Source organism: Chitinibacter sp. GC72, assembly GCF_009760905.1.
Classification (GTDB): Bacteria; Pseudomonadota; Gammaproteobacteria; order Burkholderiales; family Chitinibacteraceae; genus Chitinibacter.
Map to the genome: position 1 here is coordinate 286,824 of NZ_VIRW01000001.1, position 57,240 is coordinate 344,063.

At 51.5% G+C, this 57,240-nt stretch carries 61 protein-coding genes (2 of these 61 running past the window's edge); 15 read left to right on the forward strand and 46 right to left on the reverse strand.

The window, feature by feature from the left end; genetic code table 11:
- The 14 genes from nuoL to tpiA form a co-directional block, all read right to left on the reverse strand.
- Positions 1 to 1,908, reverse strand: partial view of an NADH-quinone oxidoreductase subunit L gene (nuoL, locus tag FLS37_RS01310; protein ID WP_157314105.1) — the 5' portion only. Its footprint begins 135 nt before the window's first position; the window shows 1,908 of its 2,043 coding nt (coding positions 1-1,908); its start codon is at positions 1,906 to 1,908; its stop codon lies off the left edge, out of view.
- Between the two features lie 32 nt (positions 1,909 to 1,940).
- Entirely contained in the window at positions 1,941 to 2,246 is a 306-nt protein-coding gene (gene nuoK / locus FLS37_RS01315) for an NADH-quinone oxidoreductase subunit NuoK (RefSeq protein ID WP_157314106.1), read from the reverse strand.
- 12 nt (positions 2,247 to 2,258) lie between these two features.
- The gene (locus FLS37_RS01320; protein WP_157314107.1) at positions 2,259 to 2,897 is read right to left on the reverse strand and encodes an NADH-quinone oxidoreductase subunit J; all 639 of its coding nucleotides are present in this window, start codon (positions 2,895 to 2,897) and stop codon (positions 2,259 to 2,261) included.
- A gap of 12 nt (positions 2,898 to 2,909) precedes the next feature.
- Complete coding sequence (gene nuoI / locus FLS37_RS01325) at positions 2,910 to 3,401, reverse strand: NADH-quinone oxidoreductase subunit NuoI (RefSeq protein ID WP_157314108.1); 492 nt, start codon at positions 3,399 to 3,401, stop codon at positions 2,910 to 2,912.
- 19 nt (positions 3,402 to 3,420) lie between these two features.
- Positions 3,421 to 4,491, reverse strand: coding sequence for an NADH-quinone oxidoreductase subunit NuoH (gene nuoH, locus FLS37_RS01330; RefSeq protein WP_374756821.1), 1,071 nt, complete (start codon positions 4,489 to 4,491; stop codon positions 3,421 to 3,423).
- Positions 4,492 to 4,499: 8 nt separating this feature from the next.
- Positions 4,500 to 6,809, reverse strand: coding sequence for an NADH-quinone oxidoreductase subunit NuoG (gene nuoG / locus FLS37_RS01335; protein WP_157314110.1), 2,310 nt, complete (start codon positions 6,807 to 6,809; stop codon positions 4,500 to 4,502).
- Between the two features lie 58 nt (positions 6,810 to 6,867).
- Positions 6,868 to 8,154 carry an NADH-quinone oxidoreductase subunit NuoF gene (gene nuoF / locus FLS37_RS01340; RefSeq protein WP_157314111.1) on the reverse strand — a complete coding sequence of 429 codons (1,287 nt, stop codon included), beginning with the start codon at positions 8,152 to 8,154 and terminating at the stop codon, positions 6,868 to 6,870.
- On the reverse strand, positions 8,154 to 8,657 hold the full coding sequence (nuoE, locus tag FLS37_RS01345) for an NADH-quinone oxidoreductase subunit NuoE (protein WP_157314112.1): 504 nt from the start codon (positions 8,655 to 8,657) through the stop codon (positions 8,154 to 8,156). Before nuoE ends, nuoF begins: the two co-directional genes overlap by 1 nt.
- Positions 8,657 to 9,913 (reverse strand): NADH-quinone oxidoreductase subunit D, encoded by a 1,257-nt coding sequence (locus tag FLS37_RS01350; RefSeq protein WP_157314113.1) that lies wholly within the window; start codon positions 9,911 to 9,913, stop codon positions 8,657 to 8,659. Before FLS37_RS01350 ends, nuoE begins: the two co-directional genes overlap by 1 nt.
- Positions 9,903 to 10,502 carry an NADH-quinone oxidoreductase subunit C gene (locus FLS37_RS01355; RefSeq protein ID WP_157314114.1) on the reverse strand — a complete coding sequence of 200 codons (600 nt, stop codon included), beginning with the start codon at positions 10,500 to 10,502 and terminating at the stop codon, positions 9,903 to 9,905. Before FLS37_RS01355 ends, FLS37_RS01350 begins: the two co-directional genes overlap by 11 nt.
- Positions 10,503 to 10,510: 8 nt before the next feature.
- Complete coding sequence (locus FLS37_RS01360) at positions 10,511 to 10,987, reverse strand: NADH-quinone oxidoreductase subunit B family protein (protein ID WP_157314115.1); 477 nt, start codon at positions 10,985 to 10,987, stop codon at positions 10,511 to 10,513.
- A gap of 5 nt (positions 10,988 to 10,992) precedes the next feature.
- Positions 10,993 to 11,361 carry an NADH-quinone oxidoreductase subunit A gene (locus FLS37_RS01365; protein ID WP_157314116.1) on the reverse strand — a complete coding sequence of 123 codons (369 nt, stop codon included), beginning with the start codon at positions 11,359 to 11,361 and terminating at the stop codon, positions 10,993 to 10,995.
- Positions 11,362 to 11,512: 151 nt separating this feature from the next.
- The gene (secG, locus tag FLS37_RS01370) at positions 11,513 to 11,842 is read right to left on the reverse strand and encodes a preprotein translocase subunit SecG (protein ID WP_157314117.1); all 330 of its coding nucleotides are present in this window, start codon (positions 11,840 to 11,842) and stop codon (positions 11,513 to 11,515) included.
- 36 nt (positions 11,843 to 11,878) lie between these two features.
- Entirely contained in the window at positions 11,879 to 12,589 is a 711-nt protein-coding gene (gene tpiA, locus FLS37_RS01375; RefSeq protein ID WP_157314118.1) for a triose-phosphate isomerase, read from the reverse strand.
- A gap of 177 nt (positions 12,590 to 12,766) precedes the next feature.
- Between tpiA and pstS the strand changes: the two genes are divergently transcribed.
- The 4 genes from pstS to pstB all read left to right on the forward strand — a co-directional run bounded on the left by pstS (position 12,767) and on the right by pstB (position 16,508).
- Positions 12,767 to 13,807, forward strand: coding sequence for a phosphate ABC transporter substrate-binding protein PstS (gene pstS / locus FLS37_RS01380; protein WP_157314119.1), 1,041 nt, complete (start codon positions 12,767 to 12,769; stop codon positions 13,805 to 13,807).
- 96 nt (positions 13,808 to 13,903) lie between these two features.
- Positions 13,904 to 14,860, forward strand: coding sequence for a phosphate ABC transporter permease subunit PstC (pstC, locus tag FLS37_RS01385; RefSeq protein WP_157314120.1), 957 nt, complete (start codon positions 13,904 to 13,906; stop codon positions 14,858 to 14,860).
- A 14-nt stretch (positions 14,861 to 14,874) separates the two neighbouring features.
- A complete protein-coding gene (gene pstA, locus FLS37_RS01390; RefSeq protein ID WP_157314121.1) occupies positions 14,875 to 15,714 on the forward strand; it encodes a phosphate ABC transporter permease PstA in 840 nt (279 codons plus the stop codon).
- 26 nt (positions 15,715 to 15,740) lie between these two features.
- The gene (gene pstB / locus FLS37_RS01395; protein ID WP_157314122.1) at positions 15,741 to 16,508 is read left to right on the forward strand and encodes a phosphate ABC transporter ATP-binding protein PstB; all 768 of its coding nucleotides are present in this window, start codon (positions 15,741 to 15,743) and stop codon (positions 16,506 to 16,508) included.
- Between the two features lie 111 nt (positions 16,509 to 16,619).
- Here pstB and fabG read toward each other — a convergent pair whose 3' ends face one another.
- Together fabG and FLS37_RS16815 are read right to left on the reverse strand one after the other, a co-directional pair.
- Entirely contained in the window at positions 16,620 to 17,360 is a 741-nt protein-coding gene (fabG, locus tag FLS37_RS01400; protein WP_157314123.1) for a 3-oxoacyl-ACP reductase FabG, read from the reverse strand.
- Between the two features lie 169 nt (positions 17,361 to 17,529).
- The gene (locus FLS37_RS16815; RefSeq protein ID WP_232522458.1) at positions 17,530 to 18,036 is read right to left on the reverse strand and encodes a DUF3579 domain-containing protein; all 507 of its coding nucleotides are present in this window, start codon (positions 18,034 to 18,036) and stop codon (positions 17,530 to 17,532) included.
- Between the two features lie 40 nt (positions 18,037 to 18,076).
- On the opposite strand from FLS37_RS16815, the gene argF reads away from it, so the two are divergent.
- The 8 genes from argF to FLS37_RS01445 all read left to right on the forward strand — a co-directional run bounded on the left by argF (position 18,077) and on the right by FLS37_RS01445 (position 24,308).
- Positions 18,077 to 18,991: an ornithine carbamoyltransferase gene (gene argF / locus FLS37_RS01410; RefSeq protein WP_157314124.1), complete on the forward strand. Its 915-nt coding sequence runs from the start codon at positions 18,077 to 18,079 to the stop codon at positions 18,989 to 18,991.
- 15 nt (positions 18,992 to 19,006) lie between these two features.
- Positions 19,007 to 19,639 carry a leucine efflux protein LeuE gene (gene leuE / locus FLS37_RS01415; RefSeq protein ID WP_157314125.1) on the forward strand — a complete coding sequence of 211 codons (633 nt, stop codon included), beginning with the start codon at positions 19,007 to 19,009 and terminating at the stop codon, positions 19,637 to 19,639.
- A gap of 51 nt (positions 19,640 to 19,690) precedes the next feature.
- On the forward strand, positions 19,691 to 20,911 hold the full coding sequence (locus FLS37_RS01420; RefSeq protein WP_157314126.1) for an argininosuccinate synthase: 1,221 nt from the start codon (positions 19,691 to 19,693) through the stop codon (positions 20,909 to 20,911).
- Positions 20,912 to 20,994: 83 nt separating this feature from the next.
- Positions 20,995 to 21,195: a DUF2788 domain-containing protein gene (locus tag FLS37_RS01425; protein WP_157314197.1), complete on the forward strand. Its 201-nt coding sequence runs from the start codon at positions 20,995 to 20,997 to the stop codon at positions 21,193 to 21,195.
- 112 nt (positions 21,196 to 21,307) lie between these two features.
- The gene (locus FLS37_RS01430; RefSeq protein WP_157314127.1) at positions 21,308 to 21,619 is read left to right on the forward strand and encodes a pyrimidine/purine nucleoside phosphorylase; all 312 of its coding nucleotides are present in this window, start codon (positions 21,308 to 21,310) and stop codon (positions 21,617 to 21,619) included.
- Positions 21,620 to 21,702: 83 nt separating this feature from the next.
- Positions 21,703 to 22,194 carry a YajQ family cyclic di-GMP-binding protein gene (locus FLS37_RS01435; protein ID WP_157314128.1) on the forward strand — a complete coding sequence of 164 codons (492 nt, stop codon included), beginning with the start codon at positions 21,703 to 21,705 and terminating at the stop codon, positions 22,192 to 22,194.
- A gap of 61 nt (positions 22,195 to 22,255) precedes the next feature.
- Positions 22,256 to 24,079 carry a diguanylate cyclase gene (locus FLS37_RS01440; protein WP_157314129.1) on the forward strand — a complete coding sequence of 608 codons (1,824 nt, stop codon included), beginning with the start codon at positions 22,256 to 22,258 and terminating at the stop codon, positions 24,077 to 24,079.
- A gap of 73 nt (positions 24,080 to 24,152) precedes the next feature.
- On the forward strand, positions 24,153 to 24,308 hold the full coding sequence (locus FLS37_RS01445) for a DUF3149 domain-containing protein (RefSeq protein WP_157314130.1): 156 nt from the start codon (positions 24,153 to 24,155) through the stop codon (positions 24,306 to 24,308).
- Between the two features lie 30 nt (positions 24,309 to 24,338).
- On the opposite strand, the gene FLS37_RS01450 is transcribed toward FLS37_RS01445, so the two are convergent.
- The 23 genes from FLS37_RS01450 to FLS37_RS01560 form a co-directional block, all read right to left on the reverse strand.
- Positions 24,339 to 25,805, reverse strand: a complete 1,467-nt coding sequence (locus FLS37_RS01450; RefSeq protein WP_198314440.1) for a glycosyltransferase family 39 protein — start codon at positions 25,803 to 25,805, stop codon at positions 24,339 to 24,341.
- A 250-nt stretch (positions 25,806 to 26,055) separates the two neighbouring features.
- Positions 26,056 to 26,265 carry a 50S ribosomal protein L31 gene (gene rpmE / locus FLS37_RS01455; RefSeq protein WP_157314132.1) on the reverse strand — a complete coding sequence of 70 codons (210 nt, stop codon included), beginning with the start codon at positions 26,263 to 26,265 and terminating at the stop codon, positions 26,056 to 26,058.
- Between the two features lie 83 nt (positions 26,266 to 26,348).
- The gene (gene rho / locus FLS37_RS01460; RefSeq protein WP_157314133.1) at positions 26,349 to 27,605 is read right to left on the reverse strand and encodes a transcription termination factor Rho; all 1,257 of its coding nucleotides are present in this window, start codon (positions 27,603 to 27,605) and stop codon (positions 26,349 to 26,351) included.
- Positions 27,606 to 27,733: 128 nt separating this feature from the next.
- Positions 27,734 to 28,060 carry a thioredoxin TrxA gene (gene trxA, locus FLS37_RS01465; RefSeq protein WP_157314134.1) on the reverse strand — a complete coding sequence of 109 codons (327 nt, stop codon included), beginning with the start codon at positions 28,058 to 28,060 and terminating at the stop codon, positions 27,734 to 27,736.
- A 148-nt stretch (positions 28,061 to 28,208) separates the two neighbouring features.
- On the reverse strand, positions 28,209 to 29,567 hold the full coding sequence (gene radA / locus FLS37_RS01470) for a DNA repair protein RadA (protein ID WP_157314135.1): 1,359 nt from the start codon (positions 29,565 to 29,567) through the stop codon (positions 28,209 to 28,211).
- Positions 29,568 to 29,627: 60 nt separating this feature from the next.
- A complete protein-coding gene (gene flgL / locus FLS37_RS01475) occupies positions 29,628 to 30,986 on the reverse strand; it encodes a flagellar hook-associated protein FlgL (protein ID WP_157314136.1) in 1,359 nt (452 codons plus the stop codon).
- A gap of 26 nt (positions 30,987 to 31,012) precedes the next feature.
- Entirely contained in the window at positions 31,013 to 33,196 is a 2,184-nt protein-coding gene (flgK, locus tag FLS37_RS01480) for a flagellar hook-associated protein FlgK (protein ID WP_157314137.1), read from the reverse strand.
- Between the two features lie 29 nt (positions 33,197 to 33,225).
- A complete protein-coding gene (flgJ, locus tag FLS37_RS01485) occupies positions 33,226 to 34,158 on the reverse strand; it encodes a flagellar assembly peptidoglycan hydrolase FlgJ (RefSeq protein WP_157314138.1) in 933 nt (310 codons plus the stop codon).
- A gap of 163 nt (positions 34,159 to 34,321) precedes the next feature.
- The gene (locus tag FLS37_RS01490) at positions 34,322 to 35,413 is read right to left on the reverse strand and encodes a flagellar basal body P-ring protein FlgI (RefSeq protein WP_157314139.1); all 1,092 of its coding nucleotides are present in this window, start codon (positions 35,411 to 35,413) and stop codon (positions 34,322 to 34,324) included.
- 10 nt (positions 35,414 to 35,423) lie between these two features.
- Positions 35,424 to 36,092, reverse strand: a complete 669-nt coding sequence (locus tag FLS37_RS01495; RefSeq protein WP_157314140.1) for a flagellar basal body L-ring protein FlgH — start codon at positions 36,090 to 36,092, stop codon at positions 35,424 to 35,426.
- Between the two features lie 42 nt (positions 36,093 to 36,134).
- Complete coding sequence (gene flgG / locus FLS37_RS01500) at positions 36,135 to 36,920, reverse strand: flagellar basal-body rod protein FlgG (protein ID WP_157314141.1); 786 nt, start codon at positions 36,918 to 36,920, stop codon at positions 36,135 to 36,137.
- Between the two features lie 29 nt (positions 36,921 to 36,949).
- A complete protein-coding gene (flgF, locus tag FLS37_RS01505; protein ID WP_157314142.1) occupies positions 36,950 to 37,690 on the reverse strand; it encodes a flagellar basal-body rod protein FlgF in 741 nt (246 codons plus the stop codon).
- 32 nt (positions 37,691 to 37,722) lie between these two features.
- A complete protein-coding gene (flgE, locus tag FLS37_RS01510; RefSeq protein ID WP_157314143.1) occupies positions 37,723 to 39,084 on the reverse strand; it encodes a flagellar hook protein FlgE in 1,362 nt (453 codons plus the stop codon).
- A gap of 15 nt (positions 39,085 to 39,099) precedes the next feature.
- A complete protein-coding gene (locus FLS37_RS01515) occupies positions 39,100 to 39,780 on the reverse strand; it encodes a flagellar hook assembly protein FlgD (protein WP_157314144.1) in 681 nt (226 codons plus the stop codon).
- A 16-nt stretch (positions 39,781 to 39,796) separates the two neighbouring features.
- Complete coding sequence (gene flgC, locus FLS37_RS01520; RefSeq protein WP_157314145.1) at positions 39,797 to 40,210, reverse strand: flagellar basal body rod protein FlgC; 414 nt, start codon at positions 40,208 to 40,210, stop codon at positions 39,797 to 39,799.
- A 32-nt stretch (positions 40,211 to 40,242) separates the two neighbouring features.
- A complete protein-coding gene (flgB, locus tag FLS37_RS01525; RefSeq protein WP_157314146.1) occupies positions 40,243 to 40,647 on the reverse strand; it encodes a flagellar basal body rod protein FlgB in 405 nt (134 codons plus the stop codon).
- 249 nt (positions 40,648 to 40,896) lie between these two features.
- Entirely contained in the window at positions 40,897 to 41,325 is a 429-nt protein-coding gene (speD, locus tag FLS37_RS01530; RefSeq protein ID WP_157314147.1) for an adenosylmethionine decarboxylase, read from the reverse strand.
- A gap of 160 nt (positions 41,326 to 41,485) precedes the next feature.
- Complete coding sequence (locus FLS37_RS01535; protein ID WP_157314148.1) at positions 41,486 to 42,961, reverse strand: DUF4178 domain-containing protein; 1,476 nt, start codon at positions 42,959 to 42,961, stop codon at positions 41,486 to 41,488.
- A 31-nt stretch (positions 42,962 to 42,992) separates the two neighbouring features.
- Positions 42,993 to 43,355: a hypothetical protein gene (locus tag FLS37_RS01540; protein WP_157314149.1), complete on the reverse strand. Its 363-nt coding sequence runs from the start codon at positions 43,353 to 43,355 to the stop codon at positions 42,993 to 42,995.
- Between the two features lie 89 nt (positions 43,356 to 43,444).
- Positions 43,445 to 43,846, reverse strand: coding sequence for a GFA family protein (locus tag FLS37_RS01545; protein ID WP_157314150.1), 402 nt, complete (start codon positions 43,844 to 43,846; stop codon positions 43,445 to 43,447).
- Between the two features lie 75 nt (positions 43,847 to 43,921).
- A complete protein-coding gene (locus tag FLS37_RS01550; RefSeq protein ID WP_157314151.1) occupies positions 43,922 to 45,034 on the reverse strand; it encodes an SPFH domain-containing protein in 1,113 nt (370 codons plus the stop codon).
- A gap of 15 nt (positions 45,035 to 45,049) precedes the next feature.
- Positions 45,050 to 45,358, reverse strand: coding sequence for a hypothetical protein (locus tag FLS37_RS01555; RefSeq protein WP_157314152.1), 309 nt, complete (start codon positions 45,356 to 45,358; stop codon positions 45,050 to 45,052).
- Positions 45,358 to 45,759, reverse strand: coding sequence for a DUF350 domain-containing protein (locus tag FLS37_RS01560; protein ID WP_157314153.1), 402 nt, complete (start codon positions 45,757 to 45,759; stop codon positions 45,358 to 45,360). The genes FLS37_RS01555 and FLS37_RS01560 overlap by 1 nt, the downstream gene beginning before the upstream one ends.
- Positions 45,760 to 45,822: 63 nt before the next feature.
- On the opposite strand from FLS37_RS01560, the gene FLS37_RS01565 reads away from it, so the two are divergent.
- The 3 genes from FLS37_RS01565 (at position 45,823) to FLS37_RS01575 (ending at position 49,942) form a co-directional block, all read left to right on the forward strand.
- Positions 45,823 to 47,334, forward strand: a complete 1,512-nt coding sequence (locus FLS37_RS01565) for a polyamine aminopropyltransferase (RefSeq protein WP_157314154.1) — start codon at positions 45,823 to 45,825, stop codon at positions 47,332 to 47,334.
- Positions 47,334 to 49,001 carry an FAD/NAD(P)-binding protein gene (locus FLS37_RS01570; protein ID WP_198314441.1) on the forward strand — a complete coding sequence of 556 codons (1,668 nt, stop codon included), beginning with the start codon at positions 47,334 to 47,336 and terminating at the stop codon, positions 48,999 to 49,001. Before FLS37_RS01565 ends, FLS37_RS01570 begins: the two co-directional genes overlap by 1 nt.
- 101 nt (positions 49,002 to 49,102) lie before the next feature.
- Entirely contained in the window at positions 49,103 to 49,942 is an 840-nt protein-coding gene (locus FLS37_RS01575; protein WP_157314155.1) for a PhzF family phenazine biosynthesis protein, read from the forward strand.
- Positions 49,943 to 50,027: 85 nt separating this feature from the next.
- Here FLS37_RS01575 and FLS37_RS01580 read toward each other — a convergent pair whose 3' ends face one another.
- The 7 genes from FLS37_RS01580 to FLS37_RS01610 form a co-directional block, all read right to left on the reverse strand.
- On the reverse strand, positions 50,028 to 50,945 hold the full coding sequence (locus FLS37_RS01580) for a DMT family transporter (protein ID WP_198314442.1): 918 nt from the start codon (positions 50,943 to 50,945) through the stop codon (positions 50,028 to 50,030).
- A gap of 117 nt (positions 50,946 to 51,062) precedes the next feature.
- Positions 51,063 to 51,779 carry an ABC transporter ATP-binding protein gene (locus FLS37_RS01585; protein ID WP_157314157.1) on the reverse strand — a complete coding sequence of 239 codons (717 nt, stop codon included), beginning with the start codon at positions 51,777 to 51,779 and terminating at the stop codon, positions 51,063 to 51,065.
- Positions 51,779 to 52,615, reverse strand: coding sequence for an ABC transporter ATP-binding protein (locus FLS37_RS01590; RefSeq protein WP_157314158.1), 837 nt, complete (start codon positions 52,613 to 52,615; stop codon positions 51,779 to 51,781). Before FLS37_RS01590 ends, FLS37_RS01585 begins: the two co-directional genes overlap by 1 nt.
- Positions 52,612 to 53,901, reverse strand: coding sequence for a high-affinity branched-chain amino acid ABC transporter permease LivM (gene livM / locus FLS37_RS01595; protein ID WP_157314159.1), 1,290 nt, complete (start codon positions 53,899 to 53,901; stop codon positions 52,612 to 52,614). The genes FLS37_RS01590 and livM overlap by 4 nt, the downstream gene beginning before the upstream one ends.
- The gene (locus FLS37_RS01600) at positions 53,901 to 54,815 is read right to left on the reverse strand and encodes a branched-chain amino acid ABC transporter permease LivH (RefSeq protein ID WP_157314160.1); all 915 of its coding nucleotides are present in this window, start codon (positions 54,813 to 54,815) and stop codon (positions 53,901 to 53,903) included. Before FLS37_RS01600 ends, livM begins: the two co-directional genes overlap by 1 nt.
- A 196-nt stretch (positions 54,816 to 55,011) precedes the next feature.
- Complete coding sequence (locus tag FLS37_RS01605) at positions 55,012 to 56,115, reverse strand: branched-chain amino acid ABC transporter substrate-binding protein (protein ID WP_198314443.1); 1,104 nt, start codon at positions 56,113 to 56,115, stop codon at positions 55,012 to 55,014.
- 271 nt (positions 56,116 to 56,386) lie between these two features.
- Positions 56,387 to 57,240, reverse strand: partial view of a DMT family transporter gene (locus tag FLS37_RS01610; protein ID WP_157314161.1) — the 3' portion only. Its footprint extends 91 nt past the window's final position; the window shows 854 of its 945 coding nt (coding positions 92-945); its start codon lies off the right edge, out of view — the gene reads right to left on this strand; the stop codon is at positions 56,387 to 56,389.

The window sequence follows — 57,240 nt, forward strand, 5'->3', positions numbered from 1 at the left end:
AGCCGTACCGTTCACAACTAAACCATCAATCAGCAAGGTATCACCCACTTTCCACAACACAGTACCCAATGCACGGCCGCCAGCGGCAAATCCATTGATGTACAAGTGATCCATATAGTATTTCTCTTCCAGCAGTTTCTTCACGCCAATTGAAGTGAAGAAGCGATCAAGTGCGGCAGGAATTTCTGGCTTAACCATGTAGAAGAAGTAAGCACTCGCCACACCTGCAACAGCCAACCAGAATGGCAGCGTTACAAAGGCATGCATGCCCATGTGGTACCAGTCTTCTGCGTGCTCACCCACAGCAGCCATTGCACCGTGCAAGTCATGATTAACAAAAATCACGTCTTTGAAGAAATCACCGACCAGCATTGGCGTCATTGCCCAAGCACCGATCAAGACTGAAGGGATTGCCAACAATACCAGCGGCAGCGTAACAACCCATGGAGACTCGTGCGGCTTGTCGTTCGGGCCCAAGCCATGGTGATGTTCATCTTCATCGTGCGCATCAGCATCATGAGCGTGGTGATGATCTTTCTGCATCCATTGCTCTTTGCCGTGAAATACCAAGAAGTACATCCGGAATGAGTAGAACGCAGTGACAAAGACACCGGCCACCACCGCGAAGTAGGCAAAACCAGCGCCTGGCAGCGTTGAAGCTTGAACCGCCAAGATGATCGAATCTTTCGAGTAGAAGCCTGACAGGAACGGCGTACCAATCAATGCCAATGAGCCCAGCAATGAAGTGATCCAAGTGATCTTCATGTATTTGCGCAAGCCACCCATATTACGGATGTCTTGATCGTGATGCATCCCCATAATCACCGAGCCAGCGGCAAGGAACAGCAAGGCTTTAAAGAACGCGTGCGTCATCAGGTGGAACACTGCAACAGAGTACGCTGAGGCGCCCAAAGCGACGGTCATATAACCAAGCTGAGACAGCGTTGAGTAGGCAACCACGCGCTTGATGTCGTTCTGAATAATGCCCAAGAAACCCATGAATAGCGCGGTAATTGCGCCAATCACCAATACAAAGTTCAGTGCAGTTTCCGACATCTCGAACAATGGCGACATGCGTGAAACCATGAAGATACCCGCTGTCACCATCGTTGCCGCGTGAATCAGCGCAGAGATTGGTGTTGGGCCTTCCATTGAATCCGGCAGCCACACATGCAGCGGAAATTGTGCTGACTTACCCATCGCACCAATAAACAGCAAGATGCACGTCACTGTCATCAACGACCAGGTCGTACCAGGCAAAATGCTGATTGTGGCATTTTGCAGCTCAGGTGCTTTGGCAAATACTTCGGCATAATCGAGTGAGCCAAAGTGCGCCAAAACCAGACCGATACCCAGCAGGAAACCAAAGTCACCGACACGGTTAACCAGGAATGCTTTCAGGTTGGCAAACGTCGCGGTTGGGCGTTTGAACCAGAAGCCGATCAGCAGGTAAGACACTAAACCTACTGCTTCCCAGCCGAAGAACAGCTGTACAAAATTGTTACTCATGACGAGCATCAACATTGAGAAGGTAAACAGTGAGATATAGCTAAAGAAACGCTGGTAACCCGGGTCTTCGTGCATATAGCCGATGGTGTAGAGGTGAACCATCAATGAAACGAAGGTCACGACACACATCATCATCGCGGTCAGATTATCGACCAGAAAGCCGACGTTCAGATCAACGCCATTGACGGTGAGCCAGGTATATACCGTACCGTTAAATGATTCGCCACCTGCAAGCAAATACTGCAGCACGTATGCTGATAAGCCGAACGAAACGGCAACGCCCGCGATGGTCACGCAGTGTGCTGCACGGCGGCCGATTAACCAGCCAAACAGGCCAGCGATCAGCGCACCAAACAGCGGCGCAAGCGGGATCAGCAGATAAATCGATTTCATGTCCATTGGTATTCTTGTCCGATTTAATGTTGTCCGGTTTAACCCTTCAGACTATCCAGATCTTCGACGTTGATCGACCGCAGATTACGGAAGAGCACCACCAAGATCGCCAAGCCGATGGCAGATTCTGCAGCGGCTACGGTTAGGATAAAGAAGACGAAAATCTGACCCGCGGTGTCGCCCAAAAACTGCGAAAACGCGATGAAGTTCATGTTAACCGACAAAAGCATCAGCTCGATTGCCATCAGCAATACGATCAGGTTTTTACGGTTCATGAAAATGCCAAATACACTGACAGCAAACATGATTGCGCCAAGTACGAGGTAATGTGTAAGCGTTAGCACTGTCGTCCCCTATTATGCAGCAGGCTTGTCTTCGCCAGCTGATGCATCATCAGCGACGAATTTAGGCTCAGACTTCATTTTCACCATGCGTACACGATCTTCACGCTTAATACGGATCTGATCACCCGGATTAATATATTTCGTGTTTTTACGTTTACGCAGCGTCAGGGCAATCGCAGCCACCATACCTACCAGCAGCAATACAGCTGAGAGCTGGAATGGCAGGAAGTACTCGGTGTAGATCAATTTGCCCAGAACTTCGGCTGAAGCAGTATCAAACGAAGGCTCAACTACATTGTCGATTTTGGCGTAACGATGCGTCAGAATCAGCACCATCTCAGCCAGCATAATCGCAGCCACCGTACCGGCTACCGGCAAGAACTTCCAAAAGCTCTGGCGCAGTTTCTCAAAGTTGATATCGAGCATCATGACTACGAACAGGAACAGCACCATCACTGCCCCGACGTAAATCACAATCAACGATACCGCCAAGAATTCGGCCTTCATCAGCATCCACAGTACGGCGCTATTAAAGAACGAAAGTACCAAGTACAGCACGGCGTGAACTGGGTTTTTTGCTGTGATCACGCGAAAAGCAGCAAACACCAGTACGACAGCAAATACATAAAAAATCGCTAAACTCATATCCATAGCTCGGAACCCTTAGCGGTATTTAGCATCAGCGGCTTTGCGCTCAGCGATTTCTTTTTCGTATTTATCACCAACGGCCAATAGCATCGGCTTGGTGTAATACAAATCGCCACGTTTTTCACCGTGATATTCATAAATATGTGTTTCAACAATGGCATCGACTGGACAGGCTTCTTCGCAGAAACCACAGAAAATGCACTTTGTCAGGTCGATATCATAACGGCTAGTACGACGGGTTTTGTCATCCTCGCGCGCTTCTGATTCGATCGTAATCGCCATTGCTGGGCAAACTGCTTCACACAATTTACAAGCAATACAACGCTCTTCACCGTTGGCATAACGACGTTGCGCGTGCAGACCACGGAAACGTGGACTGTACGGCGTTTTTTCGTCCGGAAACTGCACGGTGATCTTGCGTTGGAAGAAGTGGCGGCCGGTCAACTTCAGGCCCAACACCAACTCCCACAGCAAGAAGGTTTTAAAGAAATACGAAATTTTTTCCACGGTCTCTGTCCTTTTCTTCTTACCAGATCGACCAAGGGGTCTGCATCCAAGCACCGACCACGATAATCCACACCAAGGTCACAGGGATGAAAATTTTCCAGCCCAGACGCATCAGTTGGTCGTAGCGATAACGTGGGAAAGTAGCGCGGAACCACAAGAAGCAGAACAGCAAGAATGCTACTTTCAATACCCACCACAGTGGGCTTGCAGCGCCGAGTACCGGGATTGACGCAGGGAACGGAGACAACCAGCCGCCCAAGAACATCACCGATGCCATTGCCGAAATCAAGATCATATTGGCGTATTCAGCCAAGAAGAACAGCGCGAAACTCATACCTGAGTATTCAACCATGTGACCGGCAACGATCTCAGACTCACCTTCGGTTACGTCAAATGGTGCGCGGTTGGTTTCAGCCACGCCGGCGATGAAGTAAACAACGAACAGTGGCAACAGAGGAATCAAGTTCCATGACAAGATCGAGCCGCCCATCATGCCAGCACCTTGCTGCTCAACGATTTTCGTCAAATTCAAGCTGCCCGACACCATGATGACGCCAACGAGCGCAAAGCCCATCGCCAACTCGTACGAAATCACCTGAGCGGCTGCACGCATACCGCCCAAGAAAGCGTACTTCGAGTTAGACGCCCAACCAGCCAAGATCACACCGTAAACGCCCATTGATGTAATGGCCATCACGTAGAGCAAACCTACGTTAACATCAGCCAATACATACCCAGGGTAAAACGGTACAACCGCCCACGCAGCTAGCGCAGGGACCAATACCATCACTGGAGCCAAGAAGAACAGCTTCTTATCCGCAGCGCTAGGTGCAATGATCTCTTTAAGCAGCAGTTTTACGCCGTCAGCAACTGGTTGCAGCAAACCAAACGGACCGACCCGATTTGGGCCGATACGAATCTGCATATAACCAATTACTTTACGCTCAGCCAAAGTCAGGTAAGCGACTGCACCCATAATCGGCGCAACGATCAGAACGATCTTCAGCAAAGTCCAAACCAGGAATGCCACTTGATATGCAGTTTCTGCGCTCAAGTACCCAGCGAGGATGTTTTGTAGAAATTCCATTATCTACCCCCTTATCCTTTGAGTACTTCAACAGCACCCACCATCTCGCCCAAATCACGAGTTAGCGGATGAGAAGTTGCAACACGCACCACGTCGTCAAGCAAGCCAGCATCAAGCTTCACAGTCAACTCAGCACTACCCTGCCCTTGTTTAACGATGGCTTTACCACCATCAACAAGACCAAGCTTAGCGATGGTTGCTGCATTGAGACGGACTGTAGTTGCCAAAGCCGCATCAGCAGTTGCTTGTAAGCTTGGAGCACGACGAACAATTGCATCGCCTTGGTAAACAGGCACTTCACCCAAACGAACCAGACCTTGCGCTGATTTAGCAGAAACTGCGACAGCTGAAGTCAAAGTATTGTTCAAGCGAGCTGCGGTATCACCAGCCAGCGCTTCATCACGGATTTCTTCTGATGAGTTGTAGTCAAAGCCGTTAAAGCCCAAGACATTGCCCAAGACACGGAATACCTTCCAAGCTGGACGCGTTTCACCCAATGGACGAACTACGCCGTTAAAGCTTTGTGCTTTACCTTCCATATTCACAAACGTACCTGACGTTTCGGTGAATGGAGAGATTGGCAGCAAGACATCTGCGTAATCCATTGCACAGCTTTGGAACGCAGACATCACCACAACCATTTCAGCTTGTTTTGCCGCAGCTAGCGCTTGCGAGCCGTTATGCGCATCGAACTCAGGCTCAACACCGACAAATACATAAGCTTTCTTAGCAGCAGCAAATACATTACCACCAAGGTCTGCACCGATCAGCTCAGCACCCACGCTGTTGGCAGCAACAGCAGGAACGCCCAACTTAGCGCCAGTCAAGGCAGCCAATGCAGCAGCAGCGGCGTAGATTTCAGCGTAGCGTGCTGAAGTTTGAGCAATATTGCCCAACAATACAGCAGCTTTTGCTTTTCCTTCGAAGCTATTTGCAATTGCGCGAGCTGCGTCGCTAACCACTACGTTAGCCAAATCGATGCCCGCAGGAGCGGCAACTGATTTGAGTTCAACCACTGCTTTAACTACTTGCAGCAAACCTTCAAGCAATTGGTCAGGACGAACAATGACTTCGCCTGCCAATTTAGTCAGCAAGTCATCGCCATGCACATTCACCAGTGACAAGGCCATGCCTTTCTTAACCGCTTGGCGCAGGCGTTGAGCCAGCAGTGGCTGCTCTTTACGAACCGTTGAGCCTACGATCAGAACGGCTTCGTTTTGCGACAATTCTTCCAGCGATTGGCCTAGCCATTTAGCGCCTTGGGTTTTCACCGAGAAGTCAGCATTGCGCGCAAAGGCTTGAACGGCTTCAACACCTAAACCGGCCATCAATTTGCGCAGCGTGAACAACTCTTCAACCGTGCTGTTAGCAGAAGCAACCGCAGCAACGCTGTCTTTACCGTGCTCTGCAACAACCTGTTTCAGGCCATTCGCAACGTATTCCAGCGCAGTTTGCCAATCAGCCTCTTGCCAAACACCGCCTTGCTTGATCATTGGCTTGGTCAGACGTTCTTGGCTGTTCAGAGCTTCGTACGAGTAACGATCGCGGTCAGACAACCAGCATTCGTTAATCGCTTCGTTTTCCAGCGGCAACACGCGCATTACTTTGTTGTTCTTCACTTGAACGATCAAGTTAGAACCCAAGCCATCGTGCGCACCGACTGATTTACGACGAGATAATTCCCAAGTACGTGCGGTGTAGCGGAATGGTTTGCTGGTTAAAGCGCCAACCGGACACAGATCAATCACGTTCCCTGAGATTTCTGAATTAACCGTTTTGCCAATGAATGGCATTACTTCGGTAAATTCACCGCGGTTAGCCATACCCAACTCTTGGAAACCAGCGATTTCTTCAGTAAAGCGAACACAACGGCTGCAATGGATGCAACGCGTCATATCAGTCGAAATCAGGGGGCCCAGGTCTTTGTTGGCAACAACGCGTTTTTCTTCAGCGTAATCAGAACCGGACTGACCATAGCCTACGGCCAAATCCTGCAACTGACACTCACCGCCTTGGTCACAAATTGGACAGTCAAGAGGGTGATTGATCAGCAGAAATTCCATTACACCCTTCTGAGCGGTAACCGCTTGATCAGAATGGGTAAATACTTTCATACCATCAGTAACAGGCGTGGCACAGGCCGGTAAAGGCTTAGGTGCTTTTTCGACCTGAACTAGGCACATACGGCAGTTTGCGGCAATTGAGAGTTTTTTGTGATAGCAAAAATGAGGGATATGCACACCAATTGAATTGGCTGCGTCCATCACAGTGCTACCACCAGGGACTGTCAATTTTTTACCGTCGATTTCGATTTCCAGCATGCTCGACTCGATTCAAAGGCAATAATTCAAAAGAAAACTCGACTAATACAGCGCGAAATTACAGACCTTTCGCTTTTTGTGCTTTATTGATCAAATCTTCGAATTCATGGCGGAAGTGTTTCAACATTCCACGCACAGGGAATACAGCAGCATCACCCAGCGCACAAATTGTGCGACCAGCGATATTGTCACCAACGCGTGACAGCAAATCGAGGTCTTCCGGGCGGCCTTCGCCGTTGGCGATGCGATGCACTACACGATACAACCAGCCTGTTCCTTCACGGCACGGGGTACACTGACCGCATGATTCTTCGTGATAGAAGTAGGACAAACGCTCAAGCGCGCTGACCATACAAACTGTCTCATCCATCACAATTACCGCACCAGAACCCAACATTGAGCCTGCTTTAGCAATTGAGTCGTAATCCATCGTGCACTGCATCATCACATCAGCAGGCAATACTGGTGCAGACGAACCACCAGGAATCACTGCTTTGAGCTTTTTGCCGTCGCGCATACCGCCACACATCTCGAGCAATTCAGAGAATGGTGTACCCAATGGAATTTCGTAGTTGCCCGGACGATTTACGTGACCAGAAACCGAGAACAATTTGGTACCGCCATTATTTGGCTTACCGAGCTCAAGGAATTTCTGACCGCCTTCACGAATAATGTATGGTACTGAAGCAAAGGTCTCAGTGTTATTAATCGTGGTTGGCTTGCCGTACAGGCCGTAAGACGCAGGGAATGGAGGCTTAAAGCGCGGCTGGCCTTTTTTGCCCTCCAAAGATTCGAGCAGAGCCGTTTCCTCACCGCAAATATACGCACCATAACCATGGTGGCCATGCAGTTGGAAACAGAAATCCGAACCTAAAATATTGTCGCCTAGGAAGCCAGCGGCGCGAGCTTCTTCGAGGGCCTCTTCAAAGCGTTGATATGCCTCAAAGACTTCACCGTGGATATAGTTGTAACCTACAGTAATCCCCATGGCGTAACCGCCAATAATCATGCCCTCAATCAGGGCATGCGGGTTGTAGACCATAATATCCAGGTCTTTAAATGTCCCAGGCTCGCCTTCGTCGGTATTACACACCAGATATTTCTGGCCTGGAAAACTGCGTGGCATGAAAGACCATTTCAAACCGGTAGGAAAGCCTGCACCACCGCGCCCACGCAAGCCTGAAGTTTTCATATCAGCAATAATGTCATCTTGGGTGATTTTATCATTGATGATTTTTTTCAGTGCGGCATAACCGCCGCGCTTGACATACTCTTCCAGACGCCAGCAGTTTGGATCTTCAAAATTGACGTTCTCAAATACAACGCCTTTTACATAGACGGTCATTATTCAAGCTCCGCCAGTTTTTTGTCGATAGCTTCAGGTGTCATGTGATTGCACATGCTGTGATTGTTCACCAGCATGACTGGTGCATAGCCACAGGCGCCCATGCACTCACCTTCTTTTAGCGTGAATTTGCCGTCAGCCGTCGTTTCGTTGAAATCAATACCCAGCTTTTGCTTGAGGTAATTGGCTGTGGTATAGCCACCCGACAAAGCACAGGGTAAATTGGTGCACACAGTCAGCTTGTGTTTGCCGACCGGCTTCATGTCGTACATGTTGTAGAACGTTGCCACTTCGTACGCCATCATTGGGGCAATACCAAGATAGTTGGCAATAAACTCAATCATGTCATTGGTCAGGTAACGCTTCTCAACCTGAGCAATGCGCAAAGCACCCATGACAGCAGAACGAGCCTGATCAGCAGGATATTTGGCTACTTCGCGATCGATCTGCGCCAAAGACTCGGCAGATAGAAGATTGTGGGTAGTCAGATTGTTGGTAGACATCAGCGGTCAATCTCCCCGAATACAATATCTTGCGTACCGATGATCGCTACAACGTCAGAAATCATGTGGCCGCGCGCCATTTCATCAAGCGCCGACAAATGCACATAACCTGGCGCACGAATCTTCAGACGGTAAGGCTTGTTAGCGCCATCAGAAATCAGGTAGATACCGAATTCACCTTTTGGATGTTCAACGGCAGCATATGCCTCACCCTCGGGCACGTGCATGCCTTCAGTGAACAATTTGAAGTGGTGAATCAGCTCTTCCATATTTTCTTTCATCGCTTCGCGCGATGGAGGAGCAACTTTATGGTTATCGGTAATCACCGGGCCTGAATTTGCTTTGAGCCAAGCAACACATTGCTTGATGATGCGATTTGATTGGCGCATTTCTTCAACGCGAACCAGATAACGATCGTAGCAATCGCCAGTTTTACCAACTGGAATATCAAAATCCAATTGATCATAAACTTCATAAGGCTGAGTTTTACGCAAATCCCACTCAACGCCAGATCCGCGCAGCATCGCCCCCGTAAAGCCGATGGCTTTTGCACGATCCGCATCAACCACACCAATACCCACAGTACGCTGCTTCCAGATACGATTATCTGTCAGCAGAGTTTCGTACTCATCAACGTACGTTGGGAAACGATTGGTAAAGTCTTCGATAAAATCGAGCAAGCTACCTTGACGGTTCTTATTCAGATCCTTGATCGCGGCAGCATTACGCACTTTTGACGCTTGATACTGAGGCATTTCATCCGGCAGGTCACGATACACACCACCCGGACGATAGTAAGCAGCGTGCATACGCGCGCCCGATACTGCCTCATAGCAATCCATTAAATCTTCACGCTCGCGGAAGGCGTACAAGAAGATCGTCATTGCTCCACAATCCAAGCCGTGCGCGCCAATCCACATCAGGTGATTCAACACACGGGTGATTTCATCAAACATCACACGAATGTACTGAGCACGAATTGGCACTTCCAAGCCCAACAATTTCTCAATTGCCATGCAATAAGCATGTTCATTGGACATCATTGACACATAGTCAAGACGATCCATGTATGGCAATGACTGAATGTACGTTTTGTGTTCAGCTAATTTTTCAGTCGCACGGTGCAACAGCCCAATATGCGGGTCGGCACGCTCAACAACTTCACCATCCAACTCCAGCACCAATCGCAATACACCGTGCGCAGCAGGGTGTTGTGGACCGAAGTTCAAGGTGTAATTACGGATTTCAGCAGCCACCGTAGTTCTCCTCGCGGATAATGCGCGGTGTAATTTCACGCGGATCGATGGTCACAGGCTGATAAACGACACGCGCTTGCTCAGCGTCGTAACGCATTTCAACGTAACCAGACAATGGGAAATCTTTGCGGAATGGATGACCAACAAAACCATAGTCAGTCAAAATGCGACGCAGGTCAGGATGACCCTGGAACACAATACCAAACAGGTCAAACGCTTCACGCTCGAACCAGTTGATTGCAGGCCAAACATCGACCATCGAATGAATAACAGGGAACGAATCATCCGCACAGAACACACGCACACGCAGACGAACATTGTGCTTATATGACAGCAGATGATAGACCACCGCAAAGCGCTGACCTTCCCAGATGCCGTCTTTGTATTCGCTGTAGTCAACGCCACAGGCGTCAACCAATTGTTCAAAATGCAAACTGACGTCATCGCGCAATTGCAAAGCCACTTCAGGCCAATGCGCAGCAGGCACTTCAATCGTTACTTCGCCCAGCGCATTTTTCAGCGAAGCAATCTTGGCTTCACCCAAAACAGTGCGCAAGCTTTCAATCAGTGTTTCTAGCTTATTTGCCATGGCTCACCTCAAGAACGCGCGATAGAGTTGGTACGTTTGATTTTGTTTTGCAACTGTATCAAACCATACAACAGCGCTTCAGCTGTCGGTGGACAGCCCGGCACGTAGATATCAATCGGCACAATACGATCACAGCCACGAACCACTGAGTACGAATAGTGGTAGTAACCACCACCGTTCGCACAGGAGCCCATAGAAATTGCCCAACGAGGCTCTGGCATTTGATCGTAAACCTTGCGCAAGGCAGGGGCCATTTTGTTACAGAGCGTCCCCGCAACAATCATCAAGTCAGATTGACGTGGAGATGGACGAAATACGATACCGAAACGATCCAAGTCGTAACGCGCCGCACCCGCATGCATCATCTCCACGGCACAACAGGCCAAGCCGAACGTCATTGGCCACAATGAGCCAGTACGCGTCCAGTTAACAACTGCATCAACCGTTGTGGTAACAAACCCTTTTTCGAGACTTTGTGCTTCCATTTATCTCACTCCCACTCCAGTGCACCCTTCATCCATTCGTAGACGAAGCCGACCACCAGAATGGCCAGGAATATCATCATCGATACAAAGCCGAACATACCCAATTCTTTGAGCACGACAGCCCAAGGAACCAAAAACGCGACTTCCAAATCGAACAGAATAAACAGAATCGCCACCAAGTAGTAACGCACATCAAACTGCATGCGCGCATCCTCGAATGCTTCAAAGCCGCATTCATAAGGTGATAATTTTGCCGAATCTGGCCGAACCGTTCCCAAGACCTTACCAATCCCAGCACCGAGCAATAGCGGCAAAACACCCACCACCAAACCGACAATAAGGAAAAGCAGGATGGGGAAATAGTCTTGCAGCATGAAAATCCCCAGTTCAGAAGTAATACATAAAGACAGAAATGCAGCTATTTTTGCTGCTTTTTATATAAATAGCCGAGCCATTTTCACAGCTCAGCTAAATATTGATTTTGATAGCGGCTTGCACTATCAGACCAGCAATCCATGCGACTGCTTAGTCGGGAATCTTTTGACCGGCAACAGGAGAAGCAACTTCGGCAGCAGGCTTGGCACCAGACATCACACCCAGATCGTTTTTGCTCGTTTTCGGCGCAGTCAACAACACCAGCGCCATGCACGTCACAAAGAACACCGCCGCAGCCGCTGCAGTAGAACGACTAAGGAAATTGGCCGAACCCGAGGCACCAAATACGCTGCCAGCAGAACCGCTACCAAACGCAGCGCCCATATCGGCGCCCTTACCATGCTGCATCAAGACCAGCACAATCACCGCCAAAGCAGAGATGACGTTCAAGATCAGCACCAAACTAGTAATAAAGTCCATTTTTATCCATTCCTGTGGCGGCGTGAATTGTACCAATCAGCGGGCTGCTTGGCAAATTCCCACAAATTCAAAAGCCGAGAGCGCAGCACCGCCAACCAACACGCCATCAACATGATCTACTGCTAATATTTCTGCGGCATTACCCGACTTGACACTGCCGCCATACAAGACTTTGACACGAGCATCGAGCTGCTCTTTAATCAGGGCGTGCATCGGGGAAATCTGCTCACCGGAGGCCACCACACCACTACCCACAGCCCAGGAAGGCTCGTATGCCACGGCAAACAAGCCCATCGGCAAACCACGCAAAACTTCCAGCTGCCCAGCAACCACCTTCTCGGCATTACCCTGGCGACGCTCCTCAGCCGATTCACCGACGCAGTAGACACCAAACAGACCTGCGTCGAGTGCCGAACGTAGCTTAATACCCGCCTGCTCGGTCGTTTCCCCAAAAAGACGACGACGTTCGGAATGACCGATAATCACCATCTCGCAACCGACATCCGCCAACATACCCGATGAAACCTCGCCGGTATATGGCCCTATGTGATACTGGCTAACGTCTTGAGCGCCACACTGTATATGGGTATGTTGCAATATCTGCTTGGCAAGCATGATATACGGCGCAGGCACACAGACACCGACATTGGCATCGAGTCCAGCTTGCGCCACTTCTGCCAACACCGATTTAATTTGCCCGATACTGCCGTGCAACTTCCAATTACCAATCACCATCTGCTTGGCCATGCAGCAACCCCTTTGGCAAACTAGGGCGAGATGGTAACAACCCCGCTCCCACACCGTCAAACCTTGTTTTTCACACTCTCCCTTCAGTCACAAAGCATTTGTAATATTTCGGAAACATTCCTCTATTAAGATGCCTGCATCGAATTCACACCCATTTCGCTCTGGAGATTTAAAAAAATGACTTTTGCTCGTAATCTGATCGTTAGCGCCGGCTTGCTGGCAGGCCTTTTTACTTCTGCCCAGGCAGCTGACATCACTGGCGCTGGCGCAACATTCCCGTACCCGCTGTATGCCAAATGGGCTGAAATGTATAAAGCCAAAACGGGCACCGGCATGAATTACCAATCCATCGGTTCAGGCGGCGGCATCAAGCAGATCGAAGCCAAAACAGTCGATTTTGGTGCATCAGACATGCCATTGAAAGTGGACCAACTCGATAAAAGCGGCCTGATGCAATTCCCTACCGTAGTGGGCGGCGTTGTTCCGGTCATCAATATTCCGGGCATCAAACCGGGCGATTTCAAACTCACGCCTGCAGCACTGGTTGATATTTATCTAGGCAAAATCAAAAAATGGAACGACCCTCGCCTGGTTGAAATCAATAAAGGCTTGAGCCTGCCAGACCAGAACATCACCGTGGTACGTCGCTCTGACGGCTCGGGCACCACCTTCCTGTTCGTGAACTACCTGTCACAAGTATCACCTGAATGGAAAGAGAAAGTGGGTGCGAACACTTCGGTACAGTGGCCAACAGGCGTGGGCGGCAAAGGCAACGAAGGCGTAGCCAACTACGTACAACGTATCAAAGGCTCAATCGGCTACGTTGAATTTGCTTACGCAAAACAAAACAAATTGTCATACACCCAGCTAGCAAATAGCACTGGCAATTTTGTGCGCCCAACCGAAGAAGCCTTTATCGCCGCATCGGCCAATGCCGACTGGAAATCAGCGCCAGGCATGTACCTGGTAAGCACCAACGCACCTGGTAAAGACTCTTGGCCTATTGCTAGCCCTACTTTTATCCTGATGCATAAAAAACAGGACAAACCGGCGCAAGCGCTGGAAGTGTTGAAGTTCTTTGACTGGGCTTACGGCGCAGATGCTGACAAAGCCGCACTGGCACTGGATTACATTCCAATGCCGGACAATGTAGTCAATATGATCAAAGCCAACTGGAAAGCGCAAATCACCGATGGCAAAGCGGCTATCTGGAAATAAGCAGATTCAAATATAATTGGCACTTTATGTCAGGCACACAGTTTATTCGGGCTGTGTGCCTGTTAGTTTGTAGATTATGGTAGTCCGGAGACGGTAATGTCTGATTTAAATCAACGGATGAAAACACAGCGTTTGCAGGACGCGATTTTCGTCAACAGCACGCGCTTTTTTGCCTTTTTTGTGCTTGCACTCCTTGCTGCAATTATTGCATCACTGATTTATGGTGCCTGGCCCGCAATTGAAAAATTCGGCTTTGGCTTTTTAGGCAATTCAAGCTGGAATCCGGTCACCGACGAATTTGGCGCCTGGTCATCCATTCGCGGCACTTTGATTTCTTCGGGTATTGCCTTGCTAATCGCCGTTCCTGTGAGCTTTGGCATTGCGATTTTCCTAACTGAACTCTCACCCGTGTGGCTGCGTCGCCCATTGGGAATTATGATCGAGTTGCTGGCAGGTGTACCGTCCATTATTTACGGCATGTGGGGTCTGTTTGTTTTTGCGCCCTACTTTGCTGACAATATCCAACCCAAAATGACCGAATGGACTGCGGGTATTCCGGTGATTGGCGATTGGTTTGCCGGCCCTCCCATGGGGATCGGCATGTTTCTGGCCAGCCTGATTTTGGCGATCATGATTATTCCTTACATCACTTCGGTAATGCGTGACGTTTTCGAGATTGTTCCCGCCCTCCTGAAAGAGTCTGCCTATGGTCTGGGTGCAACCACTTGGGAAGTGGTATGGAATGTCGTGGTACCGTTTACCAAAACCGGGATTATCGGCGGCATCATGCTCGGTCTGGGCCGCGCACTGGGTGAAACCATGGCGGTGACGTTTGTGATCGGCAATTCGATGAATGAAATGCTGACGCTGTTTGACCCGGCCACCACGATTTCAGCCACGCTGGCCAACGAATTTACCGAAGCGCACGGCGAGCTTTACACCGCCTCACTGATCGAGCTGGGCCTGCTGCTCTTCGTGATCACCTTCCTGGTGCTGGTTCTTTCCAAACTTCTGCTCATGCGTTTAAACCGCAATGAAGGCGCTCATTCTTAAGATAGGTTGCTGCTATGAATCTTTACGCTCGTCGCCGCTTTGCCAACTACACCAGCCTGACGTTATCGATGATTGCGATGGCTTTCGGCTTGTTCTGGCTGTTCTGGATCATGTATACGCTGTTTTTGCACGGCTCTGCAGGTCTGTTTTCACTGGCAACATACACACAAAGCACTCCGGCTCCCGGCAGCCAGGGCGGCCTGGCCAATGCCATTGTGGGTAGCCTGGAAATGACTTTCTTTGCCGTTTTGATGGGCACCCCCGTTGGCATTCTGGCAGGCACTTATCTGGCCGAGTTTGGCCAGAAAGGCTGGCTGGGTAATAGCACCCGCTTTATCAACGACATTCTGCTCTCTGCCCCATCGATTGTGATCGGTTTGTTCATTTTCGAGGTGTATGTTGCGCAAGTTGGCCATTTCTCAGGTTGGGCGGGTTCATGTGCACTGGCGATTCTGGTCGTTCCGGTTGTGGTACGCACCACTGAAAACATGCTGTTACTGGTGCCAACCGCCATGCGCGAAGCAGCCTACGCATTGGGTACGCCAAAATGGAAAATGGTTATGTTTGTAACGCTTAAAGCGGCGAAATCCGGCGTTGCCACCGGCATCTTGCTGGCGATTGCGCGCATCTTGGGTGAGACGGCGCCGCTGCTGTTTACCGCGCTGAACAACCAGTTCTATTCGGACATGAATAGCCCGATGGCCAACTTGCCGGTCGTGATCTTCCAGTTTGCAATGAGCCCGTATGAAGATTGGCACCGACTGGCTTGGGCAGGCGCCCTGATGATCGCCCTGTTTGTCCTGGGCATGAATGTTCTGGCGCGCGTGATGCTGCGCCAACCTAAACAACACTAATTTAGACTTTGCGACGGAATCAAATCATGAGCACTCTGAACAATGCCGGTTTGTCAGTTAAAAACCTGAACTTTTACTACGGCAATTTTCATGCCCTGAAAAACATCAATCTGGATATTCTGGCTGGCAAAGTAACTGCCTTTATCGGCCCATCAGGTTGCGGCAAATCCACTTTGCTGCGCACTTTTAACCGCATGTATGATCTGTACCCCAAGCTACGCGCTGAAGGTCAGATTATCCTGAACGGCCAGAATATTCTGGAGCCGGGCATTGACCTGAACATGCTGCGCGCCAAGGTCGGCATGGTATTCCAGAAACCAACGCCATTCCCGATGTCGATTTATGACAACGTCGCTTTTGGTGTCAAGCTGTATGAATCTTTGTCCAAATCTGAAATGGATGATCGCATCGAGTGGGCGCTGACCAAAGCGGCGCTGTGGAATGAGGTCAAAGACAAACTCAAGCAATCGGGTCTTGGCCTGTCCGGTGGTCAGCAACAGCGTTTGTGCATTGCACGTGCCGTGGCGGTCAAACCTGAAATCCTGCTACTGGACGAGCCGACATCCGCACTGGACCCGATCTCAACCGCGCACGTTGAAGAGCTGGTTCATGAGCTGAAAAAAGACTACACGATCGCCATCGTAACGCACAATATGCAGCAGGCCGCGCGGATTTCCGATTACACCGCCTATATGTATCTGGGCGAGATGATCGAGATGGGCGAAACCGATAACATCTTCACCTCGCCAAGCGTGAAAGCGACTGAAGACTATATTACCGGCAAATTTGGCTAAGCCATCAAAATAGGGGTATATCGCTGCAGAACATACTAAGAAAGTGCTACAGCCACATACCCCAATAAAAAACCCGCTTGAAGCGGGTTTTTTATTGGCATTAATCCTGACTTACAAGGTCAGGCCGCCTGTGACTTCAATCGCCGCACCATTGATATAGCTGGCGTCATCCGAAGCCAGGAAAGCATACACGCTGGCGATCTCTTCCGGCTGCGCCAGACGCTTCATCGGCACTTTATCTTCCATACCCTGCAGTACTTTTTCCGGCATTGCCTTGACCATTGGTGTCGCCACAAAGCCAGGACATACCGCGTTGGCGCGGATCCCTTTTTTGCCCAGCTCTTTAGCCCAGGTTTTCACAAAGCCGATCACGCCAAACTTGGATGCAGCATAGTTGGTTTGACCAAAATTACCGTACACGCCAACGACGGAGGACGCATTCAGAATCACCCCAGCGTTCTGCTCAATCATGGTATCGACCACGGCTTTGGTGCAGTTATAAACGCCTTTCAGATTGATATCGATCACGCGGTCAAACTGCTCTTCGCTCATCTTGTACAGCTGCGCGTCCTGCGTAATCCCGGCGTTATTCACCAGAATATCAATACGGCCAAATTGCGCTTTGACCGCGTCAACCATCGCCGCAATCGTGTCTTTCTTGGTCACATCAACGACAAAACCAGCCGCTACCGCACCACCAGCGGCCAGCTTGGCCACCACTGCGTCAACCCCTGCCTGATTTACGTCGCACACCACAACTTTTGCGCCTTCCGCTGCAAAACGGACCGCCGTTGCTTCACCAATGCCGCTAGCTGATCCGGTAATGATTGCTACTTTATCTTTGAGTTTCATGGATTTCCCCCAGACAAAAATTCAACCCCACTTTGATGTGCGGTCGCCCTGTAGCAGGATAAGCGCAGTGTTGCAGCGCAGCAAGAATAAAAGCACTTTTGTCTTGATAAAAAACAAGAAAGCCTTGCAGATGCAAGGCTTTGGCAGAATCGGCAGAACAGCGGCCAGTTTAACGCTCGATACCCTTGACCAAAGAGCGGCAATCTACCACCTGCAAATCGTTATCGCGCGCAAAAGTCATAATAAATTCGAACACGCGCGGATCGATTTTTTCCAGCTGCTTGTCGACCGCAACGCAACGTACATTATTGTGCACCATCGGACGAACAAACGGCGCATAGGATAATTTCTGATCGACCCCGAATGTAGACAAAATCCCAGATAAACGTTCAGCCCAGTCACTGGGGCGAAATTCACGACCAGAACTCGTGATTCCCTGAATGATGATTTCATATGGATTGCAGATCATAGGGGTGCCAAGCGTAAGTAAGAAGAACACGGCAATTTGCACTGCACAATTGCCAATCGAACTGATTATACCATCGCCAGCCTCTTTGACGGGCACAAATGTAGCGTGAATTGACCTAGTACAAGTCCTGATTGCAGACCAGAAAGGCATGATCAGGGCTTGCCAGAAATGGGTAAAACACTGAATAATGTTCGTTTTTTCAGCCATTTGAGCCGTCGCTAAAAATTACGGCTCGGGACCCAATCCGATGCGCCATTACTTGAAGTTCAGCGATTTCACTTTAGAAGAATACCAATACCTGTTTGAACGCGCGGCCAAACTGAAAGAGCGCTTGCGCGCAGGCCAGCTTTACCAGCCCTTGCCGGGCAAAGTGCTGGGTATGATTTTTGAAAAATCGTCAACCCGCACCCGCGTATCATTTGAAGCCGGCATGTTCCAGCTGGGCGGTCATGCGATGTTCCTGCAGTCGAAAGATACGCAGCTGGGTCGTGGCGAACCGATTGAAGATGTGGCTAAAGTGATCAGCCGCATGGTGGATATCGTCATGGTGCGCACCTACGAGCAATCGATTATCGAGCGCTTTGCCGAAAACTCGCTGGTGCCGGTGATCAATGGCCTGACCAATGAATACCACCCTTGCCAGATCATGGCTGACATCTTTACCTATGTGGAGCGCTTTGGCTCAATCGAGGGTAAAACAGTCGCCTGGATCGGCGACTCGAACAATGTGTCCCGCACCTGGTTGCAAGCTGCCAAAATCTTCAACTTCAAGCTCAATCTGGCCTGCCCTGCCGGTTATGAAATGACCGTACTTGACGGCGAAACCTACAGCTCCGAGCATTTCGAATCTTTCCGCGATATTTATACCGCCGCTCGCGACGCCGATATTGTCACGACCGATGTTTCAACCTCGATGGGTTACGAGCGTGAAACATTGCAGCGCAAAAAAGACTTCCTGAACTACAAGGTCTCGGAAAAAGTCATGCTGCAAGCCAAAGCCAATGCGCTGTTCATGCATTGCCTGCCCGCCCACCGCGGCGAAGAAGTCGATCCGGAAGTCATTGACGGACCGCAATCGGTGGTCTGGGAAGAAGCAGAAAACCGCATGCATGTCCAAAAAGCCGTGATCGAGTATTTATTGCTCGGTCGCATCAACGATTAAACAGGCGACAAAGCCGTGCTTGGCATTACTGATGTTTGGGCCTTCATTTTGGGAACAGTGCTGATTATCCTGACCCCTGGCCCCAACTCGCTATTTGCATTGACGACTGCGGCAACGGGCGGCCACAAGGCCGGATTTGGTGCTGCGGCAGGGATTATTGTTGGCGACTGTATCCTGATGCTGGCTGCCGTTTTGGGTGTTGCATCGTTAATGAAAACCCACCCGATAGCGTATGATGCGGTTCGCTATCTGGGAGCAGGGTATCTGATGTGGATCGGCTATAAAGCTTTATTTTCACGCCATACCCCCCCTACAGAAACCGGCACATCAACGCACGCATCGCAGCATTCACCACGCAATGCATTTCGTAGCGCCTTGGGCATTTCTTTGATCAATGTAAAAGCCATTTTGTTTTTCATGGCCTTTTTTCCTCAATTTGTCGAGCCCAATCACCCGCACGTATGGCAAAGCTTTATTGTGCTGGGTCTGATCGTACAAAGCCTGAGTCTGTGTTATCTGACCACGCTGATTCTGGCTGGCAGCGCGCTGTCGCGTCGCCTGTCTGGGGTCACGTGGCTTAAAACCGTTTTGAATAAACTGATTGGCACGCTATTTGTGAGTTTTGGCTTGCGCCTAGCTCTAGATTGATAGTCGCGCTCTATTAAATCCTTGTAATCGACGACGTAATCGAGGTTTTTCATGTCTGATGTAAAAAAAGTAGTTCTGGCGTATTCCGGTGGTCTGGATACTTCGGTCATTTTGAAGTGGCTGCAAGACACTTACCAATGTGAAGTGGTGACTTTCACTGCTGACCTGGGTCAAGGCGAAGAGCTGGAACCAGCGCGCCAGAAAGCGTTGAAATTTGGCATCAAACCAGAAAACATTTACATCGACGACTTGCGTGAAGAATTCGTACGCGATTTCGTATTCCCAATGTTCCGCGCCAACACCGTGTACGAAGGTGAATACCTGCTCGGAACGTCAATTGCCCGCCCATTGATTGCCAAACGCCTGATCGACATCGCGCGCGAAACCGGCGCTGACACGATCAGTCACGGCGCGACAGGCAAAGGCAACGATCAGGTGCGTTTCGAACTCGGCGCTTATGCATTGATGCCAGAAGTTAAAGTGATCGCACCATGGCGCGAATGGGATCTATTGAGCCGTGAAAAACTGATGGCTTATGCCGAGAAAAACGGCATTGAAGTCGACATGAAGCACAAAAATGGTGGCGCGCCATACTCGATGGACGCCAACCTGCTGCATATCTCATTCGAAGGCCGTCACCTCGAAAACCCATCGGCTGAAGCTGAAGAAAGCATGTGGCGCTGGACCGTCAGCCCTGAAGCTGCACCCGATACACCAGAATACCTCGACGTTGAATTCGAACGCGGCGATATCGTTGCGCTGAACGGCGTGCGCATGTCACCTGCAACGGTATTGACCAAATTGAACGAACTCGGCGGCAAGCACGGTATTGGCCGTCTGGATCTGGTTGAAAACCGCTACGTTGGTATGAAATCGCGCGGCTGCTACGAAACACCGGGTGGAACGATCATTCTGAAAGCGCACCGCGCAATCGAATCGATCACGCTCGACCGCGAAGTTGCGCATTTGAAAGACGACCTGATGCCACGCTACGCCAGCCTGATTTACAACGGCTACTGGTGGGCGCCGGAACGCAAAGTGCTGCAAACACTGATCGACGAAACGCAAAAAACAGTCAACGGCTGGGTACGTCTCAAGCTGTACAAAGGTAATGTGATCGTTGTTAGCCGTGACTCAAAAACCGATTCATTGTTCGACATGAATATCGCGACATTTGACGACGATGGCGGCGCTTACAATCAAGTCGACGCTGGCGGCTTTATCAAACTGAACGCTTTGCGCATGCGCATTGCCGGTCGCTTGAAGAAATAAGTTGTCCACCCTGCCCCGCAGCAGATCTGCGGGGCCTTTTGTAACCATTGCGATAAAGAATCATGTTTGAAGCCCTGATCAACATGGACGAAGAGACGTTTACCACGCTCTCGACCAGTATTTTATGTACCGGCCTGATCCTGTATATGGGCTTTATTATTTACAATCTGGCCAAAGAGTCCAAAGCAGGCAAATACGGAACGATGATTCTGTTTTTTGCCCTGGGTCTGGGTATGGTCGGATTTATTGCCAAGACCATTTTGACCGAAGTTTTACAAAAATAGGATTAAAGCAAAAGTCGCCCAGCTTCGTTGCCTCGTCTCGCTGTACGCTTGGTACTATCTTCGACTTCGCGCCTTGCTAGACAACTTTTGCATCACTTTAAAAGGATAAAAAATGAGCCAATTTGATAATGTTTCAGTTCTGAAACAAGGTAATGTTTACTTTGATGGTAAATGCGTCAGCCATACCGTGGTATTTGCCGATGGCTCGAAAAAAACCGTAGGCGTGATTTTGCCTTCAACGCTGACTTTCAATACTGGCGCACCCGAAGTAATGGAAGTAATTGCCGGGGTATGCCGCGTTAAGCTAGCTGGTGAAAGCACTGCAACCGAATACAGTGCAGGTGTATCTTTCGATGTACCCGGCAACTCCAGCTTTGAAATCGAAACAGTAGAAACACTGCACTACGTTTGCCATTTCGGCTAATTCGTTTATTTACCCCCATTGAAAAGGCAGCGGAATAACACCGCCTGCCTTTTTGTCATTTATTTTCCAGCAAGGAGTTCAACATGCCTTCATTTGACATTACTTCAGAAACGGATATGGTTGCGCTCAAAAACGCCATTGATATTGCCGAAAAAACCATTATTAATCGTTATGATTTTAAGGGCACCAGCGCTAAGGTGGAGTTGAACGAAAAAGACAAGCTGATCACCATCCACGGTGATTCCGAATTTCAGCTCGATCAGATTAAAGATATCGTTTTCCCTGCGCTGGAGAAAAAAGAGCCAGACAGCAGCAAACGTCTTGAGCAAGGCGATGTACAAAAAGTATCAGGCAATAAAGCCAAGCAGGTTCTGACGATCAAAGACGGTATTGATCGCGAACTGGCCGCAAAAATCATCAAAGAAATTAAAGACGCCAAGCTCAAAGTGCAAACGGCGATTCAAGGCGATGAATTGCGCGTTAGCGGCAAAACCCGTGACGCCTTGCAGGAAGTGATTGCGCTGGTACGCAGCAAAATCGACTTCCCGCTACAATTCCAGAATTTCCGTGACTAAGCCACGGATGCCATAGGCAATTGGACTATAATCATTAGCAATTGCTACTAAATCAGAAATCATGCGCTGGCATCGGAATCGGATCACCATCACTGTTGCACTGGCTGCGATGATCGGCTTTGGAATGATTTTATTCCTCGCCTATCAAGTCAGTGCCAGTTATCGTGCCGCCGAAAACCATGCACGAGGCCAAAGTGCGGCTTTACTGGCACTACAGGAAGCACAATTTAAGGCGCAATTTCGCGAAGTTGAGCTCCAACTCACCAACACCAACCTGCAAATTGCCCCGCTGCTCACTGCCGGGCAGAGCGCAAACCTGGGCAGCACTTTGCAACAGCATCTGCAGCTGATTCCCCAAGCCGATCATATTGCACTGATCGACCTGCGCGGGCAGTTACTAGCGCAAGCAGAGGGCGCCAGTCCATTCGAGCTGGATTTTCTACCCTTGCTGGATCAACTCAAACAGCAAGGGATTGTTTATCACACCGGCGGCTCTGGCCAGCCGCCAGAACTGATTATCGGACTGAAGCCGGCCGAGCAATCTGCCAGCTTCTTGGCGCTAGCCAGAATCAGACCGGGCCACCTTGAGCAAGCGTTGGCCACGAGCCGCCTAAAATCCGGCCAGTCGCTCTATCTGCTCGATGCCCAATTGAGAATACTGGCCAGCACACCCCGCCAATCCAACCTTTCGGCGCTGGAAGCGGAATTAAGTGGGCCTATCAAGCAAAAGCAGCGTCGTGGCGCATTTCTGAGCCAGAAAAGCGATCAATTGATCAGTCTGCAGCAAATCGGGGCCAGCCCGCTGTATCTTGTTAGCACCTTGCCAACGCCCAGCTATCTGGCCGAATGGCAAAAAAAACTGGCCTATTACACGACCGCTGCCAGCCTGATGTTGCTGCTGACTGCCGTAATGGCTTATTACTTTTGGCGCTCGCGACGACTCACCCAGAATTTGAAAGCCAAGGAGCGCAAGCTCTCGGCCAGCGAAACCCGATTCAAGCAAATGATTGAAACCACGCCTGTTGGTCTGGTGCTGGCGCGCATGCCCGATTTTTACATCACCTACATTAATCAGCACGCAGCAAAGATGTTCGGTCTTCCCCAGGCCGCCGCCTTATCCAAGCGGGCCTTTGAGCTTTATTATGATCGGGTGGATTTTTTGCATCACTCGGAAGACGCGCTGGCAGGTAAAGCAGTCAACAATGCCGAGTGCATACTGCGCCACAAGGAAGGCAATCCTTTCTGGGCCAATGTGTCCATGTCGGCCTCGACATCGAATGACGGCACAACACTACTGATCGGCCTTAACGATATTACACAGCGCAAACAGCTTGAAGATGAACTCAAACGCCGCGCAACCACTGACAGCCTGAGCGGGCTGGCCAATCGCGCGTATTTTATGGAAACGGCCCAACAGGAAATCCAGCGCACCAAACGCTATCAGCGTCGCGCATGCATTTTGATGCTGGACATCGATTTTTTCAAAAAAATTAACGACAACTATGGACACCAGACCGGTGACCAAGTCATCAGAACCATGGCCAATCTCTGCCGGGCATCGCTGCGGGACATTGATTTGATCGCACGGATCGGCGGCGAGGAGTTCACGGCATTTTTACCAGAAACCACGCTGGACGAGGCCTATCTGGCCGCAGAAAGGCTACGCATCCGTATCGAAGAAAACGTCATCATGCTAGACGATGGACGAGAAATCAGATTCACCAGCAGCATTGGCATTAGTGAAATTATGCCGGATGACCCGAATGTCGATGCACCACTGAAGCGGGCAGACACCGCGCTCTATGCCTCCAAGCACAGTGGCCGCAATAAAAGTACCTGCTTTGAACACTTACCGACAGACGAGCAAGCCCCGAAAGACTCTTGACCTAGCTCAATACTGACGAGGCATTTCCAGCCTAAATTAATGCATCGACACAAGAAAAGAATGGAGATGCAAAATGGAGAACACCCCGCTCAGTACTTTATTTTCATCCGAGATCGGCTTGCTTAGCCTGTTTACAATCGGCTTTATTCTTTGCATGGGCGTGTATATCTTTCTTTTTGTCCGCCGGCACGTGAAAGAAGATACCGAAGCGCAGCAAAAGCGCGATTAACAAACATCAGGCAGGGTTCCTGCCTGATGTTTATTTAAGGTAAATGCTAAACTGCTCTCTGGTTTCGCCCAGACGCTGAGTTCGGGCGACCAAAGTCCAATGGGCAGGAATTTTGGCCTGATGCGTTCTGATCGCCAAGGTACACCCCTCTGTTACCCCAGTTTTAATCGTCAAAGTACTGAAGTACGCAATCGCCCCCAAGGGGGCCAATGGCAGTTCTGCAGCATCAATGCATGCAACCTGCATTGCATCTCCAACCGACTGCAATTTTTCGCCGACCGGGCGATACGATTTGCCAGAATCAACCCAGCTTTGAAACAAACCCACAAAAATACTCAGCAATAAAATCAGACCGCAACTCCAATTGGTTAGCGCCTTGCGACCAATGGCACGGCGGCGCAGCAAAACGCCCCCCCAAAGAACACTGGCAACCAATGCCAGAATCAGGCCGGCAAAATTAACCTCCAACTCCGCCGAGCTATAGCGACTGAGCAATTCAAACAGCCCCTTCGGAGCTTCGAGCAATAAAATACCCCAGGCCAGCCACAGTGCAATCGCAGACAGTCCGAATGTCAGCACCGAAAATGAATTTAGTGCTGAAGCGGCACCATGCCTTAACTCATCAATACCTGCGACAGCAATCAGTGACAGTACAATCAATAAAGGCAAAATCATCGCCTCGGCAGGAAACGCCGCACACACCAGATAAGTCAGCATCGCAAATGCCAACCACAGCAGCAAGATCCATTGCTGTTTAATGCGCAGATCGCGCCGATTAATCCAGAGCGACCATAAGGCCAGAGGCAATACAGGCCAGGTGAACCACAGCAAAGTAGCCAGTAAGAACTGAGGGGCTAGCAAAGCACTGAATGACATTGCACCACCATAAGGACCCCAGGCATGGTAGCGCCACCAAGTCTGGAACAGTTCAGGCGACTGTTCGCTCAGCGCGTAACCCCATAAAGCCGCCAAAGGCAAAGACAACACCAGTGCGGTAGACAGACTCACGGCCCATGCTAATCGACGCCATGGTTTGAACAGAAATAAACCCAAAGCCATCAGCAACATCAGCACTGCATCGGCCCAGCTGGCCCCCAGCAGCAACCCCAATAGGCTTAGGCCCAGCATAAAACCTGCGCGCAAAGGTTTGCGCAAAGCCAGCACAAAGGAATAGATACCCCAGGCATATGCAGCAAAAATCAGCGCAGCGGGTGCAATATGATGCCCCCAGATCATTAAACCGAGCGAGCCTAAAACAAGGACAACGCTTAAACGGCCAAATTTCCGGCCAAATAGCTCACGCCCGGCAAGCCCAGCCCCCCACAACGCCAATGCCATCCAGATACCAGTACTAAGTCTGGCGGCGTCGTGTATGGCAACACCAAACCAGGCCAAGGCATTAGCAAGCAGAGCAGCAAACCAGAAATAAAGTGGCGCAGTATCGAAATAAGGGCGATCAGCAAGCCAGGGCAACACCCAGCTATCTTGTCTGAGCATATTGGCGATCAAAGCCGCATGCTCGTTTTCTTGCGGCTTCCATGGATCATGCCCCCATAAACCCGGAACAAGCCAGAAAAGGCAGAGCAGAATTAGTAGCCAGGGTTTGTCTTGTTCTTTTTGGGGGGAAGCTGGCCGTTCAGACTGAGGCGTGTAAGTCAGCATATTCGATCTTTCAAGTTTTTATCATTCTGACATGACAAAACAAAAAAGGCAGCTTATAGCTGCCTTTTTTGAAGTGTTTGCCAAATTAACGAGCGAATCGGGCAAATTTATTATTGAATTTCTCGATACGACCTGCAGTATCAACGATTTTCTGTTTGCCAGTGTAGAACGGATGGCATTCTGAGCACACCTCTACATGCAGGCTTTTTCCCAATGTAGAAGCAGTTTTGAATGAGCTACCACATGAGCAAGTCACGTCGATTTCAGTGTAATTTGGGTGAGTATTTGGTTTCATAATTTTCCTAAAGTGTCGGGCGCCGGGGTTTTGCCGACGCTACAAAAAGAGCATTATCGCTGATCGCGGGAATCACTGCAAGGTTAGCGGCGCATCGAATCGAAAAAATCCAGATTGGATTTGGTCGATTTGAGTTTGTCCATTAAAAACTCCATCGCATCCAGATCATCCATTGGGTAAAGCAATTTGCGCAGCACCCAGATACGCTGCAATTGATCGGCCTTGATCAGCAGCTCTTCACGACGGGTGCTTGATTTATTGATATTGATTGCAGGGAAGATGCGCTTTTCTGCCATTCTGCGATCAAGCTGAATCTCATTATTACCGGTGCCTTTGAATTCTTCATAGATGACATCATCCATACGGCTGCCTGTATCAATCAGCGCGGTGGCAATGATAGTCAGACTACCGCCTTCTTCGATATTCCGTGCAGCACCAAAGAAACGTTTTGGGCGCTGCAGCGCATTGGCATCCACACCACCAGTTAATACCTTGCCAGAAGCAGGTATTACCGTATTATAAGCACGCGCCAAACGCGTAATCGAATCAAGCAGAATGACAACGTCTTTTTTATGCTCAACCAGACGCTTGGCTTTTTCGATGACCATTTCAGCCACTTGAACGTGTCGTGTCGCAGGCTCGTCAAACGTGGAGCTAAGTACCTCGCCTTTTACCGAACGCTGCATCTCGGTTACTTCTTCCGGGCGCTCGTCGATCAGCAAAACGATCAATACCACTTCGGGATGATTGGCAGTGATTGCATGGGCGATATGCTGCAGCATGACGGTTTTACCCGTTTTTGGCGGAGCAACCAGCAAAGCACGCTGCCCTTTGCCAATCGGAGCCATCAAATCAATCACACGCCCGGTAATATTTTCCTCGGCCTTGATATCACGCTCAAGATTCAAGCGCTCGGTCGGAAAAAGCGGCGTTAAGTTTTCAAACAGAATTTTGTTTTTGGCAGCTTCCGGCGCTTCGCCATTCACCTTGTCAACTTTAACTAGTGCAAAGTAGCGTTCACCCTCTTTCGGAATCCGGATTTCACCTTCTATCGTATCGCCAGTATGCAGATTGAAACGGCGAATCTGGCTTGGGCTGATATAAATATCGTCAGGTCCCGCCAGATACGAAGTATCGGGGCTGCGTAGAAATCCGAATCCATCAGGCAAAACTTCAAGCGTACCTTCGCCGAAGATACTCTCCCCTTTTTTGGCGCGGTTTTTTAGCAGGGCAAAAATCACATCCTGCTTACGCATACGACTTGCACCGTCAATCTCGGAAGCAATCGCCATATCGACGAGCTGAGAAACGTGCAGATGTTTTAATTCGGACAAATGCATATTGGATTACGCTTGAAATAATAAAAGAGGGGGAAAGCGAAGGGATGACGCCAGAAAAAGTAACGACGACACACGGGATGCCGTCGCTATTTGTGCGATTGAAGACTAAATCAAAAACACCAAGAATGTCAAATATTACTATCGAGAAAGGCTGTCAGTTGCGATTTTGACAATGCACCAACTTTTGTTGATTTCACTTCGCCATTCACAAACAGCATCAGAGTAGGAATACCGCGAACACCAAATTTTGGTGCCGTAGACTGGTTTTCATCGATGTTCAGCTTGGTAATTTTCAGCCGGCCAGCATACTCGACAGCCACTTCATCCAGAATCGGGGCAATCATCTTGCATGGGCCACACCATTCTGCCCAATAATCAACCAGTACCGGGCCGGCAGCTTGAAGGACTTCCGCATCAAAACTTGCGTCAGTAACGTGAACAATATTCTCGCTCATATTTTATCTCCGAGGATGGTGTGAAGGCATTTCGAATTCAAGTACCAGCAAGGCACCAGAAAAGCAGAAGTATAAGGTAATACATAAGGCAGAACTTGTACTTTTCAAGCGATCAAATCAACTATTTTCACTTCGATCCAATTGCTCTTTACCAAAATGCGGCATCAACCGCTTGCTCCAATCGATCAATCGCCGTCACAGTCATACCCTCGATAGGCTGACGAGGACGATTGGCTTTGGGCACAATGGCATGCGTAAAGCCAAGCTTTGCTGCCTCACGTAATCTTTCCTGACCTCTCTGAACAGGACGGACTTCACCCGCGAGCCCCACTTCTCCAAAAACGACCATCTTGTTTGGCAGCGCTTTATTTTTGAGCGAAGAGACAATGGCAATCAACATCGCCAAATCGGCTGCTGGCTCGACAATCCGCACGCCACCTACCGCATTGATAAACACATCCTGATCAAATGCCGCAATCCCTGCGTGCCGATGCAAAACAGCCAGCAACAGCGCCAACCGGTTCTGCTCAACCCCGACAGCCAGCCGTTTGACTTGTGCCGCATGGGCATCATCGACCAAAGCCTGCACTTCAACCAGCATAGGGCGCGATCCTTCTTGCGTCACCATCACGCAAGAGCCCGGCACAGGCACGTCATGCTGGCTCAGAAAAAGTGCCGAAGGATTGGCCACCTCACGCAAACCTTTATCGGTCATCGCAAACACACCCAGCTCATTCACTGCGCCAAAACGGTTTTTGATTGCCCGAATCAAGCGAAAACTTGAATGGGTATCACCTTCAAAATACAAGACGGCATCAACAATATGCTCAAGCACTCTTGGGCCCGCCAAAGCGCCCTCCTTGGTCACATGCCCCACCAGCAAAATGGACGTACCATGCCTTTTGGCAAAACGGGTCAGCTGGGCAGAGCACTCTCTCACTTGAGCCACACTACCCGGCGCACTGGTCAAAGCTTCGGTATATATCGTTTGAATGGAATCAATCACGACCACTTTGGGCGCTTCGCGCTCAAGCGCATGCAGGATCTTTTCCAGGCTAATTTCAGGGTACAGCCTTACTTTGGCCGCCGGCACGCCAAGCCTGCGTGCCCGCAAAGCAATCTGCTGCGCAGACTCCTCGCCACTAACATAAAGCACAGGCAAAGACTCCGATAATCTGGCCAATGCTTGCAACAACAACGTTGATTTACCAATACCAGGGTCGCCGCCAATCAGCACGACTCCACCGGTAACAAGACCACCACCCAACACCCTATCAAGTTCCGCCAGATGAGTCGGAGTTCTTGGCAACTCCTCGGCTTCAACATCCGACAGATTCTTGATTGCACCATCTGCCGCCAGACTCTGAAAACGGCCAGTGGTCGTGACCACTTTGGCCACTTGCTCCTCTAAGCTATTCCATTCGCCGCATTGCGGACACTGCCCCTGCCACTTGGGCGAAAAGCCGCCGCAGAGGCGGCAAACAAACTGGTTTTTTACTTTGCTCATAGTTGCTCAACGAGAAACGGCTCGCATCGCGAGCCGTTGTTTGAATCAGATAGGATAAGTTTAAATATATTTGAACAGGCTCAATTCTTGCACTTGTGCAAAGGATTTACGAGCCGCATCCAGCACCATTTGATTCTGGGCAAAGTCGCTAATCGCACCTGCATAATCCAAATCTTGCAAGCCCGATAAAGTCTTAGCATACTGCAGCTTTAAATCTTCAGTCGTGTCTCTAACAGAGTCGGTTTCTACCGTTCGAGCACCAAGGTAAGCCTGTGTTGTCACCACATTACTCAAGGCATTTGAAAGATCTGACAACGCAGTATTTAACTGATTCTGGAAAGCGGCCTGTCCTTTACCAGAGCCGTCAACTTGATAGTTATTTAATGCTGTCGATAGTTTACCCAAGGTGGTGAATAAATCGACATTCGAACTTGGTTTTGCCGAAAACCGATCCGCAGCACCAGCTACACCAGTAGGCGTTTTGGTGACGGGATCAAGAGGGATTGGCGAGCCTGAGACACTCATTTTTATCCCGAAATCCCATGCAGCACCGGCAGGATCAGTCGGCAAGCGCTTGAATTCGATGTCGCCACCCGCAGTATAAGTGCGGGGGCCAGCAGTATTGCCCGCAGTTGCGGCACCAGTAATTAATGAAGTGCCAGTACTATCAATCAGATCATAAGAAATATTCGGCGCATCAGGTTTGCTTGGATTGGGCTGCCAATAAAACTGAACAGAAAAGTCACGTGGCGCAGGTGCAGCAGCCCATTTTTGCGGATCAGTCACTTCACCAGGACTAACAATACCCGAACCGACATTGGTTGCATTTGCAGCTGTCACAAATGAACCATTGCCATTTTTAATACGCTGAAAGACATCAGCGCCCGACTCAGAAATGGGCACTTGCCGACCATCAGAAATCTGCACCAAACGCTGACCATCATCCCCAAAATAATTCACCGTCCCAAAGCTGCTCTCGGTAAATGGCTTGGTATCTCCTTTAAAACCGGAAAACAGATAATTGCCTTGGCCATCGGAGGTATTGGCCAGACCCAGCAACTCCTGGTAGCTGCCCTGCAGCTGGGCATCGAGCATTTTCTTCTCGCTAGCAGTCAACGCAGGATTACCGGCCATTACACTAAGCTGCTGCACATCCTGGATGACTCCGACAACCTGCTGCAAAGTGCTTTCACTTAAACGCATAAAGGAATCAGCAGCGGCACTATTGGTTGCGTACTGTTCATTAATCGATCTGGCCTGTGCAATATCCAAAATCCGAGCTGAGGCTATCGGATCATCCGCAGGAGTCAGAATTTTACGCCCAGAGGAAAGTTGGCTTTGCAACTTGGCTTGGTCTGCAATGTGACTTTGCAGGCTCTTGGCACCGATATTAAAAATAGTCGTAGTAGCGAGACGCATAATCTCTCCTCCTCAATGACACAACATCAGCGGCCAATATTGATGATTTCTTGGAATGCACTTTGAGCAATCTGAATTACTTTACTGGCAGCCTGATACGCTTGCTGATAGCGTAATAAATTTGCAGCCTCTTCATCCAGATTCACCGCAGAAACCGAGTCTCGGCTATTTTCGGCGTTCATTAACAGCTTATCCTGCGCCTTGCTCATGATCGTCGCTTCGTTAGTCTGCGTCCCGATCGTGCTCACCATTCGTCCATACGACTCTTGATAGGTTGCAGAACCATTCTCCAAGAGCCGCGTCGTTTGCAGTTTGCCAAGAGCCAGAGCATTGCGATTGTCGGCGACGCCATTGATATTTGCATCCACAGCAATCGCATCGCCAGCCACAGGGGTTCCGTCAAGTTTCATTGACCACCCATTCACCTGTAACGTCATACCGGCGGTATAAGTTTGCGCAGGGGAAGTAATCCCTGTCACTGTATCGGTATAAGTAAAGCTGTTAGCACTGGTAAAATTAATGTTCACAGGATTTTTTAGCGCCGGATTAATTGCACTATCGGTGGAGCTAATTGAAGGGGTATCTACCAAGTGCTGCACAACTTTAACCGTACCCGTGTTGCTATTGCCAAGACTAGCCAGCATTGGTGCAGCAGCCGCAATATTTTTAGGGTCGGTTATCCGCACCGCCAAGCTTGAAATCATGCCTTCCAACGGTTTGATGATGAATCGATCATTTGCATTCATCGCTCCTGACTCAATCCGCAATGTGAGGCCATCCTGATTAATGCCTTGCGTCATTTGAGCCGCAGAATAAATTTGTCGAGTCCCGTCGCTCTGCTTATACATGGTGTAATTCGTGCCATCAAAGCTTAGCTCGTAGTTACTGGCGGTGAGTTTGCCGACATCCGAAATATACCCGCCCAGCTGGGCATTGCCAGTGTTATTGGTATTGAAGTTAATTTCGCTAATCGCCGGTGGAAAAGCAAAGCCTGTTTGTGCGGCTAATACCGCGCCGGCTGGCGCCGCCGAAATAGTCAACCCGGTTACAGGATCGGTACTTCCTAATGCCAGAACGGCACTCGTGGCATTATCTGATAACCGTGTGATCACGTAGCCGCCGCCGTTTGGCGTAATTGAAAAATCGCTACTTTCATTCGTGCCACTAGGCGAACTCACCCGGATATTGGTACCACCAACGTTCAAATCGACATTATTGCTGCGTTTAATATCAAACAGATTTTTACCCAGATTACCGTTCAAGTCCTGTCCGGCTTTGTGCTGCTGATTAAAGGTTTCAACAAAACCCAAAGCAGCACGTTCTAGGCTGTTTTGCGCCAGATCGAGCGACTGACGGCGGTAATCTAGCAATGCACCAAGCTGCCCACCCGAGAGCTGATTTTCAGGCAAAAAGATAGTTTGATCATTTTGCTGATACCCCACCGTAATTCGCTTGGGATCCGCCGGGTTAGGCTCGGCTGTTAGTTTATTGACTACTCCGCCAACCACCAATCCCTGACCATTGCCGATAAATACATTAATACTGCCGTCATCCAGCGTTAGCGTATTGGCTTTCACCAGTTTATTGAGGTCTTTGACCAATAAATCCCGCTGGTCGAGTAAATCATTCGGCGGCTGCCCCGATGATTGTGCAATGACAATCCGATTATTCAATTCGGCAATTTGTTCGGAATAGCTATTAATATTGCCAATCGTGTCGCTAATTTCACCATTAAGCGCATTACGCTGCTCATCTAGCCGTTGTGAGAACACTTGAAAACGATTGACCAATGTTTGCGCACTGGCCAGCATGGCTTGACGAGATGGCGGGCTGGCAGGGTTGGTTGCCACATTTTGTACGTTACTGAAAAAATCCTGCAATGCCGGCGATACGCCAGCGTTCGGATCAGCGACGATGTTATTGATTTCGGCCAGATGCGACAGTCGCGTGCCCTGATAGCTGGACTGATTCTGTGCTACTTCAACCGCCTTGGTTAAAAAGCGGTCGTACATGCGGGTGATCGAATCGACCTGTACGCCAAGACCATTAAAACCACTACCGGAAAGCAGCGGATACGGTGCACTTTGCGCCAGACGCTGGCGTGAAAAACCGTCGGTATTGACGTTGGCAATATTATGCCCGGTGGTCGTCAAGCCCAGGTTGGCGGCGTTAAGCCCTGATACTCCGATACCAAAAACTGATGATGCCATGATCTAAACCTCTCGATATTCTATCGGCACTACGCGCCAAGTCTTGAGCCGAACGCGGCCAACTGGTCAGCTAGGCGGTCGGCTACCCGGGTCAGTTTCTGCGCGTAAAGCGGATCGGTCGCATAGCCGCCAGCCACCAGCGCTTTGGCAAAGCCAACGGCATCACTGCCTTGCGCCACCGCCGCACCGTAACGGCGCTTGATCAGGCTGGCGTAGTCGGCCATGGCCTCGGTGTATGAGTCATAAGCTCGAAATTTTTCAACCCGCTTTTGCGCTCGCCCCTCAACGTACTCGGTCGTGAGCACGTCGACTGTTTTACCTTGCCAGCCGCCACCCGCTTTAATGCCGAACAGATTGTGCGATTCGCTGCCATCGGCGCCCTTGATGCCTTTTTTGCCCCAGCCGGTTTCCAGCGCGGCATGCGCCAGCAACAGATGCGGCGACAAACCCAGCGTTGCCGCGGTCGATTTGGCCGCCTCGCCCAACTTAGTGACAAAATCAGAAACCGTACCAGATTTGGATTGCTGATTGGCGGCAACAGCCCCCATTTGAACGGCAGGTTTTGCCGCCACGGCGGCAGCATTCAAGGCCGGCGGACGGCGAACAACGGAACGGACATCATTGCGCAAGGGCTGCTGCAATAAAGCTGGGTTTTCCTGAATATTGAGCTGGCGCACAATCATATTGGCAAAGCCAATGCCGCCGCTTTGCGCCCAGTTTTGCGCCAGCTGCTGATCGCGCATGCCTTTAAACATCTGACTGGCTGCGCTTTGATCCAGCTCGTCAGGCGGCGCGGCTTTACGCATTGCACCGAGCATTTGCTGTAGCAGCAAGGCTTCAAACTGCTGCGCAACGCCCTGTGTTGCCGCGCCTTTATTGCTCAGACTGCTCGCACGCAGACGATCCAGACTGCGCGGATCGGCTGAAATGCTTTGCGAATCGAAAATGGCACGGGGCAACATGGCACAACTCCTGAAGAACTCAGCCTTCTACAAGCAAGGAGCATGCCCAAAATAAAAGGCGCTCTGTCATAGAGCGCCTTCAAAATCAACATCAGCAGGTATATCGCCACAAGCAAGCCTCAACAAAGGCTACAACAATATACCCATAAGAGTTGACTGCCAGTTAAATGACTTCCAATTCCGCATTCAAAGCACCGGCAATTTTCATCGCCTGCAAAATCGCCAGCAAGTCCTGCGGCGTTGCACCCACGGCATTGAGCGCCCGTACCACCTGATTCAGGCTGGTCGCCTTGGGTAAACGCACTACCGGGCCTTTACCAACGTCAATGTCAATTTCGGCATTTTGCACTTTCGCAGTTTGACCATTGGCCAAGGGCTTGGGCTGCTCGACCTTGTTGTCGGCCAGAATGGTCACCGTGAGATTGCCGTGCGCAATGGCGCAAGGGTCGATGGTCACCGCCTGATTCATCACGACCGAGCCGGTGCGGGCATTGATAATGACTTTGGGCGAAGCCTCGCCCGGCGTGACATTTACGCCTTCCAGTCTCGCCAGAAACGCCACGCGCTGATTCGGGTCGAGCGGTGCACGCACCTGAATCACCCGGCCATCGAGCGCGGCTGCGACGGGGCCAATTTGGCTATTGATCGCATTCACCACGCGACTGGCGGTAGAAAAATCAGTTTTAAGCAATTCAAGCTGAACAAATTCACCATTGCCCAGCAAGGTGGGAACGGCACGCTCAACCGTAGCGCCGGCGGGAATCCGGCCTGTCGCCAATTGATTGATTTGCGTACTGGAGCCGCCTGCCGACGCACCAGCACCAGCGACCACCAGATTGCCTTGCGCCATCGCATAAATTTGCCCGTCAGCGCCTTTCAGCGGCGCCATCAGCAAAGTGCCGCCACGCAGGCTTTTGGCATTACCAATCGACGACACCACAATATCCAGCGGCTGGCCCGGGCGGGCAAACGCCGGCAATGTGGCAGTCACCGTCACGGCAGCGACGTTTTTTAACTGCAAATTGCCACCAGCAGGCACCTGCACGCCCATATTGGTGAGCATATTGACCACCGATTGCACGGTAAATGGCGTTTGCGTGGTTTGGTCACCGCTGCCATCCAGACCGACAACCAACCCATAACCAACCAGCTGATTGTCCCGCACACCGGCAAAGCTGGCCAGATCTTTTAGTCTGTCGGCATACGCTGGCAAGGTATAGGCACAGAGGGCAATTGCCAAGATCAGTTTACGCATATACCCCTACCTAGAATGGCCAAACAGAAAGGAAAAAACGCTGCATCCAACCCATGGTATTAGCGTCACCAATCGCCCCTTGCCCCACTTGTTCGATACGCGCATCGGCCACTCGCGTCGACGAAATGGTATTGCCGGCCTTGATGTCATTCGGATTGATCACACCTGTAAAGCGAACGACATTATTGTAGCCATTGACCACCACCTGCTTTTCGCCGCCAATGGCCAAATTGCCATTAGCAAATACATCGGTCACGGTCACGGCAATGCTGCCTCTGAAGGTATTGGTGCTATTGGTTTCGCCTTTGCCGGCAAAGGTATTGGTACTACTCAGATCGGCCTGCGCATCAAATAGTCGGCTTAGAATAGACGGCATGTACGGCAGATCTGCCGAGCCTTCCAGCGAGAGCGAGCCATTGCGATTGGTGCTGCTATTGGCCTTGTTGGCAGCAGTCAGATTCTCCTCAATCGTGACCACCACAATGTCGCCAATCCGGCGGGCTACCGGTTCTTCAAACAGCATTTTTGCAGTGCCAGCCTGAAAAATTGCACCATTGTTGCTGCCTGTCGTGACTGCCGCTTGCGAGCGTGCCGAAGTGGGTTGCGTCACGATCGATTGTGGCGCCACGCAAGCGCTCAAGCTTAGCAGCAACAGGGAAATACCGGCAATTTTTTTCATTTTCGCTTTACTTATGACTTCACAAATACATCGGTTTCACAATTACATCTGCGTTAACTTGGCCAACATCTGGTCGGTGGTCGTCACGGCTTTGGAGTTGAGTTCAAACGCCCGCTGGGCCTGGATCATATTGATCAGCTCCTCGGTGGCATTCACATTCGATGTCTCGGTATAGCCCTGATTAATCGCGCCCAGACCGTTGGTTCCCGGCGTGCCGACCGTTGGTGCACCACTGGCAGCGGTCTCCAGATACAGATTGCCGCCAATCGACTCCAGACCCGGCGGATTAATAAAGGTGGCCGTCTGGATATTGCCTACCTGTACTGGTGCGGCTGCGTCATTATTGATGATTGCCGATACCGTACCATCAGCGGCAATCGTAATGCTAGTGGTGCCCTGTGGCACCTGAATGGCTGGCGACAACTCATAGCCGCTACTGGTAACGATGGTACCTTGGCTATTGACTTGAAACGCACCGTCTCGCGTGTATGCAGTTGTTCCATTAGGGCGAGCGATCTGGAAGAAACCATCGCCATTGATTGCCAAATCCAGCGGCCCATCAGTTTTTTGCAGATTACCCACCGAATGGTTGCGCACCGTGGCGACCACTTGCGTACCGGTTCCGACGTACAAACCGCTGGGTAGAGAAGTCTGCTGGCTTGTTGCACCACCGGCCTGGCGCAGATTCTGATACATCAGATCTTCAAAAACAGCACGTTCGCGTTTATAGCCATTGGTATTCACATTGGACAGATTATGTGACACCACATCAATATTAAACTGCATGGCATCCATGCCGGTTTTGGCAGTCCACAGCGAGCGCATCATGATGCAAAATCCTTATTTATTATTGCGGCTTAGCCGTTTAGCGACAGCAAAGAGCTGGCCGAGCGCGAATTCTGTTCGGCGGTACTCAAAAGCTTAAGTTGTGTTTCAAAATGGCGCTGGGTAGAAATCATATTCACCAGCTGATCAACCGAATTCACATTGCTGCTTTCTACGCCGCCACTACTGAGTGTCACGGCTGCATCAGCTTGCGCATTTTCACCGCTACGCAGGCGAAACAGGCCATCGAGGCCTTTCTCCAGCTCGCGATCAGGCGGATTAACCAGTTTTAAACGCCCAACTTCAACGACCTGGGTGGGATTACTCAAATCCACTGCAGTCACCGTACCATCAGCCGCAATCGTTGCGCGGGTGTTTTCAGGAATGGTCAAGGGGCCATTTTCGCCCTGCACAATATCGCCCGAATTGGTTTTGAGCAGACCGGCGGCGTCAATCGCCAAGCTGCCGTTGCGGGTATAGGCTTCACCAGTCGAAGTCTGCACAGCCAACCAGCCACTCCCCTTGATCGCTACATCCAGATCGCGGCCAGTTTGTTGAAAAATCCCAGCCGACAAATCGGCAGTGCTGGTTTGCTGAACGACAAAGGCCCGAGTTGGCGAGCCAGGTCCACCCAGTGCAGCCACAGCACGTGCCGAAGCGAGCTCAGCACGAAAACCCGGTGTGCTGACATTGGCCAGATTATTGGCAATGGTGGCTTGCCGGATTTCACTATTTTTCGCACCAGACATGGCGACATAAATCAAACGATCCATAAACCGATTACAACCTGTTTTTCAGCGATTCATTAACGCAGATTCACAATCGTCTGCAGGATCGTATCCTGTGCTTTTACGGTCTGGGCATTGGCCTGATAGTTGCGCTGTGCAGTAATCAGATTCACCAGCTCGGAGGTAAGATCAATATTGGAGTCTTCTACTGCCGCAGCTTGCAAAAAGCCGGTGTTACCCTGGCCCGGACCATTGGTCAGCGGCTGGCCGGAACCAAATGATTCGGCCCAGCGGTTATCACCCAGAGGCTGCAAGCCTTGCGGATTGGTAAAGGTAGACAGCACCACTTTGGCCACATTCCGACTTTGCCCGTTAGAATAGCGCCCTTGCACCACACCCTCTTTACTTACCGCAATACCGGTGAGCACACCATCGGTATAACCGTCCTGAGTCAATGTATTCACATTGTACGGGCTGCCAAATTGAGTCGATTTGTTAAAAAACAGCTGAAAATTAAGCCCATTCGAGCCATTATCAATCCCGGTTGGACCGCTGACAATCTCGAACCAGTCATCCGTTGCCGCAGCAGTCGCACCCGGAGTGGCAATATTCGAGGAGTAATCAACAAATTTACCGTTAGCGTCAAAGCTCATTACGCCCTTCAGAGGAGTGCCAGCAGTCGGCGATAGCGTGCCATTTGTATTGACGTCTTTACCATCAAGCGAATAGTAAACATCCCAACTACCTACCGCACCGCCACCCGCAGGATCCTGCTTGCGAAAATACAGCGTTTGCGTATGTGCGACGCCCAGCGAGTCAAATACGGTGGCTGAGGTTGAATAGTTATAGGTCGTTGGATCAGTTGAAGAAAACGCAGGCCCTGGGGCAGTTGCATTTGTCGGATCGTTAATCACTTTATCTGATGCATTCAGATTTGCGCCCAGATTCAAACCCGCGCCTGTGACACCTGATCCACCTGTTGAACGGGCACCAATATTGGCAAACTGAAGTTGAATCGGTTGCGGTGTTGAGCCTTCCAGAAAAATACCAGTACCCTGATCAACGCCCCAACCCGTAAGGAACTGACCATTGTTAACAATATACCCATCCTTGTCGAGCTGGAACTGGCCATTTCGCGCGTAACTGATACTGCCACTCTGATCCTGCATGCGGAAAAAACCGTTACCGGTAATCGCAATATCCAGCGGATTATTGGTCGAGGTGGTATTGCCCTGTGAAAACTGCTGGGCAATTGTCGTGACTTTGGCACCAATACCGGCAATATTCGACGCAGTGCCGAAGGTACTGGCGTAAATATCGGCAAACTCGGCACGCGAACCTTTAAAGCCGACCGTGTTGACGTTGGCAACGTTATTACCGATCACATCCAGATTTTTTGCGGCGGCATTCAAACCACTCAAGCCTTGTTGGAAACCCATGATAAACCCCTTACCTTAACCGTTTGCCTGCTGGATCTGGATGATGCTGCCAAAATTGGTCTTACTACCGTTGGCCAGATGCACCTCAACGCCGTCACTGCCAAATGCGACTGATTTGCTCACTTGCCAGGTTGCAGTCTCTAAAGCAATTTCCTTGCCATCTTTTTGTGCCTTAGCAGTCACTTTATATTCACCCGCTGGCAAGACGGTGCCATCCGCCTTTTTGCCGTCCCAGGCAACCTGGATCAAACCGGATTTGGTGGTCGTCACCGGCACTTTGGCAACTTCAACACTCTTGTCGTTGTAGATGCTGGCCATCGCATTGCTTGCACCTTCGGGGATATTGAAACGCAAATCAACCGCTTTGCTGCCATCAAAGCGGAAACCATTGCCGGGCGAGAGGACTTCTTTGCCGATCAGGTTTGCCGCCTGCATGACCTGAGTACCTGCGTACATGCCCGCCATCCCGGCCATGGTCTGATTCAGCTTTTCAATGCCGCTAACGGTATTGATTTGCGCAATTTGGCTGGTGGTTTGCGCGTTATCCATTGGATTCATCGGGTCTTGCGATTGCAATTGCTTGACCAGCAACTTCATAAACCGATCTTGCTGCTGCTCGGTATCGGTTTTGGTGGCGGTTTTTCGCGTATTGAGCGAGCTGTAGTCAAACGAGCCGGAAACTGGAGATGTCGCCATGATCTGTTACTCCTGATTAAACCTGACCCAGTGATAGCGTGCGCAACAGCAAGGTCTTGGCGGTATTCATTACATCGATATTGGTCTGGTAGGAACGCGATGCTGAAATCATATTGGTCATTTCTTCCACCACATTCACATTGGGCATCGCCACATAGCCGTTGGCATCGGCAAACGGGCTTTTGGGGTCAAACACCAGCTTGGGCGGCGCCTGATCTTCGATCACTCCAGCCACCTGAACGCCCACTGATTGCTTGTTGCTCACCGTCATCGGCTGAGCCTGAAAGACCACCTGCTTGGCGCGGTATGGCTGGCCGTTGGAGCTAGTTACCGATTCAGCATTGGCCAGATTGCTCGCCACGACATTGAGGCGGGCTGATTGCGCCCGCATGCCGGACGCGGCCACATCAAAAACTCGAAACATCGACATTTAACGTATTACCCCTTTTGCCTGTCTCGGCCTTACTGACCAGTTAGCGCGGTTTTCATCGATTCGATCCGGCGTTGTACGAAAGTCACCGCTGCCTGATAGCGGATGGCGTTATCGGTAAATTCTTTCATCTCGGTATCCATATCAACGGTATTGCCATCAATCGACGGCTGACGCTCGTTGCGGTATTTCAGCTCGGGCGAAAAAATATCAATCTGAGTGGAGGGCTGCAGATGGCGCGGATTGCTCACGGCCAGCATGGCTGTTTGCTGGCCGGCACGCGCAGTGTCAAAAGCCGCTTTGAAATCGAAATCACGCGCCTTGTAGTTGGGCGTATCGGCATTGGCAATATTGGATGCCAGCACTTCCTGGCGATAGGAGCGCATTTTCAGCGCGGTTTCCTGATTGCGAAAGTAATTGTCGATTTTGCCCAGCATGCTGCACTCCATAAGAATGCACTCATGCAAGCACGATTCATGCCAGACAAAATAGAGCTGAAAACGCCGTATTACCTAGCTCTACCAATGTCAGCGCATGAAAAAAGCGGCAAGGATTGCCGCTTGCCAATGCGCAGGGGAAGAAATCAATGCAGGCGAATGTCGTGCCAACTCAAGCAGTTTGCGTTCAATACTGCTTATGAGTATAGCCTTGAAGAGCAATCTAGGTATTACCTACAAGGCAATACCCTAGCTGAAGACTCCTCGCGCTAGCACTTGTTGTGACTGTTGTTGCGGCTGCAATGCCTGGGCCAACACGGACAGTGCGGCATCGGCATTCGCAGCGCCGCACATAAACAGATCAATCGCGGCGTAGCCATGCTCGGGCCAGGTGTGAATGCTGATATGGGATTCCATCAGCAGCAGCATCCCCGTCACCCCTTGCCCGACACCGAAGTGATGAAAATGTTGCTGCAGCACCGTTGCTTGCCCTGCCAGTGCCGCCTTGAGCATGGCTTGCTCGATCAGCGCTGGGTCGGCTAGCACAGCGCCCTGGCAGCCTTGAAAATCAGCAATCAGATGTCGCCCCAGCGGCAGGCAGGGTGAAGCAGGATGAGGATGACTATGAGGATTAATGTTGGGATCCGCAGCCAGCGATAAGGCCGATTCAAGTTTCATTTATGCCCACCACCCGAGCTCCAGCCGCCCGACGAGCCACTGCTCCAGCTGCGGCTACTTCCTGAGCTTGAAGAGCTGCTGCTTTCACTGCACGAAGACAGATTGAACAGCGTGCAAATCGTAATAATGGCGATGCAATAAATTTTGTAAAAGCCCTTGCTCATTCGTCGGAATCACTTTTATTGAGTGGCCAATGCAGGATATACCCGGCCAGACCAGTCCAGAACAGACCTTCAATCACTTCACCCCCAAAAAGCACCAGGGGCAAATTGATCGCCAGCAAAATCAACGTATAGCGCCAGGCCATGCTGCGCTGATCGCCACTGTCTTCGTCCGATTTGATGGCCTGCACTTTGGCCTTGCTAAACCACTGGGCAATTTGCTGATTACTGATTTTACTCGCCTGCGACCACACCACTTCGGCGTTGTTTTTTTCCTTGCACAAGCGCTCGCTACCGTTCTGGTACTCCCATAGCTGCACCCGGTCGCCAACGCTCACCCGCCAGTTAAACGCCCCTGCGGCGTAAACCACTTTGGCGGTGTAGCTGTCGTACATTTTGCTATAGCGCTGGCCTTTGAGCGTGGCGTGCGCGTCGCTCCAGCTTTCCGGCATTTCATTGAGTACCTTGACTTTCGTCCAGCCGTCTTTGGCCTCCACCAGCCACTGGAAACCTTGCTGCCAGTTATACAGCAGGTATTCGGTCCAGTGCGAATCGTCATCCTCGGTCTCGGCCATCTCGATCAGACCGATCACCGTCCAGCTCACCCCGCTGATCATGGTGGCGTCGCCCACATCCAGCGTCGCATGATAACGCTCGGCCTCGGTATGCTTGCTCAGCACCAGCGCCCGATCGCCCGAGCAATCAACTTCCGAACCACACGCCGCGCATACGATTTGCGTCGCCACGCCGGCGCGATATTGCAATTGATTACCGCAGCTCGGGCAATCGAGCACGTTTGGCGTGCCCTTGAGTCGCCCAGCGCTACGCTGAATATCTTCATCGCTACGCAATAATTGCGCTTGCAGATTTTTTAGCTCCACCGCTTCGCCAACATACAACTGAGGCTCGGGTTTGGCTGCATTGACGTCGGAATAATCAAGAGTTAAAAAACGATCGCCGCTGCGGCAATCGACCACTTTGGCCACGTAGCCATTACCAACCACAAACGGCAATTCGCCCTGCCCACCGACGCACTGCGCAGTGCGTTTGTCTGTCACCACATAAGCGCGGCCGCCGTGCTCATAGCGCATTTCGGGCGACAAATATTCAAACTGCGGTGCATTGGCCGCACCACCTTCGGGTAGCGGTAGTGTGAACATATACTGCCCACAGGTATCGCCCAGCCAGCCATATTTACCATCATCAAACGAGACATACCACTCATTCCACAGCCCCGCATCGTAGCGCAACTGAATCCGGCCAATCACGGTAAACGCGCGGCCCGCAAATACGCCAGACGTCCCGATCTGGAGCGGCGAATAGTCCTCCAACACCTTGCCGATTTTGCCGATGTCTTTAACCTCATCAGCGCTACGCAACACGGTGGACTGGCAATACTCGCAGACAGCGATCGCCGAAATGGTCGAGCGAAATAAAACTTCAGCGCCGCACGAGGGGCAAGCGGTACGAAACATCAAATTCCTCTTTCAGTAGTCCAAACTCAGCTCAACGTAAAGCACGATATCGGTTCAAACTCCACCCCGTCTGGGCGAGCCAAGCAGAGCCAACTAAAACGACAATCAAACCAGCAAAGGCGATATAACCTTGTAAGGCCTGAGGTGAATTTTCAACGACAGCACAAAACGCCCAGCGCAAACGTCGTAAAGACTCGCAAGCCATACTCACATCAGACTCAAGCCATTCAGCCACCGCAGCCCAAATGCCAAAACTGCCAAGCCCAAACATGGCCAAACCCATGCGTGATTGGCGCTTTGCTTCGTCAACAAATAAGCACCCACAAAGCGCGATAAAGAACAGCAAACCCGATAAGCCAGCAATCCCATTGAGCAGACTAATCAGCCACGCCATGCCGCGACCCTCAAGCTGATACAGGCCAAGCAGAAGGCCCAAGGCTAGGATGAGCCGAAATATAATGGCCAATTTAGGGCTCAAGCTAATCACCTACCTGGCTGCCATTCTTCGTGCTCAGTCAAGCCTTCATACGCTAACCAAGGTTTGCGATGCGAAGTCCAGATATGCTGCTCTGGTCGCACTTGCGGGTCTTCATCCAAAGTCGCAACACGCAATACCCAATGCGGCCGCCCTTCTTTTTTCGCTAGCAAATGGCTACCGCAGCCCGAGCAAAAATAACGAATCTTGCCCGGCGAAGATTCAAACTGACTGAGAAGGTCTTCACCCTGTAGCCAACGAAAATCACTCGGCTCTACGCCCGCCGCCGAATTAAAAGCGGCGGCATGAGTTTTGCGGCAAGTTTGGCAATGACAGTGTGTAATTGCGCTCGCCAATTTGGCAACTTCATACTTCACTGCACCGCAGGCGCATGAACCCTGAAAGCTCATCCTTTATCCTTGTGATATTCATCAAACGCCCAACTCGTGCTCATCAAGAGCGTATTGATTGCGCATCCTTGGGGCTTAACCAATCAGCTTTTTCAATACTTCCGCTTTCGCGCTGTCGTAATCGGCTTGGCTAATCAGCCCCTGATCCAGCAAACCTTTAAGCTGGCCGAGTTTGGCTTGCGGGCTATTTGGATCAGCTGTAGGCGCTGCATTACCCTGAGCGGGTACTGCTTGCGGAGCAGCACCAGCCATTATCCCTACACCCATACCCCCATCAGCGCCAATCACCACACCGGCTCCCGCTGGCGCAGCGACGCCGCCCAGCCCCAAGGCATTGGTCATCGCGCCCGCCATCACTTGGCCAACGCCCACACCGGCGGCCATCCCCGCGCCAATGCCTGCCAGACCGCCTTCGTTTTGCGCCGCCAGCGGAATTGCGTTTGCCGCCTGATACTGTGTATACGTTTGCATATTGCCGATCATGCCCATCGTGATACGCGTGTCGATGGCTTTTTGCAGCTCTTCGGGCAGGCTGATGTTTTCTACTGCAAAGTTATCCAGTTCAAGCCCATATTTGGCAAACACCGGCGTTAAAACTTCGCTAATTTTCTGGCTCATCAGACCTTGATTACCGGCCATATCAAGGAAGGGCACGCCCGAACCGCCAAGCGCCGAGGTCATCGTGGCGACGACTAAATTCCTCAATTGCAGCTCTAGATCATCACGCGTGTACACCTCACGCGTGCCGCTGATTTCGCTAAAAAATAATTTCGGGTCGACCAATTTGTACGAATACACACCAAACGCGCGCATGCGCACCATGCCAAAATCAGCGTCGCGTATCGTGATCGGCTGTGGCGTACCCCATTTACGGCCGAGCTGCAGGCGGGTGCTAAAAAAATACACATCCGATTTAAACGGCGACTCAAACAACTTGTCCCAGTTTTTCAGGTAAGTGAGCACCGGCAGCGTTTGGGTGGTCAGCTTATACATGCCCGCGCCAAACACATCGGCTACTTGGCCTTCATTAATAAACACCGCCGCTTGCGATTCGCGCACCGTCAGGCTAGCGCCATATTGAATCTCGAAATCGGCCATCGGATAGCGATACGCCAACACGCCATCGCTGTCTTCATTCCACTGCAGAATGTCGATAAATTGCTTTTTGATAAATGAACCGAGACTCATGATCTGCTCCTAATTTCAATTCAATAATTTAGTTTGGTATCTACACGTTTTAATGATTTCTTGACGTTCTGACGCATCGGCTGCCATGGCTGCAGAATAAGTACCTTGCTGAGCTTGCTTTATTTTTGTTTGAGCAAGAAACTCCGACCGCCCTTCTACAAATCGAGTTAACGCTGTTTGATAATGAGCGGCGTTTTGTGCATCAATCTGTTTACACGCTTTGAGCATCCCAACGGCCATACCAAATAACTCTTCAGGATCACCATCGTGAGCATGAGCAGTCGCCAACAAGCTGCACAATAAAACACTGACCGATACTTTCATTACGACAAACACCCCGCATTAATCACCCCCACCGCCAGCGAAATACTCCCCGCCAGTAATCCCACCGCGACGTTGTTTTCCATGATCTGCGACGGCATATCCTTGATGCATTTCACCAGAAAGACGTACACCACAATCTGCACCACACCGGCCAGCGCGCCCCAGATCACAAAAAATTCCAATTGATTGAGGTGCAAGGCACTGGAGGCCAGCGCAAAGGAAAAACCGATCAGCGCACCACCGAATGAGAGTGCGGCGGCCACATTGCCTTCGCGTACCAGCTTGAGCTCGTCATACGGCGTGATTTTGATGTACAGCATGGCAAAAACAATCAGCATGGCGACGCCGCTGGCGAGGTAGCTGAAATAGCCAATCAGTGGGCTTAAATAGCTGTGTAGCATGCGTATTCCTTACTAGGTTCAGGCATAATCCTGTCATTCTCTACTAAACAAACAAAAATATCCATGCGAGAAAAGCTGCTGATTCTTTCGGTTTTTATTGTGGCGTCCTGCGGTTTGGCTTACGAGCTCATCGCGGCGGCGCTAGCCAGCTATTTGATGGGCGATTCGGTGTTGCAATTTTCATCGATCATCGGCTGCTATTTATTTGCGATGGGCATCGGCTCGCATCTATCAAAATACGTACCCGAAGCGCGCACGCTCGATCGCTTTATTGAAATTGAGCTCTTGGTCGGATTGATTGGTGGCCTATCGGCGACGATGCTGTTTGTCGTGTTCGCGTGGGCCGCCGCGCCGTTTCGCTCGGTGCTGTATGTGTTGGTGTTTTTAACCGGAACACTGGTCGGGATGGAAATTCCGCTGGTAATGCGGGAATTGAATCAGCGCAAAACCGATTTTGCCGAGCTAGTCAGCCGCGTGCTGACGTTTGACTATATGGGCGCGCTGGCGGTCTCCTTGCTGTTTCCGCTGGTGCTGGCGCCGCACTTAGGCCTTGCGCGTTCGGCCTTGCTGTTTGGTTTGGTCAACGTTGGCATTGCCTTGTTCACAACCAAAATTTTCCGCAACGAATTAGCGCACGCCAAGCTGCATTTATTACGCGGCGGTGTCGTGGCCTTCGTCTTGCTCGGTGCGATGCTTGGTGCGGATAAACTAACCAAGTGGAGCGAAAACACGCTATACGGCGACGAAATCATCCACGCGCAAACCACGCCGTACCAGCGGCTATTGATCACACAGTGGAAGAATGACACACGGCTGTACATCAACGGCAATCTGCAGTTTTCCAGCCGAGACGAATACCGTTACCACGAAGCGCTAGTTCATCCGGTACTGGAAAAACTGCCGCAGGCCAAATCGGTGCTGGTGCTTGGCGGCGGCGATGGGCTGGCGGTGCGCGAGATTTTGAAATACCCGCATATCGAGCACATTACGCTGGTCGATCTTGACCCGGCGATGACCGATTTATTTACCCATAACGAAAAGCTGGTCGGTTTTAATCAACGCGCGCTGTCCAACCCCAAGGTCAAAGTCGTTAACGCCGATGCTGCACAGTGGATTGAGCAAAACCAGCAGATTTTCGACGCGATTATTATTGATTTCCCCGACCCGAGTAATTTTGCGCTAGGTAAATTGTATTCGGTGCCGATGTATCGTTTGGTGAAAAAACACCTGAGTGAAAACGGGCTGATGGTGGTGCAATCAACCTCGCCACTACATGCCCCCCGCTCGTATTGGTGTATTAATGAGACGCTGAAAGACGTAGGACTGTATACCACCCCTTATCATGCTTTCGTACCGTCATTTGGCGAATGGGGTTTTATTCTGGCGGGCAAGCAGTCTGGCTATACGCCACCGACGACCTACCGCGTTAAAACCAAATTTCTCGACGGTGAAACCACGCGGCAGATGTTCTTCTTCCCGCCCGATATGCAGCCGGTAAAAGTCGAAGCGAACCGGCTAAATAACCAATCGCTGGTGCATTATTTTGAGCAAGATTGGTCGCAGGTGATTCGTTAATGCGCGGGATAAGTCGCCGGCAATTTTTGCAAAGCGCCGCCGCGCTGGGGTTGGCGGCGACGCTGCCCGCTTGCCGCGAGCTCAGCCACTACGGTATTGCCATCAAGGTGTATTTGCCTGGAATGCAGATGGGACATGCGCTGCGAGGCAATACCCCTATGCCAAATCCAAAGTACGAGCGCAAGGTCAAGGTGGCGATTTTAGGCTCGGGCGCTGCCGGCTCGTTCGCGGCATGGCGTTTAAAAAAGAGCGGCGCATTTGGCCACGATGAAGTCGTCATCGTTAGCGGCCCAGAGCGTTTTGGCAATGCAGCCGCTGGCGTAATGAACGGCGTTGGCTATCCGCAGGGGGCGCATTACTTGCCACTGCCTTCGATGGCGTCCGTCCATGTGCGCGAATTGTTATTTGAGATGGGCGTCATCGAAGCCGACCCGTTTGGCGAAAAGCCAACGTACAACGAGCGCGTACTGGTGCATTCGCCCGAAGATCGCCTGCTGATCAACGGCCACTGGCAAGAAGGCGTTGTGCCGCACACAGGCTTGAACGCGGAAGAGCTAGCGCAACAGCAACGCTTTTTTGCGCAGATGCAATCCATGCAGCACGCCGTTGGCAATGATGGTCGAAAAGCATTTTGCATCCCGATCGCGCAAGCCAGCCAAGATGCGCAATGGCGCTCGCTCGATCAAATGACCTTCGCCGCGTGGCTGGCGCAACACGGCTACACCGCACCTAGCCTCTTGTGGTATCTGGATTACGCATGCCGCGATGATTACGGCATCGGGATAAAGGAGACGTCCGCTTGGGCAGGCATTCACTACTTTGCCGCACGTGGCGGACAGGCTGCGAATGCTTCCGAAGGCGCGGTGTTGACGTGGCCAACTGGGCTCAACCCCTTATTGCAACACCTGCAACAAGGGCAAAGCTTGCTCGAAGGCATGGCAGTCAGAATCCGCGAGCAAGGCGATACGGTTCAGGTTGACGTGCTGCATCATGGCGAAGTAACGCGCTTAATCACCGAGCACGTGATTTGCGCGATGCCCTTGCATGTGGCGGCCAAAATCATCGATTTAAGCCAATATGGGTTTAATCCCGCGCAGCACCTGGCGCCGCATGCGGCGTGGCAAGTGAGTAATTTCCTGCTGAAACGATTTCCTGATGAAGCTGAACATGCGCCAACGCAAGCGGGCCCTCAGGCAATGCACGATTACGCCACGCCGCTGGCGTGGGACAACGTCGTCTACAGTAGCCAAAGTTTGGGTTATGTAAACAGCACGCACCAACTGATCCGTGCCGCCAAACCCGCCAACACCGTCTTCACCGCCTACCATGCCTTCGACAATGAAGCGCCCGCCGCCATCCGCGCGCGACTAGAGCACGCCAGCGCCGCCGAGCTATATCATACCTCGCTGGCCGATCTGGGCGGCGTGTATGGCTGGGATAACCCGATCACCGCACGGCGCTATATCGAGCAAGTTGAAATCACACTACGCGGCCACGCCATGGCCTCGCCTATCGCCGGTTTTCTAAATAATCCGGGGGTGGCTGCATTACAAAAACAAAGTGGACGACTGCTATTTGCCCACAGCGATTTAAGCGGGCTATCGGTCTTTGAAGAAGCCAGCTGGTGGGGCGATGTAGCGGCGCAAAAGATTCTGGCTCAAAGATAGCAGACCTAACTGTTCCTCTCGAAATACACCTATGCTGTATTTCCCTGCACGAATTGCCATTGCTATGCTAGCTGGCTATACCCACCTATATCGAGGCTACCATGCTGTCTTATCAATTACTCAATGTATTTGTCACCGACGATATCTGGTCGGGTAATCCGCTGGCGGTATTCAAGCCTGAGCAGGATTTAAGCGACGAAACCATGCAAAGGCTGGCGCAACAGATGAATTTGTCTGAAATCACTTTCGTTCGCCCCTGCCCCATGCAGACGGTAGCCGATGCCGAGGTGCGGATTTTCACGCCCAGCTATGAAATGCCATTTGCCGGACACCCCACTTTAGGCACGGCGTTTGCCATTGCCCAAGGGCAGGATACCGTTAGATTGGCGATGAAAGCGGGGATTATTCCGGTGCAAGTCACGCCCGAGCTGCTGACTTTGACTGCGAACACGCCCACATACCGCGATGCACCCAGCCATGCCGAGCTGGCAGAGGCGCTCAATATCAATGCGGCGCAGATCAGCCCCACTCCGCGTTTTGTCAATACCGGTACCGAGCAGTTGATTATTCCACTCGATAGCGCCGAGAGTGTGGCGCAATGCAGCCTGAATCTGGCGCTTTTCGAGCGCGTGGCTGCCAATCATGAAGGCCGCGCTGGCGCGCTGGTTTGGGCCTGGCAGGATGACACCGTGATTGCGCGTTATTTCTGGTCGCAACACGGTCAGGCCGCCGAAGATTTTGGCACCGGCTCCGCTTGTGCCAATCTGGGCGGCTGGCTGCTGGCAGAAAATGCATCGCTGCCCTTGCAACTGAAAATGGAACAGGGCCATGGCATTGGACGTATTGCCCGCTTGAGCTTATCCATCAAAGCGGACAAGCAGATACAGGTAGGGGGTAAGGTGCGTCAAATTGGGCGCGGCGAGTTTGATCTGGGTGAATAAGTCGGAAGACGTTGGAATGGGTCGAAGTAAGTCGCCGAGGGGCAGCATTCACAACCCACTAGGCAGCGCGCGTCAGCGCTGCGCCTTATCCCTGCCGAGTGCTGCCCGCTTGCGGGCTAGCGACGGAGCCACTTGGCGGCCTGCCGCTGGCGCAAATAATCGCCGCCATCACACACAGCAGCGCCAGGCCATGCGCCACGGTGACACTCTCCCCCAGAAAAATCATGGCATACAGCATGGCCGCCACCGGTAAGGCGGCGGTAAACACTCCGGCTTGCTGCGCCGGAACATGCTGGATGCCCTTCATCCACAGCCAGAATGACCAGACACTGGCCGCCAGTCCGTACCAGATTATCATTCCCCAGCCGGGCAAATCGATCACGGCAAAATCAAACTGCCAGAGCGTGCTCAGGCTCAAGGGCAGAATCAGCAATAAACCGATCAGATGCGTGTATGCACAAATCTCGATGGCCGCGAGTGACTGCGTTAGGCGGCGCGACAGAATCACGTAAATAGATTCACAGACCACGGCAGCGGCAATTAGCGCATTACCGAGCAAGGTGCTTGCGCCACCGCTATCCGCTTGGGAGACATTAATCATCAGCATGCCGATGACGGCCAGTACAACGGCAAGCACAGCACGGGCGTGCAGTTTTTCGCGCAGCACCAGCCAGGACAGCACGATCACCACCGCCGGTATCGTACTGGTAATCACCCCGGCGGCCATGGCGCTGGTTTGCGTCAACCCGTAGAGCATCAGTAAAGTAAATAGAAACGTACCGAACAGCGCCTGCAAAAACAGCCCCAGCCATTGCCGTCGGCTGACTTGCTTCATCCGTGCGATCCGGTAGTGCGGCAGCAAAAACGCCACGCCCACCACAAAGCGCATCAACGTAAACAGCAGCACCGGCACCACCATGACAATGGCCTTGCCAATGCCGACATTGGCGCCAACCAGCGCCATGGATGCAAGCAAATACAGCGAGTAGCGATTGAAGTTCAAGGCCATGCCAATTTGAGAACCCGGCGAGCGGACGAAGAATTGAGGGCGCTGTGAGCGCCAGCAGGCACTCACAGACAAGGCCACTCACAGATAGATACGCGTCATCACTGACTGCGTTTATGCGTGGGCACTGCTTTCCAGATACGCCGCACGTACTTCCGGGCTAGCGAGCAATTCTTTACCCGTACCACTGAGCACAATTTCGCCGTGCTGCAAGACATAGCCACGGTGGGCAATGCGCAGCGCATGGTGGGCATTTTGTTCGACCAGCATAATGGTCATGCCGTCACGTTCGTTTAGCTCGCGGATAATATTGAATACCTGCTTGATATACAGCGGCGCCAGCCCCAGCGATGGCTCATCGAGCAGAAGCACCTTGGGGCGGCTCATCAGCGCACGGCCAATGGCCAGCATTTGCTGCTCGCCACCGGATAAAGTCCCGGCCCGCTGCTCCAGCCTTTGCTGCAAAATCGGAAACATGCCGTAAATCCGCTGCAAATCGGCGTCAAAATGCGCAGGATCACTAAAAATGCTCCCCATTTGCAGGTTTTCCAGCACGCTCATGCGCGCAAAAATATGTCTTCCTTCCGGCACCAGCGCCAAGCCGCTACGGGCAATATCATGCGTATGATGGCGACTAATATCCTGCCCCAGAAAACTGATGCTGCCCGCCGATGCACGCGGCTTGCCAAACAGGGTATTCATCAGCGTTGATTTGCCTGCCCCATTGGCACCGATCAGCGTGACGATCTCGCCCTCCTGCACATCAAGAGTAACCCCGCGCAAAGCGTGAATCGCGCCGTAGTGCGCATGAACATCTGTATATTGGAGCATCAGGCCGCCTCTTCTTCTGTCGTATCCTCGATTTCTTCTTCGCCCAGGTAGGCTTTGATGACTTCGGGATTATTCTGGATTTGCTCTGGAGTGCCTTCGGCGATTTTGTTGCCAAAATTCAGGACGCAAATATGGTCCGATACTTTCATCACGACATTCATATCGTGCTCGATCAGCATCACGCCTTTGTGATGTTCGCGCGTCAGATAGAGCAGCAAATCGTTGAGCTCGGCCGATTCGCGCGGATTGAGCCCCGCTGCGGGTTCATCCAGACAAATCAGCAGTGGATCAACACACAATGCCCGCGCGATTTCGACGCGGCGCTGTGTACCGTAAGAGAGATTACCGGTTGGCATATTGGCAATGTCGCGCAGCTTCAGACGGGTCAGCCACATTTCGGCTTTTTCCATCGCCGCCTCGCTCGCTTGCCGGTACGAGGCCAGTCCGAGCAAGCCGGCCAGTGAAAAGTGGGACGCTTTTTGCAATGCGTTATGCTGCGCCACAATCAGGTTTTCCAGCACCGTCATATTGGGAAACAGGCGAATATTCTGAAAAGTGCGCACCACACTGGCCTTGCGTGCAACCAGATGCGAGGGCATTTTTTCCAGCAACAGCGCGCCGTGCTCCGGGTGATTCATTTGCACACTGCCGGTTGTGGGTTTGTAAAAGCCGGTCAGGCAATTGAAAAAGGTCGTTTTACCTGCGCCATTGGGGCCGATAATCGAGGTGATTTTGCCCCCCTCTATCCCCAGTGACAGATCGTTGATGGCCGTTAAACCGCCAAAACGCATCGTCAGGTTTTTCACTTCAAGCAGATGGCTTTGTTGATTGCTCATTTTTCTACTCCAGCGAGCACTTTGCTCGGCTCACGACGAGAAATCAGTCCGCCCGGTTTCCAGACCATGATCAATATCATTGCCGCACCAAACAGCAACATCCGGTATTCGGAGAAATCACGCCCCAACTCGGGCAAGATTACCAGCAAGCTCGCGGCAATCACCACGCCAAACTGGCTTCCCATACCGCCGAGCACCACGATCGCCAGAATGGTCGCCGATTCGGAGAAAACAAAGCTCTCTGGCGAAATAAAACCCTGACGTGCCGCAAAAAATACCCCGGCAAAGCCGCCCAGCATGGCACCAATCGCAAAAGCGGATAGTTTGACATTGGTGACATTCATACCCAGCGCCTTGCAGGCGACCTCGTCTTCACGCACAGCCTCCCAGGCCAGCCCGACCGGCAATTTGCGTAGCCGTGCAATAAACAGATTGGTCAGCAAAGCCAGTACCAGAATGAGGTAGTACAGAAAAATCACCCGATGCTCACTGGCGTATTCCAGACCGAAGAATGACGCAAAAGTCGCGCCATCATCGCTATCGGGCTTGAATGGCAGACCAAAAAAGCTTGGGCGCTCAATCGAACCAATGCCATTGGGGCCACCGGAAAACTCGGTCCAGTTAATCAGGATGACACGGATAATCTCGCCAAAACCCAGCGTCACAATCGCAAGGTAGTCACCGCGCAAGCGCAAGGTAGGCCAGCCCAGCAAAATGCCAAACAGGGCAGCAAGCGCTCCGGCAACGGGCAGGGTTTCCCAGAAATTCCAGCCAAATTGCGTTGACAACAGCGCATAGCTATACGCCCCAACGGCGTAAAAGGCGACATAACCCAGATCAAGCAGCCCGGCGAGCCCGACAACGACATTCAGCCCCCAGCCCAGCATGACGTAGATCAGCACCGTGGTGGCGGTGTCAACCACGTAGCGGTTATCGGAAAAAGCAATCGGCAGCACCAGCGAAAAACCCAGCAGGCCGTAACCCAGCCACTTTAGCCAGGGTCGCGGTGTAGCAACCTCCAGCGTTCGTGTGCGCTGACGCGTCAGACGCTTGAGCTTGAACTGGTCAATGGCAAACTGCAGCGCCAATCGCCCGAAAAACATCGTAGCGACAAAAGCGAGCAACCACGGCCAGCGTGTGGCCACCATCAATTTTCCACCTGCATCGACGGTATGCAGACCGATCATCGGAATACCGAGCAAAATCGCAATCAACGCCACATTGGTCGCGTCCTTGAGCCGCTCGGTCAGCGTGACTGTATGTGTTCTAGCCTGAAATGTTGTCATCACACTTTCTCCACTTCAGGACGGCCCAGCAAACCGCTAGGGCGGAACATCAGCACCAGAATCAGCAGTGCAAACCCGGCCACATCCTTGTATTCCGGTGAATAGTAAGCGCTCCAGAACGATTCAAGCATGCCAATGATCAAACCACCCAGCACAGCACCCGGCAAGGAGCCGATCCCGCCCAGCACCGCGGCGGTAAACGCCTTGAGACCGGCCACAAAACCGATGGCAAAATCAACCACGCCGTAATAAATCGTGACCATCACGCCAGCAATCGCCGCCAACGCTGCACCCAGCATAAAGGTCAGCGAAATGGTGCGATCGACATTCACCCCCAGCAATGCTGTCATTGTCTGATCCTGCTCACAGGCGCGCTGCTGACGCCCGAATGAAGTGCGGGTAATGATGTAGGTAAAGATAGCCAGCAGAACCACCGTCACCACGATAATCATCAGCTGGGTATAGGAAAGGAAGACGGTAAAGCCATCAAAAGTGAACAGATTAAACTGCCCCGGCATCATATCGGCAATCGGTTTGACACGAGCGCCCTGGGTCAGCTGCACCATATTTTGCAGAAAAATCGACATGCCGATGGCTGAAATCAGCGGTGCCAGACGGGGAGCGGTGCGCAAGGGGCGATAAGCAACCCGCTCGACAGACCAGCCGTATACGGCAGTAAACGCCATCACCACCAGCAAGGTCACCATCAGCGCCAGCGGCACTGCGCTGATACCCAGTGCAGCCAGCAAAGTAATGACCGTCACGGAGATAATGGCCGCAACCATGTAGATATCGCCGTGGGCAAAATTGATCATCCCGATAATGCCGTACACCATGGTGTAACCCAGCGCGATCAGGCCATACACCGAACCCAGTGTCAGCCCGTTGATGAGCTGTTGAATAAATTGTCCCACTGTGTCCACCTCTCTATGGATTCGCGGCAAATCCTGATCATCATCAAGGTACGTCTATCCAAATCCTGCCACGATGACTAAGGTGGCAGGCTTATTGGCTGATGAATGTATCCGGTTTGCTCGCTGGATTTTGTTTCCGGAAATAGCTTGATCGGGGCTGCCACGGTGTTGGCCGGCGCAGCCCCGATACCGGGTCTTATTTCACCGCTTCGTACTTGTTGCCTTTCCACTGGTAAACAACAAAAGCCGGCACTTTCAAATCGCCTTTGGCATCAAACGACATTTTGCCAACGACGGTATTAAAGCTGCCGCCTGCCAATGCCTTGCGCAAGTCGTTGTATTTCACGCTTTTGGCCGTAGTAGCTGCTTGTTGGAAAAGCTGCATGGCTGCATAGGCGTACAGCACATAGCCATCTGGCTCAACCTTGGCAGCACGGAAACGTTTCACCACATCTGCCGCAGCCGGATTGGCGCGTGAATCAGGCGCAAAAGTAAACAGCACGCTATCGGCATTGCCCCCTGCGGCAGTGACGATTTCATTATTGCTCAGCGTATCGCCGCCCATCACCATCAGCTTCATGCCTGCCTGCTGTGCCTGGCGCAAAATCAGCGCCACTTCAGTGTGGTAGCCGCCGTAAACCAGTACCTGCACGCCCGCCGCTTTCATTTTCGAGACAATGCCGGAATAGTCTTTCTCGCCCGCGGTAATCGATTCGCGCAAGGCGGGTTTCATGCCTTTGGCCTGCATGCCTTTGGCAGTTTCATCAGCCAGACCCTTGCCGTAAGCGCTCTTATCATCCAGCACCGCCACTTTCTGCCCGGCAAAGCGTTTGGCCACATAAGCGCCCGCTACACCACCCTGCTGATCATCGCGCCCCATAATGCGGAAAATGTTTTTCAGTCCGCGCTCGGTCACTTGCGGATTAGTTGACACCGTGGCCATCGGGATTTGTGCTTCGTTGTAAATATCGGAAGCAGGAATCGTCGAGCTTGAACACCAGTGCCCGTGCATAAAGACAATTTTTTTGTTCACCATGGCATTGGCCACCGAAACGGCCTGTTTTGGATCACAAGCATCGTCGCCAATTTCCAGCTTCAACTTCTGCCCGTTCACCCCCCCCTTGGCATTAATATCGGCAACGGCCATTTCGGCACCGCGTTTAATCTGCTCACCGGCCGATGCGTAGGCGCCGGTCATGGGCCCGGCAATTGCCACTGAATAATCGGCGAACGCTTGGGCGCTCAACATGCTTGCGACGCAAGCACCGGCAACTGACAATTTTTTCTGCAAGGTGTTCATGGGTATCTCCTGAATTCGATTCGGGCATTCATGCCATCGGTGGTTGGCCAACAGTTTTCACTTCTGGCGTCAAGCCGCCATCCACGGGAACTGCTGCTGTCTGCTTAGCGATGTATGCCGCCAGCAAGCGTGATTGTGTTTAGACCCGGCTTCTGCCTGCATCACGCAGACAGATAAAACAGCAAAATGACAGGTACAGCTGCATGTAAAGCTACAACATAATTTCAGACTCCTCTGTAAGTATTTTCCTCAGTTCAGATAGGCGGGAAACTTATGCAGCCGATTTTCCCGCTGGCTGGCGAGCATGCGTCCAGGACGATGCCAGTACGCCCCCCAGCAGCAGAACAATTGCAATGCTTTCCAGTAGGCGGGGCCAGCGGCCCTCATAGACAAAGCCATACAGCAAGGCAAAAACTGTTTCAAAAATAAGCAGTTGCCCACCCAACGTCAGCGGAAGTCGGCGCGTGGCTGCGTTCCACAAACCGGTGCCGATCACCGATGGGCCCACTGCCAGCGCGGCCATCAGGAGCAGAAAAGCCGGCGAAATCTGCTCGGCAGGGGCGCTACTTATTGCCGGGGAAAAATACAAAACCGCCAGCAGCAAAGCCATTAACCCTGTCAGCAAACCTGTCAGCAAAGACCATTCATGACTACCTAGATCAGGCCTTCGGCTTAAATGCCGTGCATTGCCAATGGCATAAAAACTCCACGCCAGCAAAGCCCCCAAGGCCGCGAGCAAACCGAGAATCTTGCCCGATTGATCCTGCGCCAGACCATCTGCCAGCTCGCTGGCAAAAACGTCATAACTGATACAGGCCGCCCCGGCGACAATCGCCAGCAGCGGCCAGAGCAGATGCCGCAATGCAATCGCATCACGTTCACGTGCGCCCACCAGCGTCACCACCACCGGCACCATGCCGATCACCAACGATGTGGGCGCAACGCCAACGTATTGCACCGCCACCACCAGCAAAAAGTAATACAGCAAATTGCCCGATACGCTTAAAGCGGCCAGCACCAGCCAGTCGTGCTGGCTTAGCCGTGGCCAGAGCTGACGCAATAGCGGCAGCAATAGCAATAGGGACACCAGACCATAGGCCACATAGCGCCCGGTCATCAGCGCCA

Bases quoted from the DNA above. Each gene is read 5' to 3' on its own strand.
- FLS37_RS01320 (WP_157314107.1), bottom strand. From the start codon at position 2,897: ATGGATATGAGTTTAGCGATTTTTTATGTATTTGCTGTCGTACTGGTG.
- nuoG (WP_157314110.1), bottom strand. From the start codon at position 6,809: ATGCTGGAAATCGAAATCGACGGTAAAAAATTGACAGTCCCTGGTGGT.
- nuoF (WP_157314111.1), bottom strand. From the start codon at position 8,154: ATGACCGTCTATGTAAAAGGCGTTGTATTTGAGAACGTCAATTTTGAA.
- nuoE (WP_157314112.1), bottom strand. From the start codon at position 8,657: ATGTCTACCAACAATCTGACTACCCACAATCTTCTATCTGCCGAGTCT.
- FLS37_RS01355 (WP_157314114.1), bottom strand. From the start codon at position 10,502: ATGGCAAATAAGCTAGAAACACTGATTGAAAGCTTGCGCACTGTTTTG.
- FLS37_RS01360 (WP_157314115.1), bottom strand. From the start codon at position 10,987: ATGGAAGCACAAAGTCTCGAAAAAGGGTTTGTTACCACAACGGTTGAT.
- FLS37_RS01365 (WP_157314116.1), bottom strand. From the start codon at position 11,361: ATGCTGCAAGACTATTTCCCCATCCTGCTTTTCCTTATTGTCGGTTTG.
- secG (WP_157314117.1), bottom strand. From the start codon at position 11,842: ATGGACTTTATTACTAGTTTGGTGCTGATCTTGAACGTCATCTCTGCT.
- tpiA (WP_157314118.1), bottom strand. From the start codon at position 12,589: ATGGCCAAGCAGATGGTGATTGGTAATTGGAAGTTGCACGGCAGTATC.
- pstS (WP_157314119.1), top strand. From the start codon at position 12,767: ATGACTTTTGCTCGTAATCTGATCGTTAGCGCCGGCTTGCTGGCAGGC.
- pstC (WP_157314120.1), top strand. From the start codon at position 13,904: ATGTCTGATTTAAATCAACGGATGAAAACACAGCGTTTGCAGGACGCG.
- pstA (WP_157314121.1), top strand. From the start codon at position 14,875: ATGAATCTTTACGCTCGTCGCCGCTTTGCCAACTACACCAGCCTGACG.
- pstB (WP_157314122.1), top strand. From the start codon at position 15,741: ATGAGCACTCTGAACAATGCCGGTTTGTCAGTTAAAAACCTGAACTTT.
- fabG (WP_157314123.1), bottom strand. From the start codon at position 17,360: ATGAAACTCAAAGATAAAGTAGCAATCATTACCGGATCAGCTAGCGGC.
- FLS37_RS16815 (WP_232522458.1), bottom strand. From the start codon at position 18,036: ATGGCTGAAAAAACGAACATTATTCAGTGTTTTACCCATTTCTGGCAA.
- argF (WP_157314124.1), top strand. From the start codon at position 18,077: ATGCGCCATTACTTGAAGTTCAGCGATTTCACTTTAGAAGAATACCAA.
- FLS37_RS01420 (WP_157314126.1), top strand. From the start codon at position 19,691: ATGTCTGATGTAAAAAAAGTAGTTCTGGCGTATTCCGGTGGTCTGGAT.
- FLS37_RS01425 (WP_157314197.1), top strand. From the start codon at position 20,995: ATGGACGAAGAGACGTTTACCACGCTCTCGACCAGTATTTTATGTACC.
- FLS37_RS01430 (WP_157314127.1), top strand. From the start codon at position 21,308: ATGAGCCAATTTGATAATGTTTCAGTTCTGAAACAAGGTAATGTTTAC.
- FLS37_RS01435 (WP_157314128.1), top strand. From the start codon at position 21,703: ATGCCTTCATTTGACATTACTTCAGAAACGGATATGGTTGCGCTCAAA.
- FLS37_RS01440 (WP_157314129.1), top strand. From the start codon at position 22,256: ATGCGCTGGCATCGGAATCGGATCACCATCACTGTTGCACTGGCTGCG.
- FLS37_RS01445 (WP_157314130.1), top strand. From the start codon at position 24,153: ATGGAGAACACCCCGCTCAGTACTTTATTTTCATCCGAGATCGGCTTG.
- FLS37_RS01450 (WP_198314440.1), bottom strand. From the start codon at position 25,805: ATGCTCAGACAAGATAGCTGGGTGTTGCCCTGGCTTGCTGATCGCCCT.
- rpmE (WP_157314132.1), bottom strand. From the start codon at position 26,265: ATGAAACCAAATACTCACCCAAATTACACTGAAATCGACGTGACTTGC.
- rho (WP_157314133.1), bottom strand. From the start codon at position 27,605: ATGCATTTGTCCGAATTAAAACATCTGCACGTTTCTCAGCTCGTCGAT.
- trxA (WP_157314134.1), bottom strand. From the start codon at position 28,060: ATGAGCGAGAATATTGTTCACGTTACTGACGCAAGTTTTGATGCGGAA.
- radA (WP_157314135.1), bottom strand. From the start codon at position 29,567: ATGAGCAAAGTAAAAAACCAGTTTGTTTGCCGCCTCTGCGGCGGCTTT.
- flgL (WP_157314136.1), bottom strand. From the start codon at position 30,986: ATGCGTCTCGCTACTACGACTATTTTTAATATCGGTGCCAAGAGCCTG.
- flgK (WP_157314137.1), bottom strand. From the start codon at position 33,196: ATGGCATCATCAGTTTTTGGTATCGGAGTATCAGGGCTTAACGCCGCC.
- flgJ (WP_157314138.1), bottom strand. From the start codon at position 34,158: ATGTTGCCCCGTGCCATTTTCGATTCGCAAAGCATTTCAGCCGATCCG.
- FLS37_RS01490 (WP_157314139.1), bottom strand. From the start codon at position 35,413: ATGCGTAAACTGATCTTGGCAATTGCCCTCTGTGCCTATACCTTGCCA.
- FLS37_RS01495 (WP_157314140.1), bottom strand. From the start codon at position 36,092: ATGAAAAAAATTGCCGGTATTTCCCTGTTGCTGCTAAGCTTGAGCGCT.
- flgG (WP_157314141.1), bottom strand. From the start codon at position 36,920: ATGATGCGCTCGCTGTGGACTGCCAAAACCGGCATGGATGCCATGCAG.
- flgF (WP_157314142.1), bottom strand. From the start codon at position 37,690: ATGGATCGTTTGATTTATGTCGCCATGTCTGGTGCGAAAAATAGTGAA.
- flgE (WP_157314143.1), bottom strand. From the start codon at position 39,084: ATGGGTTTCCAACAAGGCTTGAGTGGTTTGAATGCCGCCGCAAAAAAT.
- FLS37_RS01515 (WP_157314144.1), bottom strand. From the start codon at position 39,780: ATGGCGACATCTCCAGTTTCCGGCTCGTTTGACTACAGCTCGCTCAAT.
- flgC (WP_157314145.1), bottom strand. From the start codon at position 40,210: ATGTCGATGTTTCGAGTTTTTGATGTGGCCGCGTCCGGCATGCGGGCG.
- flgB (WP_157314146.1), bottom strand. From the start codon at position 40,647: ATGCTGGGCAAAATCGACAATTACTTTCGCAATCAGGAAACCGCGCTG.
- speD (WP_157314147.1), bottom strand. From the start codon at position 41,325: ATGAAACTTGAATCGGCCTTATCGCTGGCTGCGGATCCCAACATTAAT.
- FLS37_RS01535 (WP_157314148.1), bottom strand. From the start codon at position 42,961: ATGTTTCGTACCGCTTGCCCCTCGTGCGGCGCTGAAGTTTTATTTCGC.
- FLS37_RS01540 (WP_157314149.1), bottom strand. From the start codon at position 43,355: ATGGCGTGGCTGATTAGTCTGCTCAATGGGATTGCTGGCTTATCGGGT.
- FLS37_RS01545 (WP_157314150.1), bottom strand. From the start codon at position 43,846: ATGAGCTTTCAGGGTTCATGCGCCTGCGGTGCAGTGAAGTATGAAGTT.
- FLS37_RS01550 (WP_157314151.1), bottom strand. From the start codon at position 45,034: ATGAGTCTCGGTTCATTTATCAAAAAGCAATTTATCGACATTCTGCAG.
- FLS37_RS01555 (WP_157314152.1), bottom strand. From the start codon at position 45,358: ATGAAAGTATCGGTCAGTGTTTTATTGTGCAGCTTGTTGGCGACTGCT.
- FLS37_RS01560 (WP_157314153.1), bottom strand. From the start codon at position 45,759: ATGCTACACAGCTATTTAAGCCCACTGATTGGCTATTTCAGCTACCTC.
- FLS37_RS01565 (WP_157314154.1), top strand. From the start codon at position 45,823: ATGCGAGAAAAGCTGCTGATTCTTTCGGTTTTTATTGTGGCGTCCTGC.
- FLS37_RS01570 (WP_198314441.1), top strand. From the start codon at position 47,334: ATGCGCGGGATAAGTCGCCGGCAATTTTTGCAAAGCGCCGCCGCGCTG.
- FLS37_RS01575 (WP_157314155.1), top strand. From the start codon at position 49,103: ATGCTGTCTTATCAATTACTCAATGTATTTGTCACCGACGATATCTGG.
- FLS37_RS01585 (WP_157314157.1), bottom strand. From the start codon at position 51,779: ATGCTCCAATATACAGATGTTCATGCGCACTACGGCGCGATTCACGCT.
- FLS37_RS01590 (WP_157314158.1), bottom strand. From the start codon at position 52,615: ATGAGCAATCAACAAAGCCATCTGCTTGAAGTGAAAAACCTGACGATG.
- livM (WP_157314159.1), bottom strand. From the start codon at position 53,901: ATGACAACATTTCAGGCTAGAACACATACAGTCACGCTGACCGAGCGG.
- FLS37_RS01605 (WP_198314443.1), bottom strand. From the start codon at position 56,115: ATGAACACCTTGCAGAAAAAATTGTCAGTTGCCGGTGCTTGCGTCGCA.